The sequence below is a fragment of the Chryseomicrobium aureum genome (assembly GCF_016909155.1).
GTDB classification, from domain to species: Bacteria; Bacillota; Bacilli; order Bacillales_A; family Planococcaceae; genus Chryseomicrobium; species Chryseomicrobium aureum.
This window is the reverse complement of the sequence record NZ_JAFBFG010000018.1, coordinates 1-56,882: the sequence shown is the minus strand read 5'-3', so window position 1 is coordinate 56,882 and position 56,882 is coordinate 1. Positions and strand designations below refer to the sequence as shown.

Below are 56,882 nucleotides of genomic sequence, written 5' to 3'. Positions count from 1 at the left end.
ATCTGGAGGAGCAAGCTCCTCCTTCATCCGCTCGACTTGCATGTATTAGGCACGCCGCCAGCGTTCGTCCTGAGCCAGGATCAAACTCTCCATAATAGAGAACTTAATGTAAGCTCATTTTGTTGCTGGCATCATAATGATGTCCATTTTTGAACGTCCATCACAACCCGTTAAAGGATGCGACTTGGTTCGTTTTTGCGTCACGCACACCCAACGGGGGTCGGGGCGGTGACGCTCTATCTTGACGTCTTGCATGTTCAGTTTTCAATGTTCATATGTCGTCTTGAGACAACTTTTAAAGTATATCAACTTATCAATCAGTTGTCAACACTTTATTTTATTGATGTTGTAGTGCCTTAGCGACCTACTTATCATACCAAGGATACAGAGAAAGGTCAATACTATTTTTCTAGAAAAATAAAAGAGACTTATAAAATCATAAGTCTCTTTTACTAACTATTAGTTTTCAGTTGGTTCTTCTTCTATAGAAGGAGTTTGCTCGACGGTACCTTCTACTACTGTCCCGTCTTCTAAAAGCTCGACTTCTTCCTCTTCACTCTTTTCAACTTTTGCTACTGTAGCAATCTTCTCTTCATCACTTAAGCGCATTAATCGAACACCTTGCGTTGCACGTCCAGTCGTGGAGATATCTTCTACAGCCATACGAATCAACATGCCCTGAAGTGTGATCAGCATCAAATCTTCAGTTCCATCAACAGTTTTCAATGCACTCAAGTTTCCGTTCTTCTCCGTAATCTGACACGTCTTTATTCCGTATCCACCGCGAGATTGCAGACGGTACTCAGAGGCAGCTGTACGTTTTCCGTAGCCGTTCTCTGTTACAACGAGGACTTCCTGGTCATCTTCAAGAATTTCCATGCCGACAACGAAGTCGTTTTCGCGAAGTTTGATGCCTCGAACTCCAGCTGCTGTTCGACCCATCGAACGGATATCCGACTCTTTGAAGCGTATAGAGCGTCCTTGGTGCGTTCCGATAATGATATCTTTTTCACCATCTGTGCGACGAACAGCCATCAACTCATCTTCTTCACGAAGAGAAACAGCAATCAGACCGTTTGTACGGATGTTTGCAAATGCTGTAACTGGTGTACGCTTTGTAACGCCATCACGTGTTGTAAAGATGAAATACTCGTTGTCTTCAAATGAAGACATCGGGATCATCGCTGTAACATTCTCATCACGCTCGATGTTGAGTAAATTGACGAGTGGCAATCCTTTTGCTGTACGGCCATACTCAGGAATTTCGAATCCACGTGCACGATACACCTTTCCTTTGTTCGTAAAGAAGAGAATGGTATCGTGTGTAGATGTATTCAATAGGTGTTCTACGAAGTCATCTTCGTTGGTGCCCATTCCTTGAACGCCTCGACCACCACGACGTTGACTTCGGTAGGTGTTCACCGGCAAACGTTTGATGTAGCCTTTATTTGTCAATGTCAGTACCGAGTTTTCTTCTGGGATCAAGTCTTCATCTTCCATGATTTCTGCCCCACCCGCCATAATTTCTGTACGGCGTTTGTCGGAGAACTTGTCACGAATCTCGATAAGCTCTTCACGGATGATTTCAATAACACGGTATTCATTCTCAAGGATAAATGTTAACTCTTCTATGAGAGCAAGTAATGCGTTGTATTCTTCTTCGATTTTGTCACGCTCAAGCCCTGTTAGACGTTGTAGACGCATATCTAGGATAGCTTGCGCTTGACGCTCGGATAGTTCGAACTTTTCCATCAATCCGCGTTTTGCTTCGTCGCCAGTTTGAGAGGCACGAATCAATGCGATGATTTCATCGATATGATCTAATGCGATGCGCAGACCTTCTAAGATGTGTGCGCGGTCTTTGGCTTTATTCAAGTCAAACTGTGTACGACGACGGATGACCACTTTTTGATGCTCTAGGTAGTGGTACAATGCCTCTTTCAAGTTCAATACTTTTGGTTGGTTGTCAACAAGGGCAAGCATGTTCACGCCAAAGCTTGTTTGAAGTTGCGTTTGCTTGTATAGATTATTCAAAAGGACATGCGTGTTTGCGTCTTTACGTAGCTCAATGACGATACGCATACCATCGCGATCGGACTCATCTGCAAGGTGTGTAATACCTTCGATTTTCTTATCACGCACAAGCTCTGCGATTTTTTCAATCAAGCGTGCTTTGTTGACTTGATACGGAATTTCTTTGACGATGATGACTTGTTTGCCACTCGCTTTTTCCTCGAATTCAACTTTTGCACGCGTGATAATTGAGCCGCGTCCTGTTTCGTAAGCACGACGAATCCCGCTTCGTCCCAAGATGATTCCACCAGTAGGGAAATCAGGACCTGGAATAAATTCCATCAGTTCATCAATTGTAATTGCTGGGTTTTCAGCAAGGGCTAAAACACCATCGATGACTTCTCCAAGGTTGTGTGACGGAATGTTTGTTGCCATCCCAACCGCAATCCCTGAAGCTCCATTAACCAGTAAGTTCGGGTAACGACTTGGCAACACAGCTGGCTCTTTTTCTTGGCCATCGTAGTTGTCTTTATAATCGATTGTATCTTTGTTGATGTCACGCAGCATTTCCATTGCGATTTTTGACATACGCGACTCGGTATAACGCATTGCCGCGGCGCCGTCTCCGTCAATCGAACCAAAGTTCCCGTGACCGTCTACAAGCATGTAGCGGTAACTGAAATCTTGTGCCATACGTACCATCGCATCGTAAATGGAGGAGTCGCCGTGTGGGTGATATTTCCCCATTACGTCACCGACGATACGCGCTGACTTTTTATATGATTTATCCGGTGTGTTCCCGAGCTCTTGCATTCCATAAAGAATTCGGCGATGAACCGGTTTTAATCCGTCCCGTACATCTGGTAACGCACGTGAAACAATAACACTCATAGCGTAATCAAGGAATGAAGTCTTCATCTCATTGCTGATATTAATTCCTCTTACGCCTTTATTCGGTACTTCCGACATGCTGCTTGACCTCCCATTCTTTCTTCACCTAAACGAAATCACACATCTCGCCGAAAAGATGACGAGATGTGGTACTAGTTTTAAATATCTAAATTTTTCACGTATACTGCGTTGTCTTCAATGAACTGACGACGTGGTTCTACTTCATCGCCCATCAGTTGTTCAAAGATAGAATCTGCTTCAAGTGCATCTTCTAAATTGACTTGTAGCAATGTACGGTACTCTGGATCCATAGTTGTTTCCCATAACTGCGTAGCATTCATCTCACCAAGACCTTTGTAACGCTGGACATTTGGCTTTGGTTGTTTTGGAAGACGCTCTAAGATGGCACGTAATTGACTATCGCTGTAACAATATTCAATATGCTTTCCTTGTTTCACTTGATAAAGTGGTGGTTGTGCAACATAGACATACCCCGCTTCAATCAACGGACGCATAAAACGGAAGAAGAACGTCAATAGGAGTGTACGAATGTGTGCACCATCGACATCGGCATCCGTCATAATCACGACTTTATGGTAACGTGCTTTTTCTAAATTGAACTCGCCACCGATTCCAGTGCCAAGTGCCGTAATCATTGCACGAATTTCATTGTTTCCTAGGATACGGTCAAGACGTGCTTTCTCCACGTTCAAAATCTTCCCGCGAAGTGGAAGGATCGCTTGGAAGTGACGGTCACGACCTGATTTTGCAGAACCGCCTGCAGAGTCACCCTCTACGATATACAGTTCGCTTTCTGCCGGGTTACGTGATGAACAGTCCGCAAGTTTCCCTGGTAAGCTCGACACTTCAAGTGCAGATTTACGACGTGTAAATTCGCGAGCTTTTTTCGCAGCGACACGTGCACGAGCGGCCATTAGACCTTTTTCGACCACTTGACGCGCTACTGAAGGGTTTTCAAGCAAGAAGCGCTCGAAGCCTTCTGAGAACAAGCTATTTGTGATCTGGCTCACTTCTGAATTCCCAAGTTTCGTCTTGGTCTGCCCTTCAAACTGAGGGTCTGGGTGTTTGATGGAAATGATAGCCGTTAGACCTTCACGTACATCGTCACCTGTCAGGTTGGTTTCAGATTCTTTTAAAAGATTATTTTTACGCGCATAGTCGTTGATCACACGTGTAAGAGCTGTTTTAAATCCAGACTCATGTGTTCCGCCTTCATACGTATTGATGTTGTTGGCAAATGAGAAGATGGCTGCATTGTATCCTGCGTTGTATTGCATCGCAATTTCAATTGCAATTCCTTCTCGCTCTGCTTCTACAAAAATCGATTCGTGAAGAGGCTCTTTTTTGGCATTCAAATGTTCGACGTATGATTTAATTCCACCTTCATAGTGGAACGTCTTTTTCTGTTCTTGGCCTTCACGCTCATCCTGAATCGTGATAGCTAGACCACGGTTCAAATAAGCAAGTTCACGGATACGATTCGCTAGAATATCAAATTCATACTCCGTTGTTTCTGTGAAAATTTCCGAATCTGCTTTGAAACGTGTTGTCGAACCTGTAGTATCGGTATCTCCAATGACTTCAAGTGGTTGCGTAACAGCGCCACGCTCAAACTTGATTTCATGAATTTTTCCGTCACGATGCACAATTACTTCAGCATGTTCGGATAAGGCATTTACTACTGAAGCACCTACACCGTGAAGACCACCAGATACTTTGTAACCGCCCCCGCCGAATTTTCCTCCGGCGTGAAGAACAGTCATGATGACTTCAACGGCTGGTTTCCCCATCTTTTCATGGTTGCTGACAGGAATACCTCGTCCGTTATCTTCTACACGGATCCAGTTGTCTTTTTCAATTGTGACTGTAATATGGTCACAGTGACCGGCTAATGCTTCATCAATCGAGTTGTCGACGATTTCCCATACTAAATGGTGAAGACCTTTTGAACTGGTAGAACCAATGTACATTCCAGGGCGCTTACGGACGGCTTCGAGACCTTCTAAAACCTGAATCTGGTCTGCATCATAAGAAGTTTGGATTTCTTTTTCTTCCATTGCCAAGTGACTCACCTACTCTTTCTGTTTGGCACATCTAGTGTTTCTCTTCAATCGTTCCATGTTCCACATGAAACAATTTGGCTTGTGTGACGACGTCATGTGTCAGACCATCTACAGTTGTGGTTGTGACAAATGTCTGCACTTTATCTTGAATAGTATTTAACAGATGCGTTTGTCTGAAGTCGTCGAGTTCAGATAAGACGTCATCTAGTAATAAAATGGGTGGTTCACCGACTTCTTGGTGAATCAATTCAATTTCAGCAAGCTTCAGTGACAACGCAGTCGTTCGCTGTTGTCCTTGAGATCCATAGGTCTGTACGTCATAGTCGTTAACAAAGAACTGCAAGTCATCTCGGTGTGGACCGTAAAGGCTTGTTCCCCGCTGGACCTCTTGACGCTTCGACTTCTCAAGTTTTTCTGTCAGCTGTTGCTTCCACTCTTCAGGACCTGCATCTAAATCGATACCTGCTGTGCACTGATAGCGGATGTTTAACTTCTCAAGTCCTCGGGAAATACCATGATGAATGGGTTCTGCCCAGGATTGCAACAGCTCGATAAACTGCATGCGTTTTTTCAGCACTTTGACTGCTGCTTCTACATATTGTTCTGTATAAATCGCAAACATCACATCGTCGAACGAAGGATTCCCTTGGTTCTGCTTTAAGATGTGGTTGCGTTGTTTTAAAATCTTTTGAAATTGCAAAAGGTCATGCAAATAAACAGGTGATATCTGGCCGATTTCCATATCCAAAAACCGTCTTCTCACCTGCGGGCTACCTTTTACCAAATTCAAATCTTCTGGTGCAAACATGACGACGTTCATTTGACCGATATAGTCACTAAGACGGGATTGTTCCAAATGATTGACCTTTGCTTTCTTGCCTTTTTGCGAGATGGTCAGTTCGAATGGAATGGTGCCGTATTTTTTATGAACATCACCTTTTATTTTACCATATTCCGCGTTCCAACGTATCAATTCTTTATCGTTTGAGGTACGGTGAGATTTCGCCATCGCGAGTACATAAATGGCCTCCATGATATTGGTCTTGCCTTGTGCATTTTCACCGAGGAAGACATTCACATGTTTAGAAAAATCAGCTTGTGCCGATTCATAATTCCTATAATTTGAAAGCGCCAATGTCTCGATGTGCATTCTACGCCTCAGGTCCGATCAATTTAAACTTTCCATGCTCAGGAATGAGAACGACATCTCCTGTCCGAAGCTTCTTCCCTCTGCGGTCTTCTGCTTCTCCGTTGACAAAAACTGTGTTCATTTGAAGAAATGGACGCGCCATCCCACCTGAATCAATGGCACCGGTCATTTTTAATAGTTGACCGAGTGTGATGTATTCTGAATCAAATCGAATCTCATTCATCGTTTGATACCTACTCTTTCTAAAAGTCATTATCACTCCATTTTACCCTATTTTTGTGGATAAGTAAAAAGGAGTCGCTGCAATGAGCGACTCCTTGGAAATTAATACGTTCGGACTGGCAAGATCAATTGCAAAATCGCATCATCATGCACAGATTTTAAAATGAACGGACGCATGACCCCAGTGAACTGGATTTGCACGTCATGACCTTCAATAGCTTTTAGTGCATCCATCATATACTTTGCACTGAACGAGATAACTAGCTCTTCCCCTTCAATCTGCTCTGCAAGCACTTGCTCTTCTACTTTCCCGATTTCAGGAGAGTTGGATGAAATCTCTACTGCACTTTGCCCTTGTGTCGTGAAACGGACCACGTTGTTGCGATCTTCACGCGCTAATAAAGATGCACGATCGATGGCTTGGTGAAGTGCACGGCCATTTACTACGACCAGCGTCTTATGTTCAGAAGGAATCAGGCGGCTCGTGTCCGGATAGTTTCCTTCAAGAAGACGTGAATAAAATAGGACGTTTCCAGCTTTGAATAAAATTTGTTGGGAAGTTAATACAATCTCAACAGGTTCTGAGTTATCTTCAAGAATCTTATTGAGCTCGTTTAAGCTTTTCCCTGGAATCACTGCGTTGTACTCTTCAGAAGGAGCACTTTCAAGCTTTGTCGAGCGACGTGCTAGACGGTGGCTGTCTGTTGCAACACACATCAACTCACCATCACGGATTTGCCAGTTCACCCCTGTTAGTACTGGGCGACTTTCTGAAGTCGAAACTGCAAAGACCGTTTCACGAATGATGGACTTGACTAAGTCAGCTGGCATTGTGAAGGATTGGTCTTCTTCCATCTGAGGAAGTAATGGATAGTCGTTGGCATCTTGACCGATCAGATGGAATTCTGATTTTCCAGAACGAACATCTGTCTGATAATTATTTTTCACTTCAATAAGAACGTCATTTGTTGGAAGCTTACGAACAATCTCATTAAAGAAACGTGCTTGCAATACGATGGAACCAGTCTGTGTCAATTGAACAATCTGCTCTCCATCTTCTTCAAGTGGGATGAATGTTTGAATTGTAATATCTGCATCACTACCTGTTAAGTAGATCCCTTCTTTTTTTGCCTCGATTTTAATTCCTGTAAGAATTGCGACGGTGGTTTTTGAACTTACTGCTTTCATGACATCATTCAATGCCTCGAGTAAGCGATCTCGCATTACTTCAAATTTCACGCTGAAATCAGCTCCTTATATACATATTTATTTTTATTAAAGAATAACAGCAATAGTAATAGGCACTGTGAATATGTGTATAAGTGCATTTTCCCCTACAGAAATATGGTTATCCACATGTGCATAAAGTGTTTGTAAGTTAACGAATAACTAGTAGAGTTATCCACACTATTCAGATGAGCGTCCTAATAGACTCTTAATCTGTTTAATTTCACTTTTAAGCGTTTCATCTGTTTTGAGCAGAGTTGAAATTTTTTCAGTTGCATGAATGACCGTTGTATGATCACGACCTCCAAATTCTTCTCCGATTTTCGGCAGCGAAAAATCTGTCAGTTCACGAGAGAGATACATAGCGATCTGACGTGGATAGGCAATTGATTTTGTTCGCTTCTTTGCTGAAAAGTCTTCTAAACGTACATGGTAGTGCTCTCCAACGACTTTTTGAATGTCTAAGATGGTGATGATGCGTGAGCGACTGGCAGGCATAATATCTTTTAGTGCTTCAGAAGCCAAATCGACATTGATGTCGCGATTGATCAAAGATGAATACGCAACGACACGGATGAGAGCTCCTTCAAGCTCGCGGATATTAGAATCAATCTGATTGGCGATGTATACCATCACTTCATTACTAATATCTAAGCCGTCTGCACGTGCTTTTTTGCGAAGGATTGCGATACGTGTCTCTAAGTCCGGTGGCGAAATATCGGTAATCAGGCCCCATTCAAAGCGCGAACGTAAGCGATCTTCAAGTGTTGGAATTTCTTTAGGCGGACGATCACTAGAGATAATAATTTGTTTAGATTCCTCATGCAACGCATTGAATGTATGGAAAAATTCTTCTTGGGTTGATTCTTTTCCAGCAAGAAACTGAATATCATCTATTAGCAGCACGTCTACATTGCGGTACTTATTGCGGAAATGGACAGTTTTATTGTCTCGGATGGAGTTAATGAATTCATTTGTGAATTTTTCAGATGACAAATACACCACCTTGGCATTTGGATTATGTTCTTGTACATAATGACCAATGGCATGCATCAAGTGGGTCTTTCCAAGTCCAACTCCTCCATAAATGAAGAGTGGATTATACGCTTTTGCAGGTGCTTCAGCGACTGCGAGTGATGCAGCATGCGCAAAGCGGTTTCCGGAACCGATAACGAATGTATCGAACGTATACTTTGAGTTCAACATACCTGGTGAGAAGTCCGGCTGATCGTCTTGAGAGACCATCGGCTTTGGTGCAGGAATGTCATAGTCTTCTAAGTTTTGATCTTTTGGAACGATGAAGGAAATCATCGCTTCCTTTCCAGTCAAATCATGCAAAATCGCAGCAATTTGATGGACATAATGGTTTTCAAGCCAGTCACGCGCAAATGAGTTTGGTGCTGCGATTGTCAACGTGTCTTGTTTATAAGATAAGAGCTTTGTCGACTTCAGCCACGTTTCAAAACTCGGTTTCGAAACTTGTTTCTCCATCTCAGCGAGCACCCGGCCCCATAGTTCTTCGAGTTGATCCAACGAGGTACACTCCTTTCTGATTTGTGTCATATAAAAGCCAGACGCAATTCGACATGGCAAAAAAATATAGAACAATTATCCACACTATAAAATACATGTGGATAAAACTTTACACAGACTGTGAAAAATATTATCCACACTTTATTAACAAATGTGGATAACTGAAAAAGGCGATTTTTTATGTACAGAGTAAAACACAATTAGCATATCATTTTTAGCTAGTACTGACAAGACTTGATTGAACTTATCCACAAAGCCTGATTTACACACAGTTATAGTTGTCCACAGGTATGAATATGTGCAAAAACTGTTCATAAGGGATGTTGATAACTTAGAATGGTGATTTTACATATTCCCATCGAAATTTGCAAGTGTTTGTCGAGAATGTGGATAACTTGATCTGGAGCATGAGGAAAAACTTGATTTTGCGCATTGACAGTCTGGGGCAGATTTAAGTATAATAGTCAAGACTGTCTGGAGATATTTAAGAATAGTCAAAGCAGGAGGTGTCTTACACAATGAAACGTACATTCCAACCAAATAAACGTAAACGCAGCAAAGTTCACGGGTTCCGCGCACGTATGAGCACAAAGAATGGTCGCCGCGTATTAGCTTCACGCCGTGCTAAAGGAAGAAAAGTATTATCAGCATAAGTCCACTGAACCCTCAGTGGATTTTTTTTTACTAGTATTTAGATGTGGAGCCGACTGTTCAGAAATTGTGCGGAATGACAGCGGAGCCCGTGAAGCGTTCTTTGCTTCATGGGATGCGATGGCATTTTGCGGGATTTCTAGGAGGCGCAACTCGATTACGTTTAGATGTGGAGAACGCCACTCTAGAAACTCCGAGGAAATCAGACGTGCCCGTGAAGGCGCTCTTCAGCCTTTGCGGGTGCGGCTGATTCCAGAGTGTGTTTCTGGCGTTCGGAACTCGATTCCATTCAGAGTCGTAGCCCGACTAGAACTCGATTCCACCACAAAAAACTTTGCTCTTCCTATTAGAAAGAAACCAAAACACGCAACAGATATTTACAGGAAGGTCGGAGGTCCATGAATAAACACCAGCGGATCAAAGACAACAAAGAATTTCAGGAAATCTTTAAAAAAGGGAAGTCGTATGCCAACAGACAGTTTGTCGTTTATATCATGCCAAGTGAAGAGACACATTTCCGAGTTGGGCTTTCTGTCAGTAAAAAGGTAGGAAATGCAGTCACACGAAATCGTGTTAAACGATACATACGTCAAACCTTTCTAGAACTGAAAGACGATGTTAAGCCCGCCAACTATATTATTATCGCCAGGATTCCGGCGGCCACACTAGATTTTCATGAGACAAAAAAGAGTCTCGAACACGTATTGAAAATCGCGAAAGTTTATCGTTCGAGTGGTAAGATAAAGAAAACAGAAGACAATGCAGGGGGACGTACAAGGTGAAAAAGAAGGCACTTCTCACTCTGCTTATAGTGTCTGCACTATTTTTAGCAGGGTGTACAGAATTCAATGCGCCAATTTACGATGAATCAACCGGGTTCTGGAATGAATACATCGTATGGCCACTTGTTTCAGCTATCACGTATTTTAAAAATCTGCTTGGAACGTACGGACTTGGAATTATCGCAGTTACGGTCATTATCCGTTTAGCCATTCTTCCACTTTTGATTAAGCAGACAAAGAGCTCGAAAAAAATGCAGGAAATTCAACCTCAATTGAAGTTACTGCGTGAAAAATACAGCTCAAAAGATGCACAAACACAACAAAAATACCAAGCAGAAATGATGGAACTCTTTAAAGAGAAGGGTGTCAACCCAGCAGCAGGTTGTTTACCGGTCTTGATTCAGATGCCGATTTTAATCGGATTCTATCATGCCATCAGCCGCATGAATGCTACTCCAGAAATTAATCTTGGTGATTTCTTGATTTTCCCACTAGCAGAGCCAAGTATTACACTTGCGATTCTTGCAGGGGTGTTCCAATTAGTTACTCTGATGACAGGCCCAGCGATGGACAACCCACAAATGAAAATCATGATGTATATTATGCCATTTATGATTGTCGGATTTGGTTTGATCTTACCATCAGCATTAACACTGTACTGGGTAATCGGAAACATTATCTCATTGATCCAAAACTTAGTAATCTACAAGCCGTGGAATAAGCCACAGGTCGTTCCAGTTCAAACGGGAGGGAAAAAGAGATGAGATCCACTACACAAACTGCAGCAACAAGTGAGCAGGCAATTCAACAAGCATTAAAAGAGCTTGGAATTCGTCGCGATCAAGCGTCGATCAAGATTTTAGATGAAGGTAAAAAAGGCTTTCTCGGTCTAGGAGCGAAGCCTGCAGTTGTGATAGTGAATGTCAAAGACGGTGTGACTGTTGAAGAAACACCGTCCTCTCCAGTGGTTGTAGAAGAGACGAAAGAGGTCGTCGAATCAGCCGCAGTTGATATCAGTGAACAGCCGATTGAAGCTGTGTCTGAACAGACTGAACCTGTAGTCGTCGAAACACCCGTTGCCAAAATTACAAATGATAAAGCAATTGAAGAATCGATCCGATACATGAAAGAAGTCGCGCAAGGGATGGGAATCAACGACTTAGACGTTACACATGAAGTCGAAGGCAAGTATGTTCACTTCCAGTTGAACAGTTCGAAAGCTGCTCAGTTGATTGGAAAGCGTGGTCAAACTTTAAATGCGCTTGAAAATCTTGTTCAATTGGTTGCAAATAAGTACTCGGGTAACTTCATGATTGTCAAAATGGACGTTGAAAACTACCGAGAGAAGAGAAAAGTAGCACTTGAACAACTCGCAGAACGAATGGCGGATAAAGCACGTCGTTCTGGAGAGAAAGTCGAGTTCGAACCGATGAATGCGTATGAACGAAAAATTATTCATAATGCATTATCTACACATGTAGACATCGATACGTATTCTGTTGGAGCGGACCCACATCGTCACTTAGTCATTGAACCGATTCAATAAGCAAAGGAGCCCCTTAGTGGGCTTCTTTTTTTGTCCAATTGTCACAGTTCCATAACTAGAGTTTTCCACAAAAATATGCTATTGTAAGGTGTTAGTGCGTTCAATAAAAATCAGTTATCCACACGTGGATAACTGTTCGATAGAGGAGAGAAACCAATAATGGAATTTGATACAATTGCAGCGATTTCCACACCACTCGGAGAAGGGGCGATCGCAATTGTTCGCCTAAGTGGTCCAGAGGCTGTTTCAATTGCTGATCAGGTGTTCCGCTCTCCTTCCCATAAAAAATTAGCGCAAGAAGCGACACATACCATTCATTATGGACACTTAGTCCGTCCTGAGACTGAAGAAGTCGTAGAGGAAGTCATGGTATCTCTGATGAGAGGCCCTAAGACGTTCACACGCGAAGATGTAGTAGAAATCAACTGCCACGGAGGGCTTGTCACAGTCAATCAGGTCCTGCAACTGGTATTGCGTGCTGGAGCGCGCATGGCAGAGCCTGGAGAGTTTACAAAGCGTGCCTTCTTAAACGGGCGAATTGACTTGTCTCAAGCAGAGGCGGTCATGGATCTTATCCGTGCTAAAACAGACAAGGCGATGAACGTGGCGCTCGGTCAAATGGACGGTCGACTGTCTCGACTCATTCAATCTCTTCGCCAGGCGCTCTTAGAGACGCTTGCACAGGTCGAAGTAAACATCGACTACCCGGAATACGATGACGTGGAAGAAATGACGATTCCGCTTATGCGTGAGAAGGGTATGTGGGTCAAGCAAGAGATTGAGAAGCTGCTGGAGACAAGCATGCAAGGAAAGATTCTGCGTGAAGGGCTTGCGACTGTTATTGTCGGTCGTCCGAACGTAGGGAAATCTTCTCTATTAAACAGCCTGATTCAAGAAAATAAAGCTATTGTCACAGATATTGCGGGAACGACTCGTGATATTATAGAAGAATATGTCAATGTTCGTGGCGTGCCTCTGAAATTAGTCGACACGGCCGGTATTCGGGAGACAGAAGACATCGTTGAGCGTATCGGTGTCGAGCGATCTCGTCAGGTGTTAAAAGAAGCGGACTTGATCTTGTTGGTCATGAACCACTCAGAGGCATTATCAGAAGAAGATGAGCGTCTCATTGAAGCGACGCATGGTATGGAGACGATTGTTATCGTCAATAAGACGGATCTTCCGCAAGCATTGGCTTACAGCAAGCTTGAAGAACTTGTCGGCCACCGCCGTATCGTGACGACATCTATTCTTCAAGATGAAGGTATTGAGCAACTTGAGCAAGAAATTGCGAAGCTGTTCTTTGAAGGAACTATGCAGGGAGGCGACATGACGTATGTATCGAACGCGCGTCACATCGCACTTCTTCATCAAGCCAAACAAACAATCGAAGATGCCCTGGATGCTACAGAACAAGGCGTTCCAGTGGATATGATTCAAATAGATGTAACTCGAACTTGGGAAATACTTGGAGAAATCGTAGGAGACACTGTAGAAGAAAGTCTCATCGATCAACTCTTTGCTCAGTTCTGCCTCGGGAAATAACAACAGAGAGGAAGAGACTATGCGTACTTTTGACGCAGGCACGTATGATGTAATCGTCATCGGTGCCGGGCATGCCGGAGTAGAAGCGGCACTTGCTTCTGCCAACATGGGTGCCAAAACACTCGCTTTAACTATTAACTTAGATATGATTGCCTTTATGCCATGTAACCCATCCGTAGGAGGACCGGCAAAAGGAATCGTTGTCCGTGAAATCGATGCACTTGGAGGCGCAATGGGGAAAGTCATCGACCGTACCCATATCCAAATGCGGATGCTCAATACAGGAAAAGGGCCAGCTGTTCGAGCGCTTCGAGCACAAGCTGACAAAGTCCTTTACCAACAAGAAATGAAACGTTTGATGGAAGAGCAACCAAATTTGTCTGTTCATCAAGCAGTAGTAGAAGAACTGATTATCGAAGATGAGGAAGTAAAAGGTGTTATCACACAGGTAGGTGCTATTTATAAAGCCAAAACTGTTGTTGTTACGACCGGTACTTTCTTGCGCGGGGAAATCATTATTGGTGACTTGAAGTATTCATCAGGTCCGAATAATCAACAACCGTCTATAAAACTCGCAGATAACTTGCGTGAACTAGGCTTTGATCTAGTCCGTTTCAAAACAGGTACACCACCACGTGTAAATTCAAACACAATTGATTATTCAAAAACTGAAATGCAACCAGGAGACGATGTACCACGTGCTTTCAGTTTCGAAACGACAGAGTTCATCATGGACCAACTGCCGTGCTGGTTAACGTATACAGGGGAGAAGACCCACCAAATCATCGAAGAGAACTTGCACTTATCACCGATGTATTCTGGAATGATCAAAGGGACTGGCCCACGTTATTGCCCGTCTATTGAAGATAAAATCGTGCGTTTTAACGACAAGCCACGCCACCAGATCTTCTTAGAACCAGAAGGACGCAATACAAAAGAAGTGTACGTACAAGGCTTATCAACGAGCCTTCCTGAGCATGTACAACGTCGTCTGTTAGAAAGCATTCCAGGTCTTGAAAAAGCGGAAATGATGCGTGCTGGCTACGCCATTGAGTACGATGCGATGGTTCCGACACAATTATGGCCAACACTCGAGACGAAAAAGATTAAAAACCTCTATACAGCAGGACAAATCAACGGAACTTCTGGGTATGAGGAAGCAGCGGGTCAAGGGTTGATGGCAGGTATCAATGCAGCACGCCGCTCGAAAGGTGAAGACGAGGTCGTTCTGAGCCGTTCTGACGCGTACATCGGCGTATTAATCGATGACTTAGTAACAAAAGGAACGAATGAACCGTACCGTCTACTGACTTCACGTGCTGAATATCGTCTCCTTCTTCGCCACGACAATGCAGATCTTCGTCTGACAGACTTGGCATATGAGATTGGACTCGTGTCTAAAGAGCGCCACGACCGTTTTACAGCGAAAAAAGAAGCGATTGAAACAGAGTTAAAGCGCCTTCGCAGCATTATCATCAAACCAAATGAAGAGACGCAAAATCTGATTCGTTCTGTCGGTGGAAGTGAATTGAAAGACGGAATTCGCGCGTCAGATCTATTGAAACGTACGGAAATGACGTACGACCTAGTTGCACAACTTGTACCGTCTGAAGTAGAACTCTCTGAAGACAGCAAAGAACAAGTCGAGATCCAAGTGAAGTACGAAGGATACATCGAAAAATCATTGCAACAAGTAGACAAACTGAAGAAGATGGAAGATAAAAAAATCCCGGAAAACATCGATTATGATGCTATTTCAGGCCTCGCCACAGAAGCACGTCAAAAACTGAAAGAGGTACTGCCACTTTCATTAGCACAAGCTTCTCGCATTTCTGGAGTAAACCCGGCTGATATTTCTATTCTTCTAGTTTATATCGAACAGGGACGAATCGCTAAAGTCTCAAGCTAAGGAGCATTTCATGAACGAACAACAATTTATCGCAGCATTAGCTGAAAAAGGCATCCATTTATCGGAGCATCAGATCAAGCAGTTCAAGACATACTTTGAACTGTTGGTCGAATGGAATGAAAAGATGAACCTAACAGCTATCACAGATTTAGAAGAAGTCTATTTAAAACACTTCTATGATTCCATTACTGCAGCATTTTACGTGGATTTCTCAGAGCCTCTTACAGTTTGTGATGTAGGTGCAGGGGCAGGATTCCCAAGTCTTCCAATGAAGATTTGCTTCCCAGAAATGCGCGTCACAATCGTCGATTCACTTAACAAACGTATCCAGTTCTTAACACACTTAAGTAAAGAACTCGGACTTTCCCATGTAGAGTTTGTACATGCGCGCGCCGAAGAGTTTGGCCAAAACCCAGCGTATCGCGAGTCGTTTGACATTGTCACAGCGCGTGCTGTTGCACGTCTATCAGTGTTATCGGAGCTTTGTGTGCCGTTAGCAAAAGTAGGGGGGCGCTTTGTAGCTATGAAAGCAGCGTCAGCTGAAGACGAGTTGAAAGATGCAAAAAAAGCGCTAACAGTTCTAGGTGCAGAATTAAAAGAAGATTTTGCATTTAAACTGCCTGTTGAAGAGAGTGATCGCAAACTTTACATTTTCACAAAGAAAAAAACAACACCAAAGAAATATCCGCGAAAACCTGGGACACCGAACAAAAGTCCAATCCAGTAAAATGTTCCACGTGAAACATTTAATCTTCAAGCGATTTGTGATAGATTAGTAATAGAAGGTGGTGCACGTTTAGATGAAAAGTCCTTTTTCCAGGCTCTTTGGTGGTACAGATAAAGGGAAAGAAAAAGATGCAAGTTCAGAAGTGACAGCAACTGCAGCGACATCTACTGCTGTAGAAGAAGTTGTTCAAATCCCGATTGGACGCATCGTTCCAAATAAGTATCAGCCTCGTACAGTTTTTGATGATTCAAAGATTGAAGAGCTTGCCCGGACGATTCGGACTCATGGTGTAATTCAGCCAATCGTTTTACGGGAAATCGAATCCGGTCAGTATGAAATCATTGCAGGAGAACGTCGTTTTAGAGCGATGAGCAAGCTAGAGTGGACAGAAGTACCTGCAATTGTTCGTAATTTATCAGATAAAGAGACGGCTTCTGTTGCGCTTATTGAGAACCTACAACGAGAAGAATTGACAGCTATTGAAGAAGCGCTCGCCTATCAGCAGTTAATCGAGTTACATGAATTGACGCAAGAAGCTCTTGCACAGCGACTAGGAAAAGGGCAATCAACAGTCGCCAATAAAATTAGGCTTCTTAAATTACCGCAACAAGTCCAGGATGCGATTTTGACTAAGGACTTATCCGAACGACATGCGCGTGCATTAATGAAAGTAAAAGTAGAGGAGCTGCAACTTGAACTTCTAAAACTAACGATTGATCAACAATTGAGTGTCAAACAATTAGAAGAACATATTGCAAATCTGCAAGCAAAAGCAGAAAAATCCGAAAAAAAGACTCCGGCTAAACCGCGACAGAAGATGGTTAACAAAGACGTGCGTATAGCCTTGAATACATTGAAGCAATCTCTCACAATGATTTCAAAAAGTGGGATCAACTTTGAAACACAAGAAGAGGATCAAGATGATTACTATCAAGTAGTCATTAAAATTCTAAAGCGAAAATAGCCCATTTAAACATCTTTGCACTGTGTGTAGAGATGTTTTTTTTGTAGAATGTTACGCACATGTAACACTATAATTAAAAAAATTTGATAGAATAAGAGATATGAGCTCAGAAAGTAGGTGCAAGAGTGGGAAGAATTATCGCCATCGCCAATCAGAAGGGCGGAGTGGGAAAAACCACCACATCCGTGAACCTCAGTGCCTGCCTTGCATATTTAGGCAAAAAGGTACTACTTGTTGACATTGACCCACAAGGCAATGCCTCAAGTGGGGTCGGCGTAAACAAAGGTGAAGTCGATCAGTGTATATATGATGTGTTGATTGATGACGTGCCTGTAAAAGATATTATTATGGAAACTAAAGTAGAGAATCTACATATCGTTCCAGCTACAATTTCACTTGCTGGTGCGGAAATCGAATTAGTGTCTACTATTTCACGAGAAGTTCGCTTGAAACGTTCACTGGAAGAGGTTAGTCCTTATTACGATTATGTCATTATTGATTGTCCTCCGTCTCTTGGCCTTTTGACGATCAATTCTTTAACGGCATCAGATGCCATCATCATTCCTGTACAATGTGAATTTTATGCCTTAGAAGGGCTTAGTCAGCTTCTAAGTACAATTCGTTTAGTACAAAAGCATTTAAATAAGAACTTATCCATCGATGGAGTTCTACTAACGATGTTCGATGCTCGTACAAACCTTGGTATTCAAGTCATTGAAGAAGTGAAAAAGTATTTCCAAGAAAAAGTGTACAAGACCATCATTCCGCGTAATGTGCGTCTTTCAGAGGCACCAAGTCACGGGGAACCTATTATTATATATGATCCAAAATCACGTGGTGCAGAAGTGTACCTGGAACTGGCGAAGGAAGTGATTAAGCATGGCTAAAGGATTAGGAAAAGGCATCAATGCACTATTTCCAGGCGAAGATCAAAACACACAAGAACGTGTGGAACAGATTGAATTGAAACTCATCAAACCAAACCCTTACCAGCCACGTAAAATCTTTGATCAGCAGGCACTACAAGAGTTAAGTGCTTCTATTAAAGAACATGGCGTCTTGCAACCAATCATGCTTCGCAAAAAGGGAAGTAAGTTTGAAATTGTGGTTGGAGAGCGACGATTCCGCGCTTCACAGCTAGCAGGTTTAGCTGAAATTCCAGCAGTTGTCCGCAATTTAGACGACCGTGAAATGATGGAACTTGCTATTCTTGAAAACTTGCAACGAGAAGATTTAACGGCAATAGAAGAAGCAGAAGCGTATCAAAAGCTGATGGACACACTTGATTTAACACAAGAACAATTGGCTTTCCGTTTAGGAAAGAGTCGACCGCATATCGCGAACCATCTTCGTCTCTTAGTATTACCTGATGAAGCAAAAAAAGCGATTTCAGCTGGTGAAATTACAATGGGTCATGGAAAAGCGCTTCTTGGTCTGAAAAAGAAGAGAAATATCCCATTGATTCTTGAAAAGACGAAGAAAGAACAATTGAATGTTCGCCAACTGGAGGCACTTGTCCAACGTTTGAATGAAAATGTTCCACGTGAAACAATTGAAAAAGATAAGAAGGATATTTTCACTGTAGAGAAAGAGTCTGAATTGCGTGAGCGATTTGGTACAGCAGTGAAAATTAACCGTTCAAAAGATCAAGAAAAAGGAAAAATTGAAATTGATTTTTACTCAAAAGATGATCTGGAACGTATTCTAGAACTTTTAGAAAAGTAAACACTGACCTATTTCCACGTGCTGTGGAAATAGGTTCATTTTTTATAGTGCATGATTAGCGAAATGAAATTGTGAGAAAAGTAGGGATGAAGATGGTGTTATGGGGGACGCTGATCAATGCGCTTTTGATTGTAGTAGGAGCAATTGCTGGGCGACTATTAAAAGGAATCCCAGATCGAATGAAAGAAACAATTATGTACGCAATTGGTTTAGCCGTTGCCGTGATGGGAATTCAAATGTCTTTTGAAAGTACAAATTTTATTATTGTAATCATTAGTTTAGTAATAGGAACTGTACTAGGGGAGTGGTGGGATCTTGACCGTCAATTAAACCGACTGGGTCAGTGGCTTGAGAAGAAGATGAGCAAAGGTGGTCAAGAAGGCACGATTGCTCAAGGATTTGTTACAGCGACTTTAATTTTTGTGATTGGTGCTATGGGCGTGTTAGGTGCATTAAACAGTGGGCTACGTAACGATCATGAGTTGTTGATTAGTAAAGGAATTATTGATGGATTCACATCGATTCTATTAGCTGCCACTCTAGGAATCGGAGTTCTACTTTCTGCAATTCCAGTCGCACTTTACCAAGGGAGTATCGCTTTATTTGCTACACAAATCACGCGACTTGTTCCAGATGAGGCATTGACACTCTTCTTAAGTGAGATGACGGCGACTGGAGGCATTATGATCTTGGCCATCGGGTTAAACCTAATCGGTATTACAAAAGTGCGTGTCGCTAATTTGCTGCCAAGTCTGTTGGTAGTGGCTCTTTACGTAGCATGGACGTTTGTGTTTTAGCTAAATGACGATGCCATGCTAGAAACAGGGCATTAGCTATAACACGTGCCATGTCATGTGTAATATGAAGCCGAGTGGTTTGCAGCGTTTCAATTCCTTCGCTGTGAAGGTGGTTGACTACACCTTTAATCGAATAAGACCCTATAGCGGGTAAATTCTTTTGGACGGCTTTGCCTGGCCAAAGAGGACCGATCTCGAGTAAAATATCACCGATGGCGCGATGATTGCCTAAACAGGGATCGATTGCGACGAGTGGAGCGTCTGAATCAAACGAATGCAATTCTTCTACAATAGTAGTTAGGTTCAATGCATGTACAGGTGAATCTAGACAACCTACAACGCGAAATGGAAAGCTTGAATAAAGGGACAAGAATGACCCGGTGAGTGGGCCGAGAGCATCACCTGTTGAACGGTCTGTGCCGATGCACACAAATGTTAGACGTGGGTCATCAAAAGGGAGTACAGTTAAGAGAGCCGAGCTCAGCTCCCAAATAGCACCTTGTGCTTCAAAATTAGTTGAGTGAGTTGTAGGATTCATAGGATATCCACCTTTCCAGCAGTAGTTCTAGTAGTTTATGTAGAACTCACTAATAGTATTCATGAAAAAGGAGGTTCTCTATGAGTGTTGAACAAATATGGGAACGCACAGTTGAATTTATAGTTAATGAAGCATTATGGATTTCAATCGGAACAGCATTACTTAAAATTTTATTGATCTTAGTGTTAATGGGAATTGTCGTGAAAATCGGGAAGTCTGCCATTGAACGTGTGATGATTCTTCGCTCCAAGACACCTATTGGGTATACAGAACGCAGACAGAACACACTGATCAAATTACTGCAAAATGGACTCACATATATCGTCTATTTTGCAGGAATTTTAGCTATTCTTTCTGCAATGAGCATTAATGTAGTCGGTCTACTGGCTGGGGCAGGGATTGCAGGCCTTGCCATCGGTTTTGGTGCACAAAGTTTAGTGAAAGATATTATTACCGGATTCTTCATTATCTTTGAAGACCAATTTGGTGTTGGGGATACAGTCATGATCAATCAATCGAATGGAACGGTAGAAGAAATTGGTCTTCGTACAACGAAAATCAAGACGTACACAGGTGAGCTTCATATTATCCCGAACGGAAATATCTCGGAAGTGATCAACTACTCTGTTTACAATTCATTGATACTGGTGGATGTTTCTGTAGCGTATGAATCTGACGTGGATGAAGTAGAACGATTGATCAACAAGTTCTTAGATTCGACGGAGGAACGTTACCCGGAACTTGTCCGACGACCTGATTTGCTCGGAGTGAATGCGTTAGGTGCATCAGATGTTGTCATGCGTATTGCAGCGGAGACGTTGCCGATGAATCATTTTAAAGTCGGTCGCCTACTTCGCAGAGACATCAAAAAGTATCTGGATGATCACGGCATTGAAATTCCGTATCAGAAGATGGTCGTGTTTGAACAAAAAGGAGGAGGCCAAACGAATGCAGGCAAATAAAGAGTTTCAGTTACACGATGTCGTGGAAATGAAGAAACAACATCCATGTGGTACGAATGCTTGGAAAGTCATTCGTCTTGGTGCAGATATCCGAATCAAATGTGAAGGCTGCGGACATAGTGTCATGATTCCTCGTCGTGAATTTGAGAAGAAGATGAAGAAGGTCCTTGTGCGTCACGAGGAACAATAGACAGGGGGCGCGTTGCCCTTTATACTTAATAGGTTGAAACAAGAAAGGTAGGAGAACCCATGGCTTTAACAGCTGGTATTGTTGGTTTACCGAACGTAGGAAAATCGACGCTATTTAATGCAATTACAAAAGCAGGGGCACTAGCAGCAAACTATCCGTTCGCGACGATTGATCCGAACGTTGGAATTGTTGAAGTACCTGATGCACGTTTAGATAAATTAACTGAGATGGTAGAACCTAAGAAGACGGTCCCAACGGCATTTGAATTTACGGATATCGCTGGAATCGTAGAAGGCGCTTCAAAAGGGGAAGGTCTTGGGAATAAATTCCTTTCTCATATCCGTGAAGTAGATGCAATCTGTCAGGTTGTGCGTTGTTTCGTAGATGAGAACGTCACGCACGTGGCAGGAAAGGTCGATCCAATCTCGGATATCGAAGTGATCAATTTAGAATTGATTCTTGCTGACTTAGAAAGTGTCGACAAGCGCTTGCAACGCGTCGGTAAGATGGCGAAGCAAAAAGACAAAGAGGCGATGGTAGAACAACCGGTCCTTGAGAAATTGAAAGAAGCATTTGAAGCGGGGCAGTCTGCTCGTTCTGTTGATCTTTCTGATGATGAGAAGAAGGTTATCAAAGGTCTTCACTTATTGACGATTAAGCCAATGTTGTACGTAGCAAACGTATCAGAAGACGATATCATGGACGGCGGCTCAAACGAGTACGTAGAAAAGGTTCGTGAGTTTGCAGCGGCAGAAGGTGCAGAAGTGATTGTGATCTGTGCGAAAATTGAAGAAGAGATGGCAGCACTTGAAGACGATGAGAAAGCCATGTTCCTTGAAGAGCTAGGCATCGAAGAGTCAGGTCTTGATCAAATGATCAAAGCATCGTATAGCCTACTTGGTCTTGCCACATATTTCACAGCAGGTGTTCAGGAAGTGCGTGCATGGACGTTCCGTAAAGGAATGAAAGCTCCACAATGTGCAGGTGTCATCCACTCAGACTTCGAGCGCGGGTTTATCCGTGCGGAGACAGTGGCGTATGATGACTTAGTAGAAGCGGGTTCTATGCCAGCAGCGAAAGAAGCGGGTAAGGTTCGTTCTGAAGGAAAAGAGTATATTGTTCAAGACGGCGACGTTATGTTGTTCCGTTTCAACGTGTAACTAACAAAGAGGGATTCAGCTTACTGCTGAGTTTCTCTTTTTTTATACATTGCATTCCACTTCCCAATATGATACAATTCATTGATGTGAGTAATACAATTACTTACTCCTTGCCGGCCTCAAAACCGGCCAAAGTCCATAGGGAGGTGCAGAATAGATGAGACAGTACGAATTAATGTACATTATCCAGCCAGCAATCGAAGACGAGGCGAAGAAAGCTCTAGTTGAGCGTTTCAACGACATCCTTACTTCAAATGGCGCTGAGATCATCGAATCAAAAGAGTGGGGCAAACGCCGCTTAGCTTATGAAATCAATGACTTGCGTGAAGGTTTCTACCAAATCGTTAAAGTAAATGCAGATTCTAAAGCAATCGATGAGTATACACGTCTTGCTAACATCAATGAAGACATTATCCGTCACATTGCTGTTCGCGTTGACGAGAAATAAGAATTCAACGATCGCTGACGAGGGAGGTTTGTAGGCATGATTAACCGAGTTGTATTAGTAGGCAGATTGACGAAAGATCCGGAGCTGCGTTACACACCGAATGGCGTAGCAGTGGCACGCTTTACACTTGCTGTAAACCGTACATTCTCAAGCCAATCAGGAGAACGTGAAGCAGATTTCATTAACTGTGTTGTTTGGCGTAAACAAGCTGAAAACACAGCAAACTACTTGAAAAAAGGTAGCCTTGCTGGAGTCGAAGGCCGTATTCAAACAGGAAGCTATGAAGGACAAGACGGCAAGCGCGTCTATACGACAGAGGTTGTTGCAGATAGCGTACAGTTCTTAGAACCACGCAATGCATCTGGCGGTGGTGGCGATCGCGGACAACAAGCAGCTCCTTACGGAAATGCACCGCAGTCGAACAACTACAACAACAATTCTAATCAGTATGGTTCAAACCAACCATCGAATCAGCAAAATTATACCCGTATGGATGATGACCCATTTGCAAGTAGCGGTCCGATTGAAGTCTCTGACGACGATCTACCGTTCTAACAATCGGCATCTCAAACGGATTACTTGATAACGAAAAAGGAGGCAACCAATATGGCACCACGTCGCGGAGGCAAACGACGCCGTAAAGTTTGTTACTTCACTAGCAACAACATCACGCACATCGATTACAAAGATGTAGATTTGTTGAAAAAATTCGTGTCTGAGCGTGGAAAAATTCTTCCACGTCGTGTGACAGGAACTAGCGCGAAGTACCAACGTAAACTTACACGTGCGATCAAAGTATCTCGTATCATGGCTTTATTACCATTCACAGCTGAAGAGAGATAAGATCTTACTCAACCACCTGTCCGGATTCCGGGCAGGTGGTTTTATTTGTTCCTAGAGTGTTCAAAGCGTTTCACTCTTTAGTATGATAAAATAGTAGGGATATCTTGAGAGAAGGAAGGTTCCTATGCAACAAGAAAAATCAATCTGGCTACATGGCTTGAGTACGCTATCGATCTTTACGTTGCTGCTCCTGATTGCCGTGTATCTGCCTGTACTTGGGCTAGTTGGACTACTGCTCGCAGTTGTTCCCATTGCCTGGTTTCGTGCAAACCATACACGCATTAACGCTGTTTTCTTAGCCGTTCTTGGCTTACTGCTTGCCATCCTACTTGGTGGCTATATAGGTCTGTTTGTGGCCCTCGTCACTGTCCCTGTCGGATTTATGATTGGAGACGGTCTGGCGGAGAAGAAATCAAAAGTTTTTCTACTCGTCTCTACAGCCATTACACTCATTTTAGCTACACTTACACAAATTCTTGTCTCACAATTTCTGTTCGGTGTGAATTTACTAGAACAGATGATGGATCAAATTCGAGATACGTATTCCCAAGTGGGGGACTTGATGGAAAGTGCCGGGCAATTGCCGGATGACTTTAATCAAATTGTAGCATCGAGCTTACAGACATTTGCTCTTGTTTTACCAGGCTATTTCATTGCGGTAATATTTGTGACGGCTTGGGTCTATCTCGTAGTCGCCCTTCCGATTCTACGCAAACTAAAAGTGCCAATTCCGCGCTTTGCAGCCTTTCGTCATTTTCAATTGCCACGCGCAGTGATATGGTATTATTTAATCGTATCCTTGCTGTCATTACTTGGCACATTTGAAGCCGGAACAATCGGAGAAATGGCGGTTGTGAATGCCCTATTCGTATTCCGGGCATTACTGTATTTACAAGGGGTTTCCTTGATTCATTATTACTTCCATCAACAAGGTTGGCCAAAGTGGGGCGCGATTGCAACGACGATTGTGTCAGTGCCGTTCTATTCCATCGTGGTCATCATTGGAGTCATTGATTTAGGTTTCCGTCTGCGTGCCTACATCGGCACAAGTTCAAAAAAGTAAGGAGTTGAGTAGCATGGCCACTTTTTTCCGGAAACGACCAATGCGCTATAGCATCGTCTTATTTGCCATTCTAGGCGTTGTCGCAACAGTCATTCTTTTCTCCCAATCCCTTTGGGTCGGCGTGCTTTTCGGACTCCTCGTAGCCGTTGTATCGGGTTACGCATGGGTGACGGAAAACCGGGTCTATCAAGAGACTGAAAAACATATTGAAACGATGTCATACCGGTTAAAGAAGGTAGGGGAAGAAGCCCTGCTGGAGATGCCGATCGGAATCGTCTTACTAAACGAAGCACAAGTCATTGAATGGGCAAATCCCTATATGACGAAGCAAATGCCGCAAGACTCCCTTATTGGGTTAGATGTGCATGACTTGTCTGATCAAATTCCGTCTGTATTGAATTCGGAAGAGATCAACGACAGTACGGTTGAAATCGGCGACAACAGTTACAAAGTATTTTATAAGCCAGAAGAGAAGCTGCTCTATTTCTTCGATGTCACAGAACAAGTTGAAATCGAGACGCTCTATTATGGCGACCGTACGGTTATTGGAATTTTGTTCATCGATAACTACGATGAAATCACGCAAGGCATGGACGACCAAGTACGTGGGCAACTGAACAGCTTGATCACGTCCACTGTGAATCATTGGGGTGCAGAGTATGGTATCTTCGTGAAACGCGTGGCGTCTGACCGCTTCATCGCAGTGTTGAACGAATCGATCCTATTAACGCTTGAGAAGACGAAATTTAGCATTCTCGATGAAATTCGAGACGTGACGACGACATTTGGGCACGGAGTGACACTAAGTGCCGGTGTCGGGACATCATCCACATCTCTTGTGGAGCTTGGAGAACTCGCGCAGTCCAGTCTAGACCTAGTACTAGGGCGCGGAGGAGACCAAGTCGCAATCAAACAAGCAGATGGAAAAGTAAAGTTCTACGGAGGCAAAACAAATCCTGTGGAGAAACGTACACGGGTACGAGCTCGCGTTATTTCCCACGCACTGCGTGACTTGATTCAAGATAGTGACCAAGTTCTCGTCATGGGCCACCGTTTACCGGATATGGACTCAATCGGAGCCGCTGTTGGTGTACGGAAGATGGCTGAGATGAACAAGGTCGATGGATTTGTTGTTGTTGACTTCCAAGAGCTTGATAAGAGCGTTTTGCGTTTGATGCATGAAATCAAGCAAAACGAGTCACTCTACTCACGCTTCATCACACCAGAAGAAGCGTTGAACCGGATGACGGACAAAACACTTCTTGTCGTTGTCGATACGCATAAGCCGAGTCTCGTCATTGATGACCGGTTGTTGCAGAAGGCGGAAAAAGTCGTCGTCATTGACCACCACCGTCGCGGGGAAGAATTCATCGAAAATACGTTACTTGTCTATTTAGAGCCGTATGCATCTTCTACAGCAGAATTAGTAACCGAGCTCATCGAATATCAACCAAAGCATGATAAATTGACGATGCTCGAGGCGACCTCGATGCTTGCAGGGATCACGGTAGATACGAAGAGCTTTACATTACGCACCGGTGCTCGTACGTTTGAAGCGGCGTCGTACCTGCGTACGAATGGCGCAGACACCGTACTTGTACAGAGCCTACTAAAAGAAGACCTTGATACGTACGTAGAACGTGCGAAAATTATCCAGTCTGTCGAGTTTTATCACGAGGGGATTGCAATTGCACATGCACCTGAAGAAGCGGTGTACAATCAAATCCTGCTCGCACAAACTGCAGATATCTTATTGACGATGAACGATGTACGCGCATCCTTTGTCATCGGGCGCAGAGATGAATCTAAAGTCGGAATCAGTGCTCGTTCACTCGGAGACGTCAATGTGCAACTCGTAATGGAAAACTTAGGAGGTGGCGGTCATTTAACGAATGCTGCTACGCTTCTTGAAAACATAACGGTCGCAGAAGCTATCGACCAAGTAAAAGAAAGCATTGACCGAATTACGCAAGGAGGAACTGACCAATGAAAGTTGTATTTTTAAAAGATGTAAAAGGTAAAGGCAAAAAAGGCGAAATCAAAAACGTAGCAGACGGCTATGCGCATAACTTCTTGATTAAGAACGGCTATGCTGTAGAAGCAACATCATCTGCACTTTCAGCAGTAGAAGGCCAAAAGAAATTGACGGAAAAACAAGCCGCACAAGAGCTTGCGAATGCAGAAGCATTGAAAGAGGAGCTCGAAGCATTGACGGTTGAATTAAAAGCGAAATCTGGAGCAGACGGCCGTCTGTTCGGATCTGTGACGACAAAGCAAGTGGCAACCGCTCTTGAAAAAGTGCACGGTATCAAAGTCGACAAACGCAAGATGGAACTTGACGATGCAATCCGTACACTCGGTTACACAAACGTACCTGTTAAACTTCACCAAGACGTCACGGCAATATTGAAAGTTCACGTAACTGAAGAGTAAGGAGCGAATAAGATGAGCGAGCCGTTCATGGACAGAGTTCCCCCCCATAATCACGAAGCTGAACAATCCGTTATCGGTGCCATCTTTTTAGAACCACAGGCGCTGATTACGGCGGCAGAGGTCCTCGTACCCGATGATTTCTATCGCACGGCCCATCAGCGTATTTTCCACACGATGATTCGTCTCAGTGACCAAGGGAAGGCGATAGACGTCGTCACGGTCACAGAGGAGCTCTCGGCAAAGAAAGAGCTCGAAGACGTCGGTGGAATTGCTTATTTAAGTGAATTAGCAAATGCAGTACCGACAGCTGCAAACATCATCTACTATGCCCGTATCGTCGAAGAGAAGGCGCTTCTGCGTCGCCTGATCCGTGTAGCTACAAGTATTGTAGAAGACGGCTTCACGCGCGAGGATGAAGTAGCCGCTGTGTTATCAGAAGCTGAGAAGAAGATGATGGACGTCTCCAGTCGAAAAAATGCAGGAGACTTTCAAAACATCAAAGATGTCTTAGTGCAGACTTATGACAATATTGAGCAGTTGCATTCTCGGAAAGGCGATATCACCGGGGTTCCGACAGGGTTCCGGGATCTCGACCGCATCACAGCCGGTTTCCAACGCAATGATTTGATCATAGTAGCTGCCCGGCCATCTGTTGGTAAGACGGCCTTCGCACTGAACGTGGCACAAAACGTCGCGACGAAGACCGATGAAAATGTCGCCATCTTCAGTCTCGAGATGGGTGCTGAACAGCTTGTTATGCGTATGCTCTGTGCGGAAGGAAACATCGACGCCCAGGTACTTCGTACAGGTGCCTTGACGAACGAGGATTGGAAGAAGCTCACGATGGCGATGGGAAGTCTTTCAAACGCCGGAATCTTTATCGATGATACACCAGGTATCCGAGTAACCGAAATTCGTGCAAAATGTCGTCGCTTGAAGCAGGAGTATGGTCTTGGCATGATTTTGATCGATTACTTGCAGCTGATCCAAGGGTCTGGCGGCAAAGGCGAGAACCGTCAACAGGAAGTATCGGAAATCTCCCGTTCTCTAAAAGCACTAGCACGTGAGTTGCAAGTACCCGTTATTGCCTTGTCGCAGCTCTCTCGTGGAGTAGAGCAACGACAAGACAAGCGTCCGATGATGTCCGATTTACGTGAGTCGGGTTCGATCGAGCAAGATGCCGATATCGTATCCTTCTTGTACCGTGAAGATTACTACGACAAAGAGACTGAAAATCAGAACATGATTGAAATCATTATTGCGAAGCAGCGGAATGGTCCAACTGGTACTGTCACACTTGCGTTCGTTAAAGAGTTCAACAAATTTGTCAATATTGATTGGAGCCAACATTCGGCTCCGCCTGCCTCCTAACAATAGGGGGCTTTTTTTGTAACTTTTTAGAGGACTAAAACGTATAGTTACAAACGAAAAGGAGTGGATGCAATGAAAAGCTTGATGGGTTGTCTGTTTGCCGTCGTCATTTTCATCATTTTAAGCATCATCGGAGTTTTTGCCTTTTTCACCTTAGCCCCACGAGAAAGTGTAGTAGAAATGTCTTCTTCAGGAATGGAGAGCGTATCGCCTAATGGGGACTATCGTGTGGAGATTATTGAACCTGGAGGGGGCGAGCCATATGAAGTGTACTATGGACGTTGGGAACAAGAAATTGAAGACATGAGCATGCTATATATGCCGATAGATGGCTATGCAAATCCGTCTATTGCTATTGAGTGGCAGGAAGAGAATGTGGCATACATCAAGATAATGGATGGGGAACAGGAAAAACGTGGCGTGACTTTAACAATTGGTGAAGAATAATACAAAAAACTTTGAAATCGTGACTTTTTATAAAGAATCAGCACCTAAACACGAACGTTTACAATTTAGACAATTCAGATGTTCGTAAATGGGTTGACGGAATGGGCATACGCTGATACACTGATACTGTTTGAAATAGGACACACAGTGTCTAGCGGAGGTGCTGATCATGCCATCAGTCGTAGTTGTAGGAACCCAATGGGGAGACGAAGGAAAAGGGAAAATCACAGACTTTCTTTCAGAGCATTCAGAAGTAATTGCACGTTACCAAGGTGGAAATAACGCAGGTCACACGATCATTTTCGGTGGAGAGACATACAAACTGCACTTGATTCCATCAGGTATCTTCTATAAAGATAAAATCTCAGTCATCGGAAACGGGATGGTTGTAGATCCAAAAGCTCTTGTGAAAGAGTTGAAAGGTCTTCATGAGCGCGGAGTGAGCACAGACAACTTGCGTATCTCTAACCGTGCCCACGTCATCTTACCGTACCACTTGAAGCAAGACGAAGTGGAGGAAGCCCGTCGTGGTGCGAATAAAATCGGCACGACAGGAAAAGGAATCGGCCCGGCATACATGGACAAAGCAGCACGTGTAGGAATCCGTATGGCTGACCTTTTAGACTACGAGACATTTAAAGAGAAACTAGACTTAAACTTAAAAGAGAAAAACCGCATGTTTGAAAAGTTCTACGAAACAGAAGGCTTCAAACTTGAGGATATTCTTGAAGAATACTATGCATACGGACAAGAAATTGAGAAGTATGTAACCGATACATCAAAAGTATTGAACGATGCTTTAGATGAAGGCCGTCGTGTTCTGTTTGAAGGCGCACAAGGTGTTATGTTAGACATCGACCAAGGGACGTATCCATTCGTTACATCGTCTAACCCAGTAGCAGGTGGCGTGACAATCGGAGCAGGTGTCGGTCCAACAAAGATCTCTCACGTTGTCGGTGTATGTAAGGCGTACACTTCACGTGTTGGTGACGGTCCTTTCCCAACAGAATTGTTTGATGAAATCGGCAACCAAATCCGCGAAGTCGGAAAAGAGTACGGAACAACAACGGGTCGCCCACGCCGCATCGGATGGTTTGATTCTGTCGTCGTTCGCCATGCACGCCGCGTGAGTGGATTGACTGACTTAACGGTGAACTCAATCGACGTATTAAGTGGTCTTGAGACAGTGAAGATCTGTACAGCGTATAGCTACAAAGGTGAGTTGATCACAGAATACCCAGCAAACCTACGTATGCTTGCAGACTGTGAGCCAGTCTATGAAGAAATGCCAGGCTGGTCAGAAGACGTGACGTCTTGCAAGTCACTTGACGAACTACCGGACAACGCACGTCACTACTTAGAGCGAATCGCTCAATTAACAGGCGTTCAAGTTTCAATCTTCTCGGTTGGTCCAGACCGTACACAAACAAATATCGTTTCTAGCGTTTGGCGCTAATACAAAACCTCTTCCTAGCAGTTGCTAAGAAGAGGTCTTTTTTTGTCTTATTCTGTATAATTTCGCGCAATTCAGAGAAGTACTGAAATAATTGAAATATAAATTAGTTAGTATTTCATAGAAGTGAACCAAATACTTCTAGTAAATTGTAGGAACTGGAATCTATTTCACATTTTGATTACAAACGGGTCTATTCGTTCACTTTGCATAAATGGATATGGTAAATTAGAAGGGCATGAAAAATGCCAGAGTGTGTTTACAAACGGAAGGAGCTTTATCATGTTTTGGAATAAATCGAAGGAAGAATCGGCTGTTTTATCGACAGACGGACTTTCTAGGAAGAAAACCAATGTGATAAAGAAAGCAGCCATCACAGTAGTATTGCTTTCTGGGTTGTCCGTCAACTTCGCTTTTGCAGATGAAACTGCAGATAGTAATTTGACTACAATCTATCATATATATACAGAAGATCAGTACGTAGGTGCGATCTCAGACAAAAACGAAGTCGAGCAATTGAAGCGCAAAAAAATAGAAGCTTCCAAATCACAGTTCGAAGGTCTTTCGTTAACAGCTGGTAATAATTTCTCGGTGGTTGAAGAGAAAGTATTTACACCTGCTACGGACGACGCCACTACTTTAGAACAAGTAGAGGACCTCATTGAAGTGAATGCCAATGCATTCGCCATTTCAATCGATAACGAGGTGGCAGCCTACGTTAAAGATTTAGATGCTTACAATGAAGTGCTTCGGAAAGTGAAGTTGAACTACATTTCGGAGAAAGAGCTCAACTTTTTGGAAGCTCAAAACACTACTAGTAATTCTGTACCCGAATTACAGCCAGGTGAAACACGAATTAAAGATTTAACAATCGAACAGAACGTGTTCGGTGCCACTATGACGGTGAAGCCAGATGAGGTCTTGTCAGTCGACGAAGCAACAGAACGTTTATTGACGGGCGTTGAGAAACAAGAGACATATACAGTCAAACAAGGCGATGTCATTTCAAAGATTGCAAGTGCTCATAACCTCTCTACAAACGAGTTAATTGAATTGAATGAAGGACTAGAAGAAGGTGGGACACTCTCTATCGGCCAAGAGCTGAATGTCACGGTATTGCGCCCAGCTTTAAACTTCACAGCAACTTACGAGCAACGTGCGAAGGAAGAAATCGCATTTGATAAAGTAGTAGAAGAAACAGACACGCTCTACAAAGGCGACACCAAGGTGAAAACTAAAGGAGAAGCCGGCGAGCGTATTGCGACGTATGCCATCACAAAAGTGAATGGCCAAGAGACTGCCAAAGACATGGTGGAAGAGGAAATTACGAAGCAAGTGCAACATGAAGTAACACTAAAAGGTACGAAAGTGATGCCTTCTCGCGGAAGCGGATCATTCGCTTGGCCAGCACAAGGTGGGTATATCTCGAGCCATATGGGTCACCGCTGGGGTCGTATGCACCAAGGAATTGATATCGCACGTCCAAGCGGCTATGATATTTTAGCTTCTGATAATGGAGTTGTCGTAGCAGCTGGTGTGGAGGGTGGTCTTGGAAACCGTGTCGTGATTGATCACAACAACGGCTACCGCACAGTCTACGGTCACTTGAACTCAATCAGTGTTTCAGTAGGCCAAACCGTTCCACAAGGAACAAAAATTGGTGTAATGGGGAACACAGGTCGTTCTACCGGCACTCACTTACACTTTGAAGTCATTAAAAACGGCACGCACATCAATCCGATGTCTGTGTTGAAGTAATAGATAGGAAAGCCGCCCGAGGTTGGGCGGCTTTTGTTGTAGGAAGGGCTTATTGGTGAAGGGCTTGCTAGAAAGATCTTAGGACATTGGGGTTTGGTGTGATGGTGTACGGCGGTGGTGGAGGATTTAGTTTCCATAACATGACTTCGGTAGAAGAAATTCCGGTTTGGGTAGAATAAAAGTGCGATTCGGTAGAACAAATATCGGTTTCGGTAGAAGAACGCCCGCTCAGTTTCTAGAGTATCGTTCTACACATCTAAAGAGAATATTTCCCGGGAAATAATACGACCATTTTCGACAGGAATGGGAAATAAAATGCGAAAATAGCGTGGGCATGGTATTGTTAAGGATAGTAGAGAACTAGAAAATAGGGGAAGTCTGAACGAATGATGGAGGAGAACGAACTATGAATAAGAAGATTCTCGTCGTAGATGACGAAAAACCGATTGCAGACATTCTGCAGTTTAACTTAAAAAAAGAAGGCTACCAAGTGGAATGTGCCTATGATGGGGACGAAGCGCTTGAGAAAGTTGAAGCCTTCCAACCCGATCTAATGTTACTTGATATCATGCTTCCGGGGCGTGACGGTATGGAAGTGTGCCGTGAAGTCCGCAAGAAGTATGAATTTCCGATTATTATGCTGACAGCAAAAGACTCTGAGATTGATAAAGTACTCGGACTTGAGCTTGGGGCAGACGATTATGTCACAAAGCCATTCTCGACGCGTGAACTTATTGCGCGCGTGAAAGCCAACATGCGTCGCTCGCAAGTCGTGCCGGCTGAAGATATGGAAGCGAGTTCGAATGATATCCACATCGGACCGCTAACGATTCAGCCAGATGCCTATATGGTGATGAAGCGGGATGAAGCGATTGAGCTGACACACCGCGAATTTGAACTGCTGCACTACTTGGCGAAACATACAGGCCAAGTGATGACACGTGAACACTTACTGCAAACGGTATGGGGTTATGATTACTTCGGGGACGTGCGCACAGTCGATGTGACGATTCGTCGCCTGCGTGAAAAGATTGAAGATAATCCAAGTCATCCAAACTGGATTGTGACACGCCGTGGAGTGGGATATTACCTGCGCAGTCCTGAACAGGAGTAGGAACATTCATGCATAGAGTAGGCTTTTTTAAATCAATTCACGTTAAAATCGTGTTGATTTATATTTTATTAATATTGATCGCGATGCAGATTATCGGGCTCTATTTCGTACGAGAGCTCGAAGAATCTTTCCGCAACAACTTCCAGGATTCCGTCACCGAACGTGTCGGACTCATGGAGTTTAGCGTGCGCGAAGAACTGATACGAGAACGAGGCGAAGAGGACGCGACGACCGAACAAAGTCTGCGTTCTATTTTGGCTGGCTTAAATTCGAGTGACATCAACGAGATTCGTGTCATCGATGACCGCTATCAAATCCTCGGGACCTCAGACAATGAAAATCAAAGCATCGTCGGGCAACGTTCGGTTGATGAGCTAGTACGCCGGACAATCAGCTCAGAAAATCCAGAGAGTATGATTTCCCTCGATAAAGTAACCCGCGAGCGAATCTGGATCCTCGCTACACCGATCACCTCTCAAGGCAATGTAATCGGCGCACTGTACGTTGAATCAGACATTGAAAAAGTGTTTAGCCAGATGGATGAGATCAATCAGATTTTAGCCGGAGGAACAGCTGTCTCTCTCGGTATCACCATTATCCTTGGTATTTTTATCGCCCGCACGATCACGCATCCGATTTCCGATATGCGAAAACAAGCGCAAGCCATGGCGCGTGGGAATTTCTCGCGTAAAGTTAAAGTCTACGGAGACGATGAGATCGGGCAGCTTGCGATTGCCTTTAACCATTTAACGAATCGATTACAAGAAGCCCAATCGACGACCGATGCCGAACGGCGAAAGCTTGCATCCGTTCTTGCGAATATGACAGATGGGGTTATTGCGACTGACCGCAAAGGCCGCGTAATCCTAATCAATGATCCGGCACTGGAGTTACTCAATGTAAACCGCGACAGCGTCCTTAATCGTCCAATCACATCTGTCCTGACGATTGAAGAAGACACGACATTTGAAGACTTGATTCATCAACAAGAACCGATGTCGCTGAACTACAGCACCTATGACATGCCGTATATTTTACGCGCAAACTTCTCTGTTATTCAGAAAGAGACCGGTTTTGTGAATGGTCTGATTGCCGTCCTGCATGACGTGACCGAGCAGGAGAAGATTGATATGGAACGCCGGGAATTCGTTGCGAACGTTTCGCATGAGTTACGTACGCCACTGACAACGATGAGCAGCTATCTTGAAGCGCTTGCTGAAGGTGCTTGGAAAGATGAGACGATTGCCCCGAACTTCTTAGGTGTTACGCAGACTGAGACGGCCCGGATGATTCGTCTTGTAAATGACTTGCTCCAACTTTCGAAAATGGATAGCCGAGACTACGATCTTAACATAGAGGTCATAAACTTCAACCAGTTCTTCCACCGCATTATCGACCGCTTTGAAATGTCGAAGTCTCAAAATGTGTCGTTCTCACGTATGCTTCCGGAAAAAGAGTATTTTGTTGCCATCGACCCAGACAAATTGACGCAAGTGATCGACAACATCATCTCGAACGCGCTGAAGTACTCACCAGACGGGGGAACAGTGCGCTTTGGCTTTACGGTCAAAGACGAAATGATGCAGGTTATGATCTCGGATGACGGGATGGGAATTCCTAAAGAGAATGTCGATAAAATCTTTGAACGTTTCTACCGTGTGGACCGTGCGCGTGCCCGCTCTATGGGTGGTACGGGTCTTGGACTTGCGATTGCGCGCGAGATGATTGAAGCGCATGGTGGGAAAATTTGGGCAGAAAGTGAAGAGGGCTACGGAACAAACATCTTCTTTACGCTGCACGTCGAGCCAGAGGAGAGTGAGTGGGAATGAGATATCTGGAACATGTAAAAAGTGCCGTTCTTGTCATCTTGATTGCCCTCAGTGTGCTCTTGACGTTCTCCATCTGGACGTATACACCGCCTTACGCAACACTTGAGGATACACCAGTCGTCGATATTGCGATTGCGGAAAAGAAGCGGACGAGTGACGTCATCAAACCGTACCGCATGTTGATTAGTTATACGGGCGCTTCGGCGATGAAAGGTTCCCTACAGTCGAGCGAGATGGATGGCTTGATGGGCATCATGCGTATGTGGACTTTGAACCCGCCGCAGCTGATCAATAATGAAGCGACGACGGACCAACTCAATGAAATGATTCGCGATACAAATCAACTTGTCTTTTATTACCCGACAGAAATCCCGATTCAAAGTTTCCGTCAGATCATTCCGTTTAGCGACCAAGCCATTCCAGACTTTTCGTTCAACCATATGATTGTGCACTGGGAAAATGGAGACGGAGACCTGTCGATTCACGTGAAATTTATCAACACCGTCTCACAGCGCGTATTCCGCTCGGATGTCGCGGATGTGGATGTTGCAGAATTCTTGAATCGTGTAGAAGATATGGACCGCAGATTGCCAGTGTTCAATGAAATTGTACGAGATAGTTTGCAGTCGCTTTATGTGTCATCTGTTCAAGTGCCACTTGAAGAATATACATTCGGATTAGAAGAGATTTCCCCGGAAAAGTTCAAAAATGCGTTATTTACAAATCCGAACCTTGTACGCAGTAATCCGGTTGGCGTTTCGTCCCAGCAGTATACAGACGATAGTGCGCTGATGAACATCGATTATGCACCGCGTCGAATCAGTTACGTGCACCCGGCCTCGGAAACGGAGCTTCCAGGAGACTCGGCGACACTGGTCACGGATAGCATCGAGTTCGTCAACGAACACGAGGGATGGACGGATGATTACCGCTTGAGTCGCATCAATGCGCGTGGTCAGCAGATCAACTTCCAGATGCATTTGAAAGGGCTACCCGTGTTTAGTGACACAATGGCAACAGACATGACGCAGTACTGGGGACTTGATCAGGTCTACCGTTACATTCGTCCGTACTACACGCTGAACCAGTCATCACCTTTCCGCACGACACGTAAGCAGTTGCCGTCTGGTCAGTACATTTACGATTACTTGATTTCCCAAGCATCTGTAGATATCAATCTTGTGACGGATATCAAACCGGGCTACTACGTCCGACGCGATTCGTCCCAACCGATTTTGACGCTTGAGCCGTACTGGTTCTATCAAGTCAATGAGACATGGGTGCGAATCACACCAGAACTGTCAGGAGGTGGCGCGATTGGATTGGAGTAGAACCAAAACTATTTTCATCGTCGTGTTCTCCATCTTGAACGTGTTTTTGATGTCGCTGTATGTGGACCGTTACAACGAATCCATCGGTCTTCAAAGCACGCTCGAAGGCTCGACATCGTTTGAAGAACGTCTCGCTGCAGATTCCATCACGGTGCCGAGGCTGACCAACATGCCGACAAACGTCGCTTACGTATCGGGAACTGTGCACAATTTCACTCCAGATGAATTAGAACAGCTACCGAATGCAGACGTGAGGTCATCAACGGATGGGATCCTGGAAGTGGAACTAGTTGAGCCAGTTTCCGTAGAAGGTGACATGACAGTGGAAAGTGTTGTACAGGAACATGCACACGAAGGCCAGGACTATAAGATCTGGTCGACCGATTCAGAGACGAACACAGCCCTCCTGTTCCAACAAGTAAATGACCGTAGCGTGTACCACAATTCGCGTGCATTCATCTTGGTTCGCTGGAATGAAGAAGGCGAAGTGACGGGGTTCACACAGACATACCTCGAAGACCTCGAAGACTATAACGAAGAACGTAGCTTGATCACGTACATGAGTGCCATTGAAGTGCTGTACAACCGCTCGTTAATTCTTCCAGGAGCGGAAGTGACGGAAGTCAGCCTTGGCTATTCGACTCTCGCACAGCTCGGGGAGACACAGGTGTTTTCGCCAACATGGGCCGTGAAGGTTGAGCTGGCAGATGGTACAATGGAAGAGTACTTCGTCAATGCAATCGACAGTCGAATTCTCGACATCCCGATTGATGCAGTAGAGTCAGAAGATACAGAGGAGTAATCAGCATGAGATTTAGTGTATTGGCGAGCGGCAGTACCGGCAACGCCATTTACGTTGAAAACGAGGAGCACTCCTTTTTAGTAGATGCCGGACTGAGCGGAAAGAAAATGGAGCAGTTGTTTCAGCAAATCGACCGAGATGCCCGCAAGTTGAGCGGAATCTTAGTCACGCATGAACACAGTGATCATATAAAAGGGCTAGGCGTCATGGCCCGCAAATATAAAGTGCCAATTTATGCGAACGCGAAGACGTGGCAGGCGATGGACCATCACCTCGGTGTCATCCCGACCGACCAGCGCTTCCAGTTCGATATGGAGACGGTCAAAACATTCGGTGGACTCGACATCCAATCGTTCCAAGTATCCCACGATGCAGCCGAGCCGATGTTCTACGTGTTTCACGAGAACGGCAGAAAGCTCGCGCTTATCACCGACACGGGGTATGTCAGTGACCGGATGAAAGGCTACATCAAAGGCTCTGATGCGTTTGTGTTTGAAAGCAACCACGACGTGGGGATGCTGCAGATGGGCCGCTATCCTTGGTCTGTCAAACGCCGCATTCTTTCAGACGTCGGTCACGTTTCAAACGAAGACGCGGCTGTTGCGATGAGCGAAGTGGTCGATTTGAAGCCGACGCAGATCTACCTGTCGCATTTAAGTAAAGACAACAATATGAAAGACCTTGCACAGATGAGCGTTGAACAAACGCTGCGCTCGTGCGGAATCATCGCTGGTGAGTATGTGCATTTGCACGGCACCGACGCAGAAATTCCAACACCGCTTGTGGAAGTATAAGTAGTCTCGAAACAGTCTCCTAGAATCAGGGGGCTGTTTTTTTTAATAAACTTTTAAGCAATTTTCATCTAATTTTCATCTTTTTAGGGTACAGTATACGTATACAGTACAACAAAGGAGATGACGAAGATGGATGATTACAGACCATACAATCCGTACGCGGAAGATCCACAGCCGCCAAAACGTTCAGAAAAACCAGAGAAAAAACGAGGAATTGCCGGCTACTTTTTAGCGGGACTTTCCGGAGTACTCGTCGGTGCATTGCTACTTTGGTTCATGATGCCGAGCTTGCAGAGCGCCCTTCCGAACAATGGAACACGCACTGCAGGCAACATCACTCAGACCGAGCAAGTGAGCACGGAAGTCACGACAGACATCACCTCGGCTGTTGAAAAGACCTCGGCAGCAGTCGTCGGAATCACGAACTTGCAGGAAGTGAATAATTTCTGGAGCAGCGAACAGTCCGGTGAACAAGAAGCAGGTACGGGATCTGGCGTTATTTATAAAGTCGAAGGTGACCGCGCATTTATCGTGACGAATCATCACGTAGTGGACGGAGCCAACTCGATTGAAGTGACACTTGCTGGCGGGAAAAAAGTCAGTGCTGAATTAGTAGGTAGTGACGTTTGGACCGACTTAGCTGTACTTGAAATGGACGCAACGGACGTAGAAACGGTGATTGAATTTGGAGACTCGGATGCGTTAACGCAAGGTGAACCGGTTATCGCAATCGGGAATCCACTTGGCCTCGATTTCTTCGGGTCGGTCACAACAGGAATTCTTTCCGGGAAAGAACGTATCATCCCAGTGGACTTGAACGAAGATGGACAACAAGACTGGCAGACAGAAGTGCTTCAGACAGATGCGGCAATCAACCCAGGGAACAGCGGTGGTGCATTGATCAACATCGCGGGACAACTGATTGGAATCAACTCGATGAAAATCTCGACAACAACAGTTGAAGGAATTGGACTTGCGATTCCAATCAACTCAGCCATTCCAATCATTGAAGACCTTGAACAAAACGGTGAAGTGAAACGCCCGACGATGGGAGTGACGCTCGTCGATGTGGAACAAGTTCCATCCTTCCACCAGCAAGAAACATTAAAACTTCCAGAAGATATTACAACTGGTGTTGTGGTAGATGAAGTGTTTGATAACTCTCCAGCTGCAGCAGCAGGCATGCAACAATATGATGTCATTGTGGAACTAGATGGAGAAAAGGTTGAAAATATGCTCGACCTTCGCCAATATCTCTACACAGAAAAAGAAGTGGGCGATACAATGGATGTGAAAGTATACCGCCAAGGTGAGATTGTAGAATTCACATTGGAACTGATAGACAACAACGCATTATAAGATGTGGATAACTAAATTCACTTCACAAAAGATTTACACAGGGAGCAGGAGGACGAAGTGAACTGCTCCCTGTCAAGTAGACAGTAAAAAATTAAAAAGGTTTGACCTAAGCTACGACCTGGTATCGATACTCTATCGGTGCCAGGTTGTTTAATTTCTGTTGATAGCGTTCCTCGTTATAAAATCGCATATAGCGATCAATATCCTCGACTAGGTCTTCATAACTCTTGTACTTTTTCAATTCATAGCTCTCGCATTTGAAATGACCAAAGAAGCTCTCCATTGGCGCATTGTCGATACACTTTCCGACACGGGACATACTGCGCGTGATCCCTGCCTGGGTCGTGATGTGTCGATATTCTTTCGATGTATACTGTGACCCTCGGTCACTATGAAGTAGAGGCGTCGCGTCTGGGTTCGCATCCAAGGCTGCCCTCAGCGTCTCCATCACCAATGGATTGTTGTTGAAGCGACCGATTTTATAGGCCACGACAGACCCGTCGTACAGGTCTTTGATGACACTCAAATAAGCCTTGTTCCCAAGACCGTAATGCAGGTGCGTGATGTCCGTCACCCATTTCTGATTGGGCTGCTCCGCTGTAAAGTCTCGGTTCAAGATGTTGTCTTCGATGTTGACATAGCTCGTCTTCGTACAGTAGCCGTTCGATCGACGAATAAAAGATTTTAGGCTTAGTCGAATCATTAGGCGACGAATCCGTTTGCGATTGTAGCGCTTCTTGAACTGACGGTTGATGAACATCGTGATTCGTCGATAACCGAGGATTCCCTTGTACTTTTGGAACATCTTCTTGATCTCGCCAAGGAGCCATTCATTTTCTTTTTGTTCGTCCGTCGGTGTATGGTTCAACCATTTGTAATAGCCGGACCGTGATACTTCAAGTATCTGACAGAGTAGCTGGATCGGTGCCTTTGTCTCCTCATGGTAGTCGTGGATCGCCTGGAACCTATGGAGATGGATTCCTACTCTCGCATTCTGGACCTCCTTTCGATTTCCTTCAGCTTTTTTAGGAGACCATTCTCCGTCTCTAAGTATTGGTTGCGATGACTCAGTTCTTTGACACGTAGCTCCAGCTTCTCCACTTCTGTCAGGTTCTGCTTGGATGCCAACGGCTTCCCACGTCGGTCTTGTAGGGCTGACTCTCCGTCAGCCTGATATTTCCGTACCCATCCATACACCTGTTGGTACGAGACCCGATATTTCTTCGCAGCCCCGTGATAGTCGAGGTCGTTGGCTATCGCATACTGGACGACCTCTATCCGTTCCTCAAGTGTCGTGTTCCGTCCTTTACTCATATCTTTACACCCTTTACTAGTGGATTTTAAGTCTTTCCCACTAGTGTAACGCTTTATCCATTTCTCTAAAACAGACGATGTAGATATGTTGAATCTGGCGCAGGTCTCATTGAGGCTCCCTTTACCCGTCAGATAATAATTGACTGCCTCTAGTTTCAGCTCTTGTGAGTACCGTCTCCAGGTATTTGATTCTTTCAATCCATCGATCCCATCTGATCGATATTTACGGACCCAATCTCGGAGAGTCGATTGACCAACACTGAATTCTTTAGCTATCGCTCTTATCGGCTTCTTCTCATCCAAGACGCTTATCACTAATCTCAATCGTTCGTCTAATGTATGGTCTGTGGTTCTTTTAGACACAAAAATGCCCCCTTCACAGTAGTTGAGAATTTTTATTATTTCTCTGTCTACTGTGAAGGGAGCATATCAAATATATAGATGAACGACTAAATTATATTCGTTCAACTGCCGATAGCTTATCCATTATCGGTATTTCTGGAATTGGTAAAACAACAGCAATTGAACGTCTTTTGCTTATGTATCCACAAGTGATCAAGCATGAAGAATACAAAGGACAACCGTTTAATCGAACTCAAATTGTTTGGCTTAAAATTGACTGCCCGTATGATGGAAGTTTATCTACACTTTGCAAAAGCTTTTTCAAAGCAATTGATGATTTACTAGGCACTCGATATTTAGAAAAGTACGGCTATTTGAACCGTGTGACATCGACAATGTTATTGCACATGACATCGTTAGCAAGTATGTACGGCATCGGTATTCTAGTAATTGATGAAATCCAGCACTTACTATATTCCAAAAATGAACAGGAAGAAATGTTGAATTTTTTTGTAACACTGTCTAATACAGTTGGCATTCCTACGGTTTTAATCGGCACTTCTAAAGCACAAAAATTATTCAAAGGAAACTTTAGACAGGCAAGACGGGCAGCAAGTGATGGAGCTATTATTTGGGATCGTATGGACGAAAATAGTGAAGAGTGGGAGTTTTTCCTAGAGACACTTTGGGAATTACAGTGTTTAAAAACCCATTCTGAGCTTACAGAGGAGACAAAGAAGGCATTTTATAATGAATGCCAAGGGATTACTGCTGTTGCCGTGAACCTATTTATTCTAGCGCAAGAACGAGTATTATTTGATGAGGACAACCCGGCAGAAATCATTACACCACAAGTATTAAAAAAGACTGCTAGGGAAGATATGCAAACGATTCAACCAATGATGACAGCTATTCGGACGAACAATTTTGCCGATATGATGAAATATGAAGATATTATGATTAACTTGGATGAAGTCATGCTGAATCACAAGCGAAATACTGAAATGACAGGACGTATTCAAGAAGCATTTAAAGAGCGCCAAAATACAATCGAGTATAAACGTCAAGACATGATTAGGAACTTAAGTGTTGAAGTGGAAGCTCTTGGTATTTTTGATAGTTTGAAGGAAAACGATATTAAAAAGCTCTCACAAAAAATAGTTGAGGAAAATCCACTTGATACTAAATTTCATCAACTTAAATCAGACGTGATTCAGCAGGCGATTGCATTAAATCAACAAAAGAAAGATCAAAAAGCAAAGGCAAAAGCAAAAAATGCAGAGATTCTACCAATGCTAAAGCTAAGAAAGCAAGCATTAGACAAAAAGCAACACCCCTATGAATTATTAAAAGCAAATGGATACATTAAAAATCCTTTGGAGGAATTCTACTAGGAGGAAACCAGATGCTGCCATTCTTTACTGATCCATATCCAGATGAATTGATATATTCGGCGGTCGCACGTTATCACTTTTACAGTGGGAATATTGATTGCAAAGATACGTTAGAAGAAGTATTTCAAAGTCGTTCAGTGATTCCGAGTGTTGAGATTGGTAGCCATTTTAATTCTCTCGCTAAACAGATGGGCACGCATTATTCGTTAGAAAGTTTATTAGCCAAGCATACAATTTATCCTTTCTATGCTCCTTTTCTATCACAGGAGAAGCAACGACAAATTATGCAGGATGTTCAAGGTGATGGAAAAGGACTTTATACAAGACTTGGAATGGTCGCAGGAGGTATTTGTAAAAAGGACGGACTCTATTATTGTCCGGAATGTGCAGCTAGTGATATTGAGCAACATGGAGGACCCTATATTCATCGTGAGCATCAACTACAAGGGATTGATTTCTGTGCGCATCATGAATTGAAATTAAAGAAGTATCCTGTCGATTTTTCAAAGCAGAGTCGAATAGAGTTTATTCGATTCGATAAAAAGCTAATGAACTTATCAAAGATTCAAGAAGTTGAACCAAAAGAGTTTGTAGCCATTCAAATTGCTTTAGCAAAGATGGCTTATCAACTGCTACAAGTTCCAATACATCAATTTTCAAGGGGATCTATTAATCTTAAATATCGGGCTCTTTTACGAGAGCGTAATTTAATAACAACCTCTAATCGAATTCGGCAAAAGGAGCTATACAAAGCATTTCAATCAAAGTTTCCAAAAGGATTTTTAGTTAAGTATGAATCAGCAATCGATGTTGATAATGAGTACAATTGGCCGAAGGTCATTACACGCAATCTAAAACGTCATGCGCATCCTTTCCGTCATTTGCTTATGCTTTATTTCTTAGAACAAGATGTAGATTCCTTTTTACAAGGTGAAGCTGATATAGGTCCTTTCGGTAGTGGTCCATGGCCTTGTTTAAATAAAGCAGCTAATCATTATAAGGCATTTGTAATTCCTGAAGTAAATGTTACGAGGGATTTTAAATCAAAAGCACCCATTGGTACGTTTGAATGCTCTTGTGGCTTTATTTACGCTAGAAAAGGCCCTGATAGATTATCTAAAGATAAATATCGTATTGGACGTGTAAAAGCATTTGGAGACGTCTGGAAGGCTAAATTACATGAATTGGAAGCCAAAGGAACGTCCAGTACAAGAACATTAGCTAAAATGCTTGGTGTAAATTCGAAAACGGTTAAAAAATATCTTTCTTCAGAGATAAAAATAGAAGGATTATCAGAAAACGATATCCCTTCGATGTTGCTGACTAATCGAAAACAATTATTAAAAGGAATGCAGCAATACCCAAGTTATTTAAGAACTCAAATTCGTCAGTGTTTCCCAAAAGAATATATCTACTTGTATCGTCACGATAAAGAGTGGCTGTTTGAACAGTTGCCTAAAATTCATGAGAAGAAGAATAATCAAGCAATTGTCGATTGGGCCTCACGTGATCGGGAATACTGCTCTGAAGTAAAAAAACTTTATAAAGAACTAATCGTACTAGATAAACCTATTCGGATTACAATCTCGATTGTTGGAAAACGACTTGGAATATTATCTAACTTGGAGAAACACCTTGATAAGCTACCCCAGACTAAAAAGCTCCTATCTGAAATTACAGAATCTACTCAGCAATTCCATATCAGACGTTTTTGTAAAATTATTGATCGAATGTTACAGGGGCAAGAACCAGTTGTTTTATGGAAGGTACAGCGTATTGGTGCTGTTAAGTCACATCATTTTCATGAAATAAAACCGTATTTGGAAGAATATTTACGAACAAAACAGGAAGTGAAAAGTTATGAGCAAACAACAGGTTAAAATTGCTTGGCCTTTTGCAAAAGGTGAAAAAGCACAACTGATATGGATTGGTGAGCCATTCCGATGTGATCATAAAATGATGATTAAAGCTTATTTTCGCTCACAAGGTCGTACAGAAGGTATTTTAATGGATTGGGGTACATTACCATGCCTAGCAATCCAACATTATTATACTGATGGCATCATTACGGCTAGTCAAGTTCCTAAAGGTGTACAAGAAATCGATATGACTATTTATCCTAATAGTGTTAAATATCACAAACGCCCTTGGTCTATTCAAGGAAGCAGTGATTCTGCAACTTCCCGTAGTTTCGTGTTCTCTTTTGATGGCAAGAATGTCATTTTACCAGTCATTGAAGTGTTGCGTAGCATTTTAGCTCCGAACGGCTTTCTTTTATATCGCTTGTTTGAATCGAATTCATTTCCTCAATTCTTCACTGAAACATACGAACCTAATAAAATTCATCTTAGCTTTTCATCATCTTATGAACTGAAATACACCAAAACAGGTTTTATTTATCAATTGGTTTGGTTACTAACGAATCGTGATTTACGGCAAGTCTATGAAAATATAGCCTTTACTTGGTTGCAGGAAAAGGCTTTGATATTTGAATGGGGCCTTACACAATCGATTACCATAACGGTTCGTGTAAAAGAGAATAATAATTCGTGGACAGTTCTACAAATCGTAAATGTGAAAAATAAATATATTCCATACAAACATATCTCAATTTCACATCCAGAAATACAAGATCAAGTGAAATCGAATGAGGCGAAGAAATATACTTATCGCGCCGTAAATAAAATGGACGATGAAGAGGGCCTTACATTAGATGAACAAGTCGATGGCTCCACGGAAGACTTTGATCTTGTACAAATGAATCAGTTGAAACATGAATATACATTGGTACCTAAAATCAAACGAATTAAAAGTAGTTCCTCAAAGCAGCGAACGAAAGAAGATGAAAATACTAAGAAATACTATGGCAATAATGATTCAATGCGATCTACAGCAGATAGTGGAGGTCAACATCTAGCAAGAGGGCTAGAGCATCAAATGTTGCACGAAATCCAGGCTCAAGGTGAGCTAAATGATTTTATTAATGTGTTGAAAGTAATGGAACAGCATCCAAATGTAGTGGAAATTAGAGCATTTACCGATGTGCTACCGGAAGGCTTGGGAGAACGTAAATTTACAAAGTTAAGTGATGGTGTTACGAAAAGACGATATGTGATTGCTAAAGTACATATGACAAATGGAAAGCAATTTAATATTATAGAAGTAGAGCGTGAGAATCGTTCGTTGTCGATGTTGATTTTATCATCGCCTAATACTCATAACTGGAATGCTATTTATCATTGTTTACTTGTAAATCTTGTTAATAGCAATGGCGCATGGACGAGTCAAACATTGAAAATCATTGAAAATCGAGGTGTTATTGTGATGAAGGCGAAGCATAGTTCTAAAGGTATTCGTCATAGGAGTAATATATTGTTAAATAAGTTAATTTTAAAGAACACACTTTTAAAACATTAGTGTTCTTCCGCAATCGGGCTAGTTAATCAAAGAAAAAGTTATATAAACCTTGCTAATGTTACAAATATTTATAGTCATTTTAAATTCGAGTTGTATATCTAAGAAAAATGTAATAAGTAAAACCGGACAAAACCCGGCCGGTTCTTTTTTATACGATAACCTCCTCAAGGAATATTTACTAGAGGATGTCTTTTAATGTCCAAAACACTGTGATAAGGAAGGAATTTGAACAGCCGATTGCTCTTTTTAGGGCAAGTGGTCAGTCAGACCCAAGCTAAATAGTGTGCAGAAAAAAATTTGGAACTACACCAGCTAAAAATATTGGCTAAAAGGTATACCAACGAATATGCCGCACGGTTAATAAACTAGACAAGGTTAGAATAGTTCCCAGGGGTAGGAACTGATGAACTTCCGAAAGTACTAGTACTGGTCTAAAGTTTGAACATAGGGAAACTATGTCCCATCCAATGATGGAGTGAGGGGTGTAGAGTAAATTTGGCCCTTTGAATCCAAACGCTTAGCATATCTCAAATAGGAGATTGCCAACTGATAAAGAAACATATAGATATATTTTGAGTTTGACAACCGAACTGCTTAAAGGTAGAATAAATTTACAATAAAAAGCTACGATAGATTATCAATATAACTACAAAGGGAAAATGTATTAGCACTTGGGTAATGTGTCATTGTCCTTGTGAAAATATAATTAAAGACTTTTGTAGTTAGTTTGAAATAAATCGGTATGAGATATCACTATATTTGGTGATATCTCATACCGATTTTTTTGTTAGGGGGGGCAATATGACAAAAGGTCAAATAGAAGCAGAAATCAGCAAAGCATTATCGCAATGGGAGAAGGATTTTCTAGGTCGCGGATCCGTTACGGTCAAGACCGATATTCTCCGCGACATGGTAATTGTGGTTTTGAAAGGAGTCTTAACACCCGCTGAATATAAGCTCTCTGAAACAACGGAAGGATTGTTGTCGATCAAACAAATTCGTTCTCACTTGGTGGAATCAGGTCGAGACAAATTAGATGAAATCATTCGAGATAAAACCGGTGAAGAAGTAATGATATTTCACACTGATATTAGCACAAGAACCGGTGAACGAATTATGGTCTTTAAATTATCGTGTAATTTAGAGGAAAAACTAAAGTCTTAATAAAATCAAACTTGGGAGATCTTTAAAAGACCCTTTTAAGAATATAGAATGGGTAAGTTGAAGATAAACCAGCTATTTTACATGCTAAAGGGATTATATATCGTCGGTCAACACTGGTAGTAGAATCGGAGGACTAAAGAGTGACTGATATTATTATTCAAAATTTACTATCTCCAGTTGTGTTGTTTTTTGCACTTGGAATACTCGCAGCAATGGTGAAATCAGATTTAAAATTTCCAACGGCGCTAAGTGAAACGTTAAGCATATATCTTCTGATAGCGATAGGAATCAAAGGTGGAATCGAACTTTCCCATTATTCATTGAGCACTGTTATAAAACCTATCCTCGGAACCCTGTTTTTAGGTACTTTTATACCTATAATCGTGTTATTTATCCTCCGTTTCATGAAAATGGATTTTAAGAATGCCATCGGCCTGGCTGCGACATACGGGTCGGTGAGTATTGTTACCTACGGAGCTGCTATTTCGTTTCTTAGTGAATTTGGAACAAAGTATGAAGGTTTTATGAATGTCTTAGTTGTTCTACTGGAAAGTCCAGCTATTTTTGTTTCCTTGCTTTTGTTGAAACTGAATGAAGAAAATCAAGGGCATTCTTTGTCACAAAATATCAGATTCACTGCAGGCAAGCCAATGGTCAGTGGTTTAATTAATACAAAAGTGATTAAAGAAAGCCTGTTTGGAAAAAGTGTGTTGCTTTTGCTGGGAAGTCTTGTGATCGGATGGATTGCGGGTGAGGGTGCTCTTCCTGCTGTTAAGCCATTGTTTATAGACCTTTATCCAAGTGTTTTGATGATCTTCTTACTCAATATGGGTGTGATCGCTGGTCAAAGGCTTCCTGAAGTGAAAAAACATGGATGGAAAATCCTGCTCTTTGCAATCTTTATGCCTGTATTATCCGGCATTTTGGGGATTTTTGTCGGGAATTACATTGGTCTTTCGCTAGGAGGTACTACATTGATGGGGGTGCTAGCTGGAAGTGCTTCGTACATTGCTGCTCCTGCCGCATTAAGAACCTCAGTTCCTGAGGCTAACCCATCCATTTATCTAGGGTTGTCTATAGGGATTACTTTTCCCTTTAATTTGATTTTCGGAATACCGCTTTATTATTCAATAGCACAATGGCTTCAATAATTCTATCATTAATAAAGAAAGGAAGTGTTGATCATGTTTGCGGATAAAATATTTAATAATCAACAAATCGAAAATGAACCTATTTCAACTAACCCAGACAATAGGAAAAAAGTATTATGTATAGTTGGGATGGAGGAACCATTGGAACAATGGTTAAATTCTGCGTCTCATTTTCTCCCGGAACAAATAATGGTATTAAAAAGCTATGGCCCGGTTATCTCAGAACCATACGATAGTCTCATGCGTAACATAATTATAGCAGTTTATCAAGAAAATGTAGAGGAAATTTTCGTTATAGGGTCAGCAGATAGAAATGAATCTATTTCGGACCCTAGTAATTTAATTTCCAAAGTCATACAAACAAAAATTCCAGCGGTTAAGATTCAAACCGTAGAATATCTTTTTAAACATTGTTTCCCTGGATTTACAGCAAACGATATGGCTCAATGGATAGAGGGAAGCAAAACAGTCACAGATGGTATTAAACAGTCTGTAAACTTGATTCGTCGGCATCCTTTGATGCCCTCGGAAATTAGAGTATATGGCCTATTGATAGATACTGTTAATGGTGTGTCTACGCGAGTTGTGGATCATCAATAACAAGTATATTTAAATATGGTTGGGGTTGAAAAACTATGATCAAAAAACAACATTACGCAGATCATCCATATTCTGGTCGTAAAGCAGTTTTAGCGACTATGCACGGAAAAGAGCTGGCTATTGGTCCTCCCTTTCATAATCTGTTACAGCTTTCAATTGTTACTCCTGAAGGGTTAAATACCGATGGTTTGGGGACTTTTACTGGTGAAATAGAGCGTAAGGGGACACCATTAGAGACGCTGCGAAAAAAAGTACAAATGGGAATGGACCATCTTGGACTACCGTATGGTATTGCGAATGAAGGAAGTTTTGGACCTTATGATAATTTTCCTTTTATCGCCCAGGATCATGAAATTCTTATATGGATTGACAATGAACGTGGAATTGAGATTGTAGAACATACGTTAAGTACTAAGACCAATTATGCTTCAAAAACAGTTTCAACATGGAATGATATGGATGATTTTTTATTGAAATCGGATTTTCCTGCACATGCACTTATTGTAAGTCCGAATTCCGAGTTTTTACCTGGATTAACCTTCAAAGGATTAAACCAAATAGATGACGTAAAGGAAGCCATTAAACGTTGCGCTTCTGCTTCCACTGACGGTCAGGCACTTATTCAAACTGACATGAGGGCACATATGAACCCCACTAGAATGAAGGTTATCACTGAACTTGCAGAAAAAATGGTTCGACGGTTAGCAACGTTGTGCCCGAAGTGTTCATGCCCCGGATGGGGGATTGTTGATTATGTTAAAGGATTGCCCTGTGCAGGTTGCGGGTTAAAGTCAAAACAAATATCAAACGAAGTATATGGTTGTCCAATCTGTGATTTTAGGGAAACTCTTCCGCGCCAGGATGGTGTTAAAACCTCTTCACCTGCTTATTGTGATTGGTGTAATCCTTAATCATTAGAGTTTTTTTAATAAATAGAATTCTTGTAGAGGAACGGGTTAAATGGGTGAAATAGGCTTTAGGAGTCTTTGTGGAGGTAACTGGGAATAATAAAAAAGTTACACTGTTTTACCCCTTTGGATTGGTTATCTAAAGGGGCTTATTTACATAGAAAGTAAAAGAACATATGAATTAAAAGGTGGATTAAGGAAATGTGAATTGACAATAGAGTTGCTCTGGTAATGGCCCGTTTATGGAATAAGGCTTATGCAGTATTTTAGCAAAGGGTCTTCTTCTTTTATAGAATTTTTCTCAAACAATATCCTAATACTATAGTTTTTGAAAAGATATAACAGATGAGAAGTTTTTATAAAAAACCATTTTTACAAATTTATGGGTTTAAAATATCTGACTATTGTGATAATATAAGAGTGTTGCTTTGTGCAATAATAAATATCAGGGAGGTTTCAGTAATGCAGACGACTTTAACAAAACTTAATTTGAAAGTTGAACTCCATGCTTCAAACCTAATGACCCCTTCACACATGGAATGGACACCTGATGGAAGATTATTAGTTTCTGAGACAACTGCTGGAAGCATTAAAGACATAACGAAACCTGGAAATTACTTAGACGTTGCCCCTTTTGCTTCTGGTTTAAAAGGACCTTCAAGTATAGTCCCTTTACAAGATGGGAGAATATATGTATGCGAGACTTGGGCTAATAGAATTATAGATGTAAGTTTAGGGGGGGATAGTACTGAAAACTTTCCTTTTTTAGACGGATTACAAAGGCATTTAGTTTAACGTACTTAGGTGACTATTTAGAAGTTGTAGAAAGAGACAGCATAACAACAAATAGAGTTTTAAAAATAAATCCTGAAACCGGTTCTAAAGAAGTATTGATTAAAAATATTCCTGCTGTGCCTATGCCAGGGCTAGAAGGAATTTTACCGCTAGAATCATTCCCTGATAATTTTGAATACGAATGGAGCATGTACAGTGGATGTGCCGGATGGAAAACAAAGATTTTTACTGAAGATGGTCAAGAGTTCAATGTGTCAAGCAGCTCTGCACTTGGTCAGATTGTTAAGGATCCTGAAACCGAAACTGATTACATGGACTTAGTGAAAAAAGGAAACTTAATTGCTTCTGGATTGGATTGGAAGGGTGGGATGATTCAAAATCCTGTAAACAAAATGTTATACGTAACTCAGCCACATAAAGGAACAATATTAGAAATTAATCCTTTTGAAAGCAAAGATTACAGGTTTTCTGCCCCTATAATTCAAGGTTTAAATATGCCTACCTGCGTACGTTTCAGTCCTGATGGTAACAGTATGATGTTTGTTCAGCTCCAACCGGATCTATATGGAAATTTACAGGATTTCAAGAATAAATGATTCGAAGGATGAGAGTATATATACTCTCATCCTTTAGATTATAGGGAGTAATTTATGAATCTTAAACTACCTAACATAATGAAAGTATTACACAATCGTTCTTTCTCTTTGCTTTGGACCGGGCAGAGCATCTCGATGTTTGGGCTGGCTATATATATTACCTGTCTTCCCTTTTTAGTCTTCCGGGCAGGAGGTAGCGCAACAGAATTTGAACTGCTCCCTGTCAAGTAGACAGTAAAAAATTAAAAAGGTTTGACCTAAGCTACGACCTGGTATCGATACTCTATCGGTGCCAGGTTGTTTAATTTCTGTTGATAGCGTTCCTCGTTATAAAATCGCATATAGCGATCAATATCCTCGACTAGGTCTTCATAACTCTTGTACTTTTTCAATTCATAGCTCTCGCATTTGAAATGACCAAAGAAGCTCTCCATTGGCGCATTGTCGATACACTTTCCGACACGGGACATACTGCGCGTGATCCCTGCCTGGGTCGTGATGTGTCGATATTCTTTCGATGTATACTGTGACCCTCGGTCACTATGAAGTAGAGGCGTCGCGTCTGGGTTCGCATCCAAGGCTGCCCTCAGCGTCTCCATCACCAATGGATTGTTGTTGAAGCGACCGATTTTATAGGCCACGACAGACCCGTCGTACAGGTCTTTGATGACACTCAAATAAGCCTTGTTCCCAAGACCGTAATGCAGGTGCGTGATGTCCGTCACCCATTTCTGATTGGGCTGCTCCGCTGTAAAGTCTCGGTTCAAGATGTTGTCTTCGATGTTGACATAGCTCGTCTTCGTACAGTAGCCGTTCGATCGACGAATAAAAGATTTTAGGCTTAGTCGAATCATTAGGCGACGAATCCGTTTGCGATTGTAGCGCTTCTTGAACTGACGGTTGATGAACATCGTGATTCGTCGATAACCGAGGATTCCCTTGTACTTTTGGAACATCTTCTTGATCTCGCCAAGGAGCCATTCATTTTCTTTTTGTTCGTCCGTCGGTGTATGGTTCAACCATTTGTAATAGCCGGACCGTGATACTTCAAGTATCTGACAGAGTAGCTGGATCGGTGCCTTTGTCTCCTCATGGTAGTCGTGGATCGCCTGGAACCTATGGAGATGGATTCCTACTCTCGCATTCTGGACCTCCTTTCGATTTCCTTCAGCTTTTTTAGGAGACCATTCTCCGTCTCTAAGTATTGGTTGCGATGACTCAGTTCTTTGACACGTAGCTCCAGCTTCTCCACTTCTGTCAGGTTCTGCTTGGATGCCAACGGCTTCCCACGTCGGTCTTGTAGGGCTGACTCTCCGTCAGCCTGTTATTTCCGTACCCATCCATACACCTGTTGGTACGAGACCCGATATTTCTTCGCAGCCCCGTGATAGTCGAGGTCGTTGGCTATCGCATACTGGACGACCTCTATCCGTTCCTCAAGTGTCGTGTTCCGTCCTTTACTCATATCTTTACACCCTTTACTAGTGGATTTTAAGTCTTTCCCACTAGTGTAACGCTTTATCCATTTCTCTAAAACAGACGATGTAGATATGTTGAATCTGGCGCAGGTCTCATTGAGGCTCCCTTTACCCGTCAGATAATAATTGACTGCCTCTAGTTTCAGCTCTTGTGAGTACCGTCTCCAGGTATTTGATTCTTTCAATCCATCGATCCCATCTGATCGATATTTACGGACCCAATCTCGGAGAGTCGATTGACCAACACTGAATTCTTTAGCTATCGCTCTTATCGGCTTCTTCTCATCCAAGACGCTTATCACTAATCTCAATCGTTCGTCTAATGTATGGTCTGTGGTTCTTTTAGACACAAAAATGCCCCCTTCACAGTAGTTGAGAATTTTTATTATTTCTCTGTCTACTGTGAAGGGAGCATATCAAAGTGGCGTCTTTCCTGCTTCTTTTTTATTTGTTACAATAGGGTGTGGATAAACTAGTACGAATTGTGAATAACTTTGTGCATAATCCTAATTGTCAGAGGAGGTCGAATAATGGAGAAATACGCATGCGAAACCCATGTAAATCAAGTACTTGACGAGGTAACGGCGTCGACAGGAGAATTTCCGATTCTTGAAAAGCTCGAGAATCCAGAAAACTTATCCACACGCTGTGAACATTGTAAACAGGCAGCTATATATATCGTAGCTGGAAAAAAATAAGACACAATATGTAGATAACCTATGTGGATATGTGGATAACTAATGTGGACAATGTGTTTGTAAATGAACTGTAAAGGTGGATAACCTGTGAATATCACAATTGTGACGGTTGGAAAGTTAAAAGAAAAGTATTTAAAAATGGGCATCGAAGAATACGCAAAACGTCTCGGCGCTTATGCAAAAATCGAACAGATCGAAGTGCCAGATGAAAAAGCTCCGGAAAATTTAAGTGACGCGGATATGGAAATCGTCAAACGCAAAGAAGGCGAACGCATCTTAGCTAAAATTCACCCAGACTCACATGTCATCGCTCTTGCCATTAACGGGAAGACGCGCAGCTCTGAAGAACTCGCTGCGCATCTCAATTCCCTCATGACATACGGTACTAGCAAAATCGTCTTTGTCATCGGCGGCTCCCTCGGTCTGCACGACGATGTCTTAAAGCGATCAAATGAGCAATTGTCGTTTGGGAAGATGACACTGCCGCATCAGTTGATGAAGCTAGTGTTGTTGGAGCAGGTGTATCGGAGTTTCAGGATAATTAAGGGGGAGCCATATCATAAGTAGCTCTAGCGAATAATCATTTTGAGGGAGGAAGAGCAGATGAATTTCCAAGCAGGTGAACTTCTTCAAGCAGTTGAAAACAATGATGTAGGAAAAGTAGAATCTATTTTACAAGATTCGTCCTATCCGATAAATGAAACAAATGACAAAGGAGAATCTCCTCTGTTGATTGCTACACACAAAAACTTTATTGATGTCGCAAAACGTCTAATTGATGCTGGCGCTGATATTAATCAGCAAGATCATATTCAGGACAGCCCGTATTTGTATGCGGGGGCACAAGGGAAAACAGAGATTTTGAAGTATATGATTGTACATGCTGAGCCGAATCATACGGTTGTGAATCGCTATGGTGGCAATGCTTTGATTCCGGCAGCGGAAAAAGGTCATTTAGAGAATGTGAAGGTTCTTCTGCAGGACGGGAAAGCAGATATCGATCATCAAAATAATTATGGCTATACGGCTTTGATTGAAGCAGTGGCTTTGACGGATGGTTCAGCGCTGTATCAGGAAATTGTTCAAGAACTACTCAAGTATAATGCGAATAAAGAGCTACGTGACAATCGTGGAAAAACTGCACTGGATTATGCCAAGGAAAAAGGCTATACAGAAATGGTGCAACTGTTAGAAGCCTAGTGATGAACGAGGTGACTAAGATAGAACCGACTAGCCAAGCAATCTTCGAATCAGAAAGATGTTATGTCAGACGTTTTGCCGAAAGCGATTTGGATGCTTTTGTTGACTATCGCAACAATGTGGAATGGATGAAATATCAATCGTTTAAAGGTTATTCGCGGAAAGAATATAAAGAGATTCTATTAAAGGAAACTACCTTGGAGAGCGGGGCGCAATTTGCCATCGTCAGGAAAGCGGATCAAACGCTCATTGGAGATGTCTTCATCAAGAAGGAAGATACTATTTTCTGGATCGGTTACACAGTTAGTCCCTCTTTTAAAAGGCAAGGTTATGCTTCTGAAGTAGTCCAGACAATGGTTGAATGGATCCAGCAGCAAGGCGACTATCAAATCATGGCTGGGGTGGCGAAGGAAAATAGTGCTTCCATTGAGTTGCTACGGAAACTGCAGTTTAAGCAGGTTGATGATGAGGACGGAGAATTATTTTTTCAATTATCGAAGCCTGCATTAGGAATCATATAAAAAAACACCCTCACAATAAATGAGGATGTCTAATTCAAAGTGTGTTCAGTATGTACTGAATTGTGACGATGACGAGGGCCACGAAGACTACCTTCTCAACTAGGCCACCCGTTCGGAAATGGGCGATACGGAATCGCTTCGCTTTCGGTATAGGGAATAGAAGCGGCACCCCTTGAGGGTTCAGCATGTCGAGCAGTACGTGGCTAAGTGCACCGATAAAGAAGCCAATTGCGATTGGGTAAGCGTAAGAGCTGAATTCTGTCACTTCTAGCCCGGAAAAGAGAAGCAGGCTAAACAATCCAATGATAAGTGGGGAGTGGGTTGCTCCGCGATGGGTGGTCGTGCGTCTTACTAAAAAGCCAAAAGGTTTCAAGCGGTTGCTGATGAAACTATTCTTGTGGTCGATGTCTGGCGCAACCGAGCCGATCAGGGTAGCGACGGCAAATGGCACCACTTGCTCTGGCGACACATACTCGGTATGTTGAAGGACCGCGAGTGTAATGAGCGCCCCGCCAGCGAAATGGGTCTTGTATTGCATGAGAAACCTCCTAATATATACTGCTCATCTATAATACGAGGTATCTGAGCACGAAACAATCCAACAAATTATATATTCAGGAACCATTGATGTTCCTTTTTAAGATTTGAAAATGAAAAGAGGCGATTGCTATCCACTCAATACATAAACTAGGAGAGCGGTTTTGGTACATTTCCGCTATTTCTTTAACCGACCGTCCGATTCTTGGAATGGTGACGGGCACTGAGAAGACACTCCTGATTGATGCAGGGAATTCGGAAGAGCATGTGACTTATTTTATCCAAGAGCTGAACAAGAGGGATGTACCGAATCCAGATGTAGTTGTACTGACGCATTGGCACTGGGACCATATCCTTGGCCTTTCCGCACTACGGGATACAGTTTCTCTTGCTTCGAAACAGACTGCTGCGGAGATGAAGAAGTTACTGCCATACTCGTGGTCAGATGAAGCGATTGATGAACGGGTACGAGAAGGCGTGGAAATTGAGTTTTGTGCCAAAGCGATTAAAGAAGAATATAAGGATCACCGAGATATCAAAGTGACGTTGCCAGACAGTACAATCGATAAAAAAGCAGAGATTTATCTTGGTGGTGTGACATGTATCGTGCAGCATGTCGGAGGGGACCACGCGGAAGACTCGGTCGTTGTGTACATACCGGAAGAGAAAATTCTTTTCCTCGGCGACTGCATCTATCCAAGAATGTATGCTGAAAAGGTACATTACACGGTCGATGAAACCTTGCGACTGCTCGACGTATTGAAATCGTTTGATGCGGAAACGTACATTCCTTCGCACCAACAGCCGATTTCCAAAGTGGAATTTAATCAGGAAGTGGCGATGCTTCGAACTCTTGCAAACTATACAAAGAGTTGCCAAGGTGATCAGCTGAAAATAACGGAACATTATAAAGCCGACGTGAAGAGAGAGCTCACTGAAGATGAACTCGAGACAATCTCTTATTTTGTGGACGGATATAAACAATAAAGAGGAACCGCACCAGGAGTAGGTGTGGTTTTTTTAAAAGATAAGAAAGTATATAATTTTTGATGCCATGAGCCCAGTGTTCATGGTATTTTGATTTTATGGAGACAAATATTCTTAAG

General features: G+C 42.8%; 53 protein-coding genes, 1 rRNA gene and 1 pseudogene. 44 read left to right on the top strand and 11 right to left on the bottom strand.

The window, feature by feature from the left end:
* The 7 genes from JOD03_RS11400 to dnaA form a co-directional block, all read right to left on the bottom strand.
* Positions 1-96: ribosomal RNA gene (locus tag JOD03_RS11400) — 16S ribosomal RNA — on the bottom strand; the annotation flags it as partial.
* Positions 97-459: 363 nt separating this feature from the next.
* Positions 460-2,982 carry a DNA gyrase subunit A gene (gene gyrA, locus JOD03_RS11395; RefSeq protein WP_204591232.1) on the bottom strand — a complete coding sequence of 841 codons (2,523 nt, stop codon included), beginning with the start codon at positions 2,980-2,982 and terminating at the stop codon, positions 460-462.
* An 80-nt stretch (positions 2,983-3,062) separates the two neighbouring features.
* Positions 3,063-4,982 carry a DNA topoisomerase (ATP-hydrolyzing) subunit B gene (gene gyrB / locus JOD03_RS11390; protein WP_204591238.1) on the bottom strand — a complete coding sequence of 640 codons (1,920 nt, stop codon included), beginning with the start codon at positions 4,980-4,982 and terminating at the stop codon, positions 3,063-3,065.
* Between the two features lie 37 nt (positions 4,983-5,019).
* Entirely contained in the window at positions 5,020-6,138 is a 1,119-nt protein-coding gene (gene recF, locus JOD03_RS11385; RefSeq protein ID WP_204591230.1) for a DNA replication/repair protein RecF, read from the bottom strand.
* A 1-nt stretch (position 6,139) separates the two neighbouring features.
* Complete coding sequence (gene yaaA / locus JOD03_RS11380) at positions 6,140-6,361, bottom strand: S4 domain-containing protein YaaA (RefSeq protein ID WP_204591228.1); 222 nt, start codon at positions 6,359-6,361, stop codon at positions 6,140-6,142.
* Positions 6,362-6,462: 101 nt separating this feature from the next.
* Positions 6,463-7,599 (bottom strand): DNA polymerase III subunit beta, encoded by a 1,137-nt coding sequence (dnaN, locus tag JOD03_RS11375; RefSeq protein ID WP_204591226.1) that lies wholly within the window; start codon positions 7,597-7,599, stop codon positions 6,463-6,465.
* Between the two features lie 168 nt (positions 7,600-7,767).
* The gene (gene dnaA, locus JOD03_RS11370; protein ID WP_204591224.1) at positions 7,768-9,120 is read right to left on the bottom strand and encodes a chromosomal replication initiator protein DnaA; all 1,353 of its coding nucleotides are present in this window, start codon (positions 9,118-9,120) and stop codon (positions 7,768-7,770) included.
* 518 nt (positions 9,121-9,638) lie between these two features.
* On the opposite strand from dnaA, the gene rpmH reads away from it, so the two are divergent.
* The 11 genes from rpmH to JOD03_RS11315 all read left to right on the top strand — a co-directional run bounded on the left by rpmH (position 9,639) and on the right by JOD03_RS11315 (position 19,766).
* On the top strand, positions 9,639-9,773 hold the full coding sequence (gene rpmH / locus JOD03_RS11365; protein ID WP_094941861.1) for a 50S ribosomal protein L34: 135 nt from the start codon (positions 9,639-9,641) through the stop codon (positions 9,771-9,773).
* 396 nt (positions 9,774-10,169) lie between these two features.
* Positions 10,170-10,553, top strand: coding sequence for a ribonuclease P protein component (gene rnpA, locus JOD03_RS11360; RefSeq protein WP_204591222.1), 384 nt, complete (start codon positions 10,170-10,172; stop codon positions 10,551-10,553).
* Positions 10,550-11,317, top strand: coding sequence for a membrane protein insertase YidC (gene yidC, locus JOD03_RS11355; protein WP_204591220.1), 768 nt, complete (start codon positions 10,550-10,552; stop codon positions 11,315-11,317). Before rnpA ends, yidC begins: the two co-directional genes overlap by 4 nt.
* On the top strand, positions 11,314-12,099 hold the full coding sequence (jag, locus tag JOD03_RS11350; RefSeq protein WP_204591218.1) for an RNA-binding cell elongation regulator Jag/EloR: 786 nt from the start codon (positions 11,314-11,316) through the stop codon (positions 12,097-12,099). The genes yidC and jag overlap by 4 nt, the downstream gene beginning before the upstream one ends.
* Positions 12,100-12,258: 159 nt before the next feature.
* Positions 12,259-13,644, top strand: a complete 1,386-nt coding sequence (gene mnmE, locus JOD03_RS11345) for a tRNA uridine-5-carboxymethylaminomethyl(34) synthesis GTPase MnmE (protein ID WP_204591216.1) — start codon at positions 12,259-12,261, stop codon at positions 13,642-13,644.
* Positions 13,645-13,663: 19 nt separating this feature from the next.
* Positions 13,664-15,553, top strand: coding sequence for a tRNA uridine-5-carboxymethylaminomethyl(34) synthesis enzyme MnmG (gene mnmG, locus JOD03_RS11340; protein ID WP_204591213.1), 1,890 nt, complete (start codon positions 13,664-13,666; stop codon positions 15,551-15,553).
* A gap of 10 nt (positions 15,554-15,563) precedes the next feature.
* Entirely contained in the window at positions 15,564-16,280 is a 717-nt protein-coding gene (gene rsmG / locus JOD03_RS11335) for a 16S rRNA (guanine(527)-N(7))-methyltransferase RsmG (protein ID WP_204591211.1), read from the top strand.
* A 73-nt stretch (positions 16,281-16,353) separates the two neighbouring features.
* On the top strand, positions 16,354-17,244 hold the full coding sequence (gene noc / locus JOD03_RS11330; RefSeq protein ID WP_204591209.1) for a nucleoid occlusion protein: 891 nt from the start codon (positions 16,354-16,356) through the stop codon (positions 17,242-17,244).
* Between the two features lie 125 nt (positions 17,245-17,369).
* A complete protein-coding gene (locus JOD03_RS11325) occupies positions 17,370-18,131 on the top strand; it encodes an AAA family ATPase (RefSeq protein WP_204591207.1) in 762 nt (253 codons plus the stop codon).
* Positions 18,124-18,969 carry a ParB/RepB/Spo0J family partition protein gene (locus tag JOD03_RS11320; protein ID WP_204591205.1) on the top strand — a complete coding sequence of 282 codons (846 nt, stop codon included), beginning with the start codon at positions 18,124-18,126 and terminating at the stop codon, positions 18,967-18,969. The genes JOD03_RS11325 and JOD03_RS11320 overlap by 8 nt, the downstream gene beginning before the upstream one ends.
* Before the next feature lie 92 nt (positions 18,970-19,061).
* Positions 19,062-19,766, top strand: a complete 705-nt coding sequence (locus JOD03_RS11315; RefSeq protein ID WP_204591203.1) for a DUF554 domain-containing protein — start codon at positions 19,062-19,064, stop codon at positions 19,764-19,766.
* Here JOD03_RS11315 and yyaC read toward each other — a convergent pair.
* Positions 19,705-20,304, bottom strand: a complete 600-nt coding sequence (yyaC, locus tag JOD03_RS11310) for a spore protease YyaC (protein WP_204591201.1) — start codon at positions 20,302-20,304, stop codon at positions 19,705-19,707. The two genes, JOD03_RS11315 and yyaC, sit on opposite strands and share 62 nt — an antisense overlap.
* An 80-nt stretch (positions 20,305-20,384) precedes the next feature.
* Between yyaC and JOD03_RS11305 the strand changes: the two genes are divergently transcribed.
* The 19 genes from JOD03_RS11305 to JOD03_RS11215 all read left to right on the top strand — a co-directional run bounded on the left by JOD03_RS11305 (position 20,385) and on the right by JOD03_RS11215 (position 39,661).
* On the top strand, positions 20,385-21,266 hold the full coding sequence (locus JOD03_RS11305) for a mechanosensitive ion channel family protein (protein WP_204591199.1): 882 nt from the start codon (positions 20,385-20,387) through the stop codon (positions 21,264-21,266).
* The gene (locus JOD03_RS11300) at positions 21,253-21,456 is read left to right on the top strand and encodes a DUF951 domain-containing protein (RefSeq protein ID WP_204591197.1); all 204 of its coding nucleotides are present in this window, start codon (positions 21,253-21,255) and stop codon (positions 21,454-21,456) included. The genes JOD03_RS11305 and JOD03_RS11300 overlap by 14 nt, the downstream gene beginning before the upstream one ends.
* A 59-nt stretch (positions 21,457-21,515) precedes the next feature.
* Positions 21,516-22,616, top strand: coding sequence for a redox-regulated ATPase YchF (ychF, locus tag JOD03_RS11295; RefSeq protein WP_204591195.1), 1,101 nt, complete (start codon positions 21,516-21,518; stop codon positions 22,614-22,616).
* Positions 22,617-22,773: 157 nt separating this feature from the next.
* Positions 22,774-23,064, top strand: a complete 291-nt coding sequence (gene rpsF / locus JOD03_RS11290) for a 30S ribosomal protein S6 (protein ID WP_204591193.1) — start codon at positions 22,774-22,776, stop codon at positions 23,062-23,064.
* A 36-nt stretch (positions 23,065-23,100) separates the two neighbouring features.
* Complete coding sequence (gene ssb, locus JOD03_RS11285) at positions 23,101-23,619, top strand: single-stranded DNA-binding protein (RefSeq protein ID WP_204591191.1); 519 nt, start codon at positions 23,101-23,103, stop codon at positions 23,617-23,619.
* A gap of 51 nt (positions 23,620-23,670) precedes the next feature.
* Positions 23,671-23,907, top strand: a complete 237-nt coding sequence (gene rpsR / locus JOD03_RS11280) for a 30S ribosomal protein S18 (RefSeq protein ID WP_094941845.1) — start codon at positions 23,671-23,673, stop codon at positions 23,905-23,907.
* Positions 23,908-24,031: 124 nt separating this feature from the next.
* A complete protein-coding gene (locus JOD03_RS11275; RefSeq protein ID WP_204591189.1) occupies positions 24,032-24,970 on the top strand; it encodes a YybS family protein in 939 nt (312 codons plus the stop codon).
* Positions 24,971-24,983: 13 nt separating this feature from the next.
* A complete protein-coding gene (locus JOD03_RS11270; protein WP_204591186.1) occupies positions 24,984-26,960 on the top strand; it encodes a DHH family phosphoesterase in 1,977 nt (658 codons plus the stop codon).
* Complete coding sequence (rplI, locus tag JOD03_RS11265; protein WP_204591183.1) at positions 26,957-27,403, top strand: 50S ribosomal protein L9; 447 nt, start codon at positions 26,957-26,959, stop codon at positions 27,401-27,403. Before JOD03_RS11270 ends, rplI begins: the two co-directional genes overlap by 4 nt.
* Positions 27,404-27,415: 12 nt before the next feature.
* A complete protein-coding gene (gene dnaB, locus JOD03_RS11260; protein WP_204591182.1) occupies positions 27,416-28,774 on the top strand; it encodes a replicative DNA helicase in 1,359 nt (452 codons plus the stop codon).
* A gap of 72 nt (positions 28,775-28,846) precedes the next feature.
* On the top strand, positions 28,847-29,221 hold the full coding sequence (locus JOD03_RS11255) for a hypothetical protein (RefSeq protein WP_204591180.1): 375 nt from the start codon (positions 28,847-28,849) through the stop codon (positions 29,219-29,221).
* A 169-nt stretch (positions 29,222-29,390) separates the two neighbouring features.
* Positions 29,391-30,677, top strand: coding sequence for an adenylosuccinate synthase (locus tag JOD03_RS11250; RefSeq protein ID WP_204591178.1), 1,287 nt, complete (start codon positions 29,391-29,393; stop codon positions 30,675-30,677).
* Positions 30,678-30,956: 279 nt separating this feature from the next.
* Positions 30,957-32,432 (top strand): peptidoglycan DD-metalloendopeptidase family protein, encoded by a 1,476-nt coding sequence (locus JOD03_RS11245; RefSeq protein ID WP_204591175.1) that lies wholly within the window; start codon positions 30,957-30,959, stop codon positions 32,430-32,432.
* A 406-nt stretch (positions 32,433-32,838) separates the two neighbouring features.
* On the top strand, positions 32,839-33,546 hold the full coding sequence (yycF, locus tag JOD03_RS11240) for a response regulator YycF (RefSeq protein WP_204591173.1): 708 nt from the start codon (positions 32,839-32,841) through the stop codon (positions 33,544-33,546).
* Positions 33,547-33,554: 8 nt separating this feature from the next.
* Positions 33,555-35,375 carry a cell wall metabolism sensor histidine kinase WalK gene (gene walK / locus JOD03_RS11235; RefSeq protein WP_204591171.1) on the top strand — a complete coding sequence of 607 codons (1,821 nt, stop codon included), beginning with the start codon at positions 33,555-33,557 and terminating at the stop codon, positions 35,373-35,375.
* A complete protein-coding gene (locus JOD03_RS11230; protein WP_204591169.1) occupies positions 35,372-36,706 on the top strand; it encodes a YycH family regulatory protein in 1,335 nt (444 codons plus the stop codon). The genes walK and JOD03_RS11230 overlap by 4 nt, the downstream gene beginning before the upstream one ends.
* Positions 36,693-37,508: a two-component system regulatory protein YycI gene (locus JOD03_RS11225; protein WP_204591167.1), complete on the top strand. Its 816-nt coding sequence runs from the start codon at positions 36,693-36,695 to the stop codon at positions 37,506-37,508. Before JOD03_RS11230 ends, JOD03_RS11225 begins: the two co-directional genes overlap by 14 nt.
* A gap of 5 nt (positions 37,509-37,513) precedes the next feature.
* Positions 37,514-38,302: an MBL fold metallo-hydrolase gene (locus tag JOD03_RS11220; protein WP_204591165.1), complete on the top strand. Its 789-nt coding sequence runs from the start codon at positions 37,514-37,516 to the stop codon at positions 38,300-38,302.
* 129 nt (positions 38,303-38,431) lie between these two features.
* A complete protein-coding gene (locus tag JOD03_RS11215) occupies positions 38,432-39,661 on the top strand; it encodes a S1C family serine protease (RefSeq protein WP_204591163.1) in 1,230 nt (409 codons plus the stop codon).
* 106 nt (positions 39,662-39,767) lie between these two features.
* Here JOD03_RS11215 and JOD03_RS11210 read toward each other — a convergent pair.
* A protein-coding gene (locus tag JOD03_RS11210; protein ID WP_204591161.1) for an IS3 family transposase occupies positions 39,768-41,338 on the bottom strand; the annotation gives its coding sequence in 2 pieces (ribosomal slippage) (positions 39,768-40,675 and positions 40,675-41,338; 1,572 coding nt in all).
* Between the two features lie 65 nt (positions 41,339-41,403).
* Between JOD03_RS11210 and JOD03_RS11205 the strand changes: the two genes are divergently transcribed.
* The 9 genes from JOD03_RS11205 to JOD03_RS11165 all read left to right on the top strand — a co-directional run bounded on the left by JOD03_RS11205 (position 41,404) and on the right by JOD03_RS11165 (position 51,342).
* Positions 41,404-42,711 (top strand): ATP-binding protein, encoded by a 1,308-nt coding sequence (locus JOD03_RS11205; protein ID WP_204591236.1) that lies wholly within the window; start codon positions 41,404-41,406, stop codon positions 42,709-42,711.
* An 11-nt stretch (positions 42,712-42,722) separates the two neighbouring features.
* Positions 42,723-44,591, top strand: a complete 1,869-nt coding sequence (locus tag JOD03_RS11200) for a TnsD family Tn7-like transposition protein (RefSeq protein ID WP_204591159.1) — start codon at positions 42,723-42,725, stop codon at positions 44,589-44,591.
* Positions 44,572-46,128 (top strand): Tn7-like element transposition protein TnsE, encoded by a 1,557-nt coding sequence (locus tag JOD03_RS11195; protein ID WP_204591157.1) that lies wholly within the window; start codon positions 44,572-44,574, stop codon positions 46,126-46,128. Before JOD03_RS11200 ends, JOD03_RS11195 begins: the two co-directional genes overlap by 20 nt.
* 801 nt (positions 46,129-46,929) lie before the next feature.
* A complete protein-coding gene (locus JOD03_RS11190) occupies positions 46,930-47,292 on the top strand; it encodes a Na-translocating system protein MpsC family protein (protein WP_204591155.1) in 363 nt (120 codons plus the stop codon).
* Between the two features lie 140 nt (positions 47,293-47,432).
* A complete protein-coding gene (locus tag JOD03_RS11185) occupies positions 47,433-48,443 on the top strand; it encodes a sodium-dependent bicarbonate transport family permease (protein ID WP_204591153.1) in 1,011 nt (336 codons plus the stop codon).
* A gap of 33 nt (positions 48,444-48,476) precedes the next feature.
* A complete protein-coding gene (locus tag JOD03_RS11180) occupies positions 48,477-49,043 on the top strand; it encodes a carbonic anhydrase (RefSeq protein ID WP_204591151.1) in 567 nt (188 codons plus the stop codon).
* A gap of 35 nt (positions 49,044-49,078) precedes the next feature.
* On the top strand, positions 49,079-49,954 hold the full coding sequence (locus JOD03_RS11175; RefSeq protein WP_204591149.1) for a DUF6671 family protein: 876 nt from the start codon (positions 49,079-49,081) through the stop codon (positions 49,952-49,954).
* A gap of 459 nt (positions 49,955-50,413) precedes the next feature.
* Complete coding sequence (locus JOD03_RS11170) at positions 50,414-50,746, top strand: PQQ-dependent sugar dehydrogenase family protein (protein WP_204591147.1); 333 nt, start codon at positions 50,414-50,416, stop codon at positions 50,744-50,746.
* A 95-nt stretch (positions 50,747-50,841) separates the two neighbouring features.
* On the top strand, positions 50,842-51,342 hold the full coding sequence (locus JOD03_RS11165) for a hypothetical protein (RefSeq protein ID WP_204591145.1): 501 nt from the start codon (positions 50,842-50,844) through the stop codon (positions 51,340-51,342).
* Between the two features lie 257 nt (positions 51,343-51,599).
* On the opposite strand, the pseudogene JOD03_RS11160 reads toward JOD03_RS11165, so the two are convergent.
* A pseudogene (locus JOD03_RS11160) lies at positions 51,600-53,170 on the bottom strand (IS3 family transposase).
* A 180-nt stretch (positions 53,171-53,350) separates the two neighbouring features.
* On the opposite strand from JOD03_RS11160, the gene JOD03_RS11155 reads away from it, so the two are divergent.
* From JOD03_RS11155 to JOD03_RS11140, 4 genes are all read left to right on the top strand, one after another.
* Positions 53,351-53,518, top strand: coding sequence for a CxxH/CxxC protein (locus JOD03_RS11155; protein ID WP_204591143.1), 168 nt, complete (start codon positions 53,351-53,353; stop codon positions 53,516-53,518).
* An 87-nt stretch (positions 53,519-53,605) separates the two neighbouring features.
* Positions 53,606-54,085, top strand: coding sequence for a 23S rRNA (pseudouridine(1915)-N(3))-methyltransferase RlmH (rlmH, locus tag JOD03_RS11150; protein ID WP_204591141.1), 480 nt, complete (start codon positions 53,606-53,608; stop codon positions 54,083-54,085).
* 36 nt (positions 54,086-54,121) lie between these two features.
* On the top strand, positions 54,122-54,718 hold the full coding sequence (locus JOD03_RS11145; RefSeq protein WP_204591139.1) for an ankyrin repeat domain-containing protein: 597 nt from the start codon (positions 54,122-54,124) through the stop codon (positions 54,716-54,718).
* A gap of 2 nt (positions 54,719-54,720) precedes the next feature.
* Positions 54,721-55,239, top strand: coding sequence for a GNAT family N-acetyltransferase (locus JOD03_RS11140; RefSeq protein WP_204591137.1), 519 nt, complete (start codon positions 54,721-54,723; stop codon positions 55,237-55,239).
* A 34-nt stretch (positions 55,240-55,273) separates the two neighbouring features.
* Here JOD03_RS11140 and JOD03_RS11135 read toward each other — a convergent pair whose 3' ends face one another.
* Positions 55,274-55,777: a metal-dependent hydrolase gene (locus JOD03_RS11135; protein ID WP_204591135.1), complete on the bottom strand. Its 504-nt coding sequence runs from the start codon at positions 55,775-55,777 to the stop codon at positions 55,274-55,276.
* Positions 55,778-55,908: 131 nt separating this feature from the next.
* Between JOD03_RS11135 and JOD03_RS11130 the strand changes: the two genes are divergently transcribed.
* Positions 55,909-56,763 (top strand): MBL fold metallo-hydrolase, encoded by an 855-nt coding sequence (locus JOD03_RS11130; RefSeq protein ID WP_204591234.1) that lies wholly within the window; start codon positions 55,909-55,911, stop codon positions 56,761-56,763.
* Positions 56,764-56,882: the final 119 nt, after the last annotated feature.

Coding starts and splice junctions, on each gene's coding strand:
- JOD03_RS11190 (WP_204591155.1), top strand. CDS start 46,930: ATGACAAAAGGTCAAATAGAAGCAGAAATCAGCAAAGCATTATCGCAA.
- JOD03_RS11135 (WP_204591135.1), bottom strand. CDS start 55,777: ATGCAATACAAGACCCATTTCGCTGGCGGGGCGCTCATTACACTCGCG.
- JOD03_RS11245 (WP_204591175.1), top strand. CDS start 30,957: ATGTTTTGGAATAAATCGAAGGAAGAATCGGCTGTTTTATCGACAGAC.
- rpsR (WP_094941845.1), top strand. CDS start 23,671: ATGGCACCACGTCGCGGAGGCAAACGACGCCGTAAAGTTTGTTACTTC.
- yaaA (WP_204591228.1), bottom strand. CDS start 6,361: ATGAATGAGATTCGATTTGATTCAGAATACATCACACTCGGTCAACTA.
- JOD03_RS11215 (WP_204591163.1), top strand. CDS start 38,432: ATGGATGATTACAGACCATACAATCCGTACGCGGAAGATCCACAGCCG.
- rpmH (WP_094941861.1), top strand. CDS start 9,639: ATGAAACGTACATTCCAACCAAATAAACGTAAACGCAGCAAAGTTCAC.
- rnpA (WP_204591222.1), top strand. CDS start 10,170: ATGAATAAACACCAGCGGATCAAAGACAACAAAGAATTTCAGGAAATC.
- yyaC (WP_204591201.1), bottom strand. CDS start 20,304: ATGAATCCTACAACTCACTCAACTAATTTTGAAGCACAAGGTGCTATT.
- dnaB (WP_204591182.1), top strand. CDS start 27,416: ATGAGCGAGCCGTTCATGGACAGAGTTCCCCCCCATAATCACGAAGCT.
- gyrB (WP_204591238.1), bottom strand. CDS start 4,982: ATGGAAGAAAAAGAAATCCAAACTTCTTATGATGCAGACCAGATTCAG.
- JOD03_RS11180 (WP_204591151.1), top strand. CDS start 48,477: ATGTTTGCGGATAAAATATTTAATAATCAACAAATCGAAAATGAACCT.
- JOD03_RS11145 (WP_204591139.1), top strand. CDS start 54,122: ATGAATTTCCAAGCAGGTGAACTTCTTCAAGCAGTTGAAAACAATGAT.
- JOD03_RS11250 (WP_204591178.1), top strand. CDS start 29,391: ATGCCATCAGTCGTAGTTGTAGGAACCCAATGGGGAGACGAAGGAAAA.
- mnmG (WP_204591213.1), top strand. CDS start 13,664: ATGCGTACTTTTGACGCAGGCACGTATGATGTAATCGTCATCGGTGCC.
- JOD03_RS11315 (WP_204591203.1), top strand. CDS start 19,062: ATGGTGTTATGGGGGACGCTGATCAATGCGCTTTTGATTGTAGTAGGA.
- gyrA (WP_204591232.1), bottom strand. CDS start 2,982: ATGTCGGAAGTACCGAATAAAGGCGTAAGAGGAATTAATATCAGCAAT.
- JOD03_RS11170 (WP_204591147.1), top strand. CDS start 50,414: ATGCAGACGACTTTAACAAAACTTAATTTGAAAGTTGAACTCCATGCT.
- ychF (WP_204591195.1), top strand. CDS start 21,516: ATGGCTTTAACAGCTGGTATTGTTGGTTTACCGAACGTAGGAAAATCG.
- ssb (WP_204591191.1), top strand. CDS start 23,101: ATGATTAACCGAGTTGTATTAGTAGGCAGATTGACGAAAGATCCGGAG.
- mnmE (WP_204591216.1), top strand. CDS start 12,259: ATGGAATTTGATACAATTGCAGCGATTTCCACACCACTCGGAGAAGGG.
- JOD03_RS11220 (WP_204591165.1), top strand. CDS start 37,514: ATGAGATTTAGTGTATTGGCGAGCGGCAGTACCGGCAACGCCATTTAC.
- JOD03_RS11320 (WP_204591205.1), top strand. CDS start 18,124: ATGGCTAAAGGATTAGGAAAAGGCATCAATGCACTATTTCCAGGCGAA.
- JOD03_RS11305 (WP_204591199.1), top strand. CDS start 20,385: ATGAGTGTTGAACAAATATGGGAACGCACAGTTGAATTTATAGTTAAT.
- JOD03_RS11195 (WP_204591157.1), top strand. CDS start 44,572: ATGAGCAAACAACAGGTTAAAATTGCTTGGCCTTTTGCAAAAGGTGAA.
- JOD03_RS11230 (WP_204591169.1), top strand. CDS start 35,372: ATGAGATATCTGGAACATGTAAAAAGTGCCGTTCTTGTCATCTTGATT.
- rpsF (WP_204591193.1), top strand. CDS start 22,774: ATGAGACAGTACGAATTAATGTACATTATCCAGCCAGCAATCGAAGAC.
- JOD03_RS11140 (WP_204591137.1), top strand. CDS start 54,721: ATGAACGAGGTGACTAAGATAGAACCGACTAGCCAAGCAATCTTCGAA.
- JOD03_RS11175 (WP_204591149.1), top strand. CDS start 49,079: ATGATCAAAAAACAACATTACGCAGATCATCCATATTCTGGTCGTAAA.
- JOD03_RS11300 (WP_204591197.1), top strand. CDS start 21,253: ATGCAGGCAAATAAAGAGTTTCAGTTACACGATGTCGTGGAAATGAAG.
- JOD03_RS11200 (WP_204591159.1), top strand. CDS start 42,723: ATGCTGCCATTCTTTACTGATCCATATCCAGATGAATTGATATATTCG.
- noc (WP_204591209.1), top strand. CDS start 16,354: ATGAAAAGTCCTTTTTCCAGGCTCTTTGGTGGTACAGATAAAGGGAAA.
- JOD03_RS11255 (WP_204591180.1), top strand. CDS start 28,847: ATGAAAAGCTTGATGGGTTGTCTGTTTGCCGTCGTCATTTTCATCATT.
- JOD03_RS11275 (WP_204591189.1), top strand. CDS start 24,032: ATGCAACAAGAAAAATCAATCTGGCTACATGGCTTGAGTACGCTATCG.
- rsmG (WP_204591211.1), top strand. CDS start 15,564: ATGAACGAACAACAATTTATCGCAGCATTAGCTGAAAAAGGCATCCAT.
- yycF (WP_204591173.1), top strand. CDS start 32,839: ATGAATAAGAAGATTCTCGTCGTAGATGACGAAAAACCGATTGCAGAC.
- walK (WP_204591171.1), top strand. CDS start 33,555: ATGCATAGAGTAGGCTTTTTTAAATCAATTCACGTTAAAATCGTGTTG.
- JOD03_RS11155 (WP_204591143.1), top strand. CDS start 53,351: ATGGAGAAATACGCATGCGAAACCCATGTAAATCAAGTACTTGACGAG.
- recF (WP_204591230.1), bottom strand. CDS start 6,138: ATGCACATCGAGACATTGGCGCTTTCAAATTATAGGAATTATGAATCG.
- JOD03_RS11270 (WP_204591186.1), top strand. CDS start 24,984: ATGGCCACTTTTTTCCGGAAACGACCAATGCGCTATAGCATCGTCTTA.
- rplI (WP_204591183.1), top strand. CDS start 26,957: ATGAAAGTTGTATTTTTAAAAGATGTAAAAGGTAAAGGCAAAAAAGGC.
- jag (WP_204591218.1), top strand. CDS start 11,314: ATGAGATCCACTACACAAACTGCAGCAACAAGTGAGCAGGCAATTCAA.